The organism is Actinomadura formosensis, assembly GCF_050948385.1.
Lineage (GTDB): Bacteria > Actinomycetota > Actinomycetes > Streptosporangiales > Streptosporangiaceae > Spirillospora > Spirillospora formosensis.
Genome location: NZ_CP192011.1, coordinates 3,332,124 through 3,389,794 on the forward strand (window position 1 = coordinate 3,332,124; position 57,671 = coordinate 3,389,794).

At 73.4% G+C, this 57,671-nt stretch carries 38 protein-coding genes (2 of these 38 cut by a window edge); 22 read left to right on the plus strand and 16 right to left on the minus strand.

Annotation, left to right across the window (positions count from 1 at the left end; all coding sequences use genetic code 11):
- Window positions 1-454 carry the 3' portion of a response regulator transcription factor gene (locus tag ACQP1N_RS15735; protein ID WP_067807277.1) on the plus strand. The gene continues 221 nt to the left of window position 1, outside the view, so only the last 454 of its 675 coding nucleotides appear in the window; the start codon falls outside the window, past its left edge; it ends in the stop codon at window positions 452-454.
- Between the two features lie 278 nt (window positions 455-732).
- Complete coding sequence (locus ACQP1N_RS15740) at window positions 733-2,490, plus strand: sensor histidine kinase (RefSeq protein ID WP_433232113.1); 1,758 nt, start codon at window positions 733-735, stop codon at window positions 2,488-2,490.
- On the opposite strand, the gene ACQP1N_RS15745 is transcribed toward ACQP1N_RS15740, so the two are convergent.
- On the minus strand, window positions 2,487-2,882 hold the full coding sequence (locus tag ACQP1N_RS15745) for an STAS domain-containing protein (protein WP_131732948.1): 396 nt from the start codon (window positions 2,880-2,882) through the stop codon (window positions 2,487-2,489). The two genes, ACQP1N_RS15740 and ACQP1N_RS15745, sit on opposite strands and share 4 nt — an antisense overlap.
- A gap of 127 nt (window positions 2,883-3,009) precedes the next feature.
- On the opposite strand from ACQP1N_RS15745, the gene ACQP1N_RS15750 reads away from it, so the two are divergent.
- From ACQP1N_RS15750 to ACQP1N_RS15765, 4 genes are read left to right on the plus strand one after another with little or no spacing between them, the layout of a single operon-like run.
- On the plus strand, window positions 3,010-4,053 hold the full coding sequence (locus tag ACQP1N_RS15750; protein WP_433232117.1) for a FecCD family ABC transporter permease: 1,044 nt from the start codon (window positions 3,010-3,012) through the stop codon (window positions 4,051-4,053).
- On the plus strand, window positions 4,050-5,075 hold the full coding sequence (locus ACQP1N_RS15755) for a FecCD family ABC transporter permease (protein WP_433232118.1): 1,026 nt from the start codon (window positions 4,050-4,052) through the stop codon (window positions 5,073-5,075). The genes ACQP1N_RS15750 and ACQP1N_RS15755 overlap by 4 nt, the downstream gene beginning before the upstream one ends.
- On the plus strand, window positions 5,072-5,875 hold the full coding sequence (locus ACQP1N_RS15760) for an ABC transporter ATP-binding protein (protein ID WP_433232121.1): 804 nt from the start codon (window positions 5,072-5,074) through the stop codon (window positions 5,873-5,875). The genes ACQP1N_RS15755 and ACQP1N_RS15760 overlap by 4 nt, the downstream gene beginning before the upstream one ends.
- A 35-nt stretch (window positions 5,876-5,910) precedes the next feature.
- Window positions 5,911-9,255 carry an amino acid adenylation domain-containing protein gene (locus ACQP1N_RS15765; protein ID WP_433232124.1) on the plus strand — a complete coding sequence of 1,115 codons (3,345 nt, stop codon included), beginning with the start codon at window positions 5,911-5,913 and terminating at the stop codon, window positions 9,253-9,255.
- Here ACQP1N_RS15765 and entS read toward each other — a convergent pair whose 3' ends face one another.
- The gene (gene entS / locus ACQP1N_RS15770; protein ID WP_433232126.1) at window positions 9,256-10,500 is read right to left on the minus strand and encodes an enterobactin transporter EntS; all 1,245 of its coding nucleotides are present in this window, start codon (window positions 10,498-10,500) and stop codon (window positions 9,256-9,258) included.
- Between the two features lie 75 nt (window positions 10,501-10,575).
- Between entS and panD the strand changes: the two genes are divergently transcribed.
- Together panD and ACQP1N_RS15780 are read left to right on the plus strand one after the other, a co-directional pair.
- Window positions 10,576-10,977, plus strand: a complete 402-nt coding sequence (gene panD / locus ACQP1N_RS15775; RefSeq protein WP_433232129.1) for an aspartate 1-decarboxylase — start codon at window positions 10,576-10,578, stop codon at window positions 10,975-10,977.
- 13 nt (window positions 10,978-10,990) lie between these two features.
- Complete coding sequence (locus tag ACQP1N_RS15780; RefSeq protein WP_433232726.1) at window positions 10,991-12,592, plus strand: (2,3-dihydroxybenzoyl)adenylate synthase; 1,602 nt, start codon at window positions 10,991-10,993, stop codon at window positions 12,590-12,592.
- Window positions 12,593-12,651: 59 nt separating this feature from the next.
- On the opposite strand, the gene ACQP1N_RS15785 is transcribed toward ACQP1N_RS15780, so the two are convergent.
- The gene (locus tag ACQP1N_RS15785) at window positions 12,652-13,698 is read right to left on the minus strand and encodes a hypothetical protein (RefSeq protein WP_433232131.1); all 1,047 of its coding nucleotides are present in this window, start codon (window positions 13,696-13,698) and stop codon (window positions 12,652-12,654) included.
- Between the two features lie 491 nt (window positions 13,699-14,189).
- On the opposite strand from ACQP1N_RS15785, the gene ACQP1N_RS15790 reads away from it, so the two are divergent.
- Window positions 14,190-14,561, plus strand: coding sequence for a DUF7008 domain-containing protein (locus ACQP1N_RS15790; protein ID WP_433232133.1), 372 nt, complete (start codon window positions 14,190-14,192; stop codon window positions 14,559-14,561).
- Between the two features lie 392 nt (window positions 14,562-14,953).
- Here the strand turns inward: ACQP1N_RS15790 and ACQP1N_RS15795 are convergent, their stop codons facing one another.
- From ACQP1N_RS15795 to ACQP1N_RS15805, 3 genes are all read right to left on the minus strand, one after another.
- Window positions 14,954-15,145: a DUF397 domain-containing protein gene (locus ACQP1N_RS15795; RefSeq protein WP_433232135.1), complete on the minus strand. Its 192-nt coding sequence runs from the start codon at window positions 15,143-15,145 to the stop codon at window positions 14,954-14,956.
- Window positions 15,142-16,056, minus strand: a complete 915-nt coding sequence (locus ACQP1N_RS15800) for a helix-turn-helix domain-containing protein (protein WP_433232138.1) — start codon at window positions 16,054-16,056, stop codon at window positions 15,142-15,144. Before ACQP1N_RS15800 ends, ACQP1N_RS15795 begins: the two co-directional genes overlap by 4 nt.
- A gap of 1,032 nt (window positions 16,057-17,088) precedes the next feature.
- Window positions 17,089-18,927, minus strand: a complete 1,839-nt coding sequence (locus ACQP1N_RS15805) for an ATP-dependent nuclease (RefSeq protein ID WP_433232141.1) — start codon at window positions 18,925-18,927, stop codon at window positions 17,089-17,091.
- A 214-nt stretch (window positions 18,928-19,141) separates the two neighbouring features.
- On the opposite strand from ACQP1N_RS15805, the gene ACQP1N_RS15810 reads away from it, so the two are divergent.
- The 3 genes from ACQP1N_RS15810 to ACQP1N_RS15820 all read left to right on the plus strand — a co-directional run bounded on the left by ACQP1N_RS15810 (window position 19,142) and on the right by ACQP1N_RS15820 (window position 23,924).
- The gene (locus ACQP1N_RS15810; RefSeq protein WP_433232143.1) at window positions 19,142-22,729 is read left to right on the plus strand and encodes a protein kinase domain-containing protein; all 3,588 of its coding nucleotides are present in this window, start codon (window positions 19,142-19,144) and stop codon (window positions 22,727-22,729) included.
- 197 nt (window positions 22,730-22,926) lie between these two features.
- On the plus strand, window positions 22,927-23,367 hold the full coding sequence (locus tag ACQP1N_RS15815) for an ATP-binding protein (protein ID WP_433232146.1): 441 nt from the start codon (window positions 22,927-22,929) through the stop codon (window positions 23,365-23,367).
- On the plus strand, window positions 23,364-23,924 hold the full coding sequence (locus ACQP1N_RS15820) for a hypothetical protein (RefSeq protein WP_433232149.1): 561 nt from the start codon (window positions 23,364-23,366) through the stop codon (window positions 23,922-23,924). The genes ACQP1N_RS15815 and ACQP1N_RS15820 overlap by 4 nt, the downstream gene beginning before the upstream one ends.
- A 151-nt stretch (window positions 23,925-24,075) precedes the next feature.
- On the opposite strand, the gene ACQP1N_RS15825 is transcribed toward ACQP1N_RS15820, so the two are convergent.
- Window positions 24,076-25,380, minus strand: a complete 1,305-nt coding sequence (locus ACQP1N_RS15825; RefSeq protein WP_433232152.1) for a salicylate synthase — start codon at window positions 25,378-25,380, stop codon at window positions 24,076-24,078.
- Between the two features lie 88 nt (window positions 25,381-25,468).
- Here ACQP1N_RS15825 and ACQP1N_RS15830 point away from each other — a divergent pair, with 88 nt between their 5' ends.
- The 5 genes from ACQP1N_RS15830 to ACQP1N_RS15850 all read left to right on the plus strand — a co-directional run bounded on the left by ACQP1N_RS15830 (window position 25,469) and on the right by ACQP1N_RS15850 (window position 42,161).
- Window positions 25,469-37,438: an amino acid adenylation domain-containing protein gene (locus ACQP1N_RS15830; RefSeq protein ID WP_433232155.1), complete on the plus strand. Its 11,970-nt coding sequence runs from the start codon at window positions 25,469-25,471 to the stop codon at window positions 37,436-37,438.
- 98 nt (window positions 37,439-37,536) lie between these two features.
- The gene (locus ACQP1N_RS15835) at window positions 37,537-38,553 is read left to right on the plus strand and encodes an ABC transporter substrate-binding protein (RefSeq protein WP_433232158.1); all 1,017 of its coding nucleotides are present in this window, start codon (window positions 37,537-37,539) and stop codon (window positions 38,551-38,553) included.
- Window positions 38,554-38,567: 14 nt separating this feature from the next.
- Window positions 38,568-39,842 carry a lysine N(6)-hydroxylase/L-ornithine N(5)-oxygenase family protein gene (locus tag ACQP1N_RS15840; protein ID WP_207394200.1) on the plus strand — a complete coding sequence of 425 codons (1,275 nt, stop codon included), beginning with the start codon at window positions 38,568-38,570 and terminating at the stop codon, window positions 39,840-39,842.
- Window positions 39,839-40,036 carry an MbtH family protein gene (locus tag ACQP1N_RS15845; RefSeq protein WP_067802656.1) on the plus strand — a complete coding sequence of 66 codons (198 nt, stop codon included), beginning with the start codon at window positions 39,839-39,841 and terminating at the stop codon, window positions 40,034-40,036. Before ACQP1N_RS15840 ends, ACQP1N_RS15845 begins: the two co-directional genes overlap by 4 nt.
- Before the next feature lie 490 nt (window positions 40,037-40,526).
- On the plus strand, window positions 40,527-42,161 hold the full coding sequence (locus ACQP1N_RS15850; protein ID WP_433232162.1) for a long-chain fatty acid--CoA ligase: 1,635 nt from the start codon (window positions 40,527-40,529) through the stop codon (window positions 42,159-42,161).
- Between the two features lie 59 nt (window positions 42,162-42,220).
- Here ACQP1N_RS15850 and ACQP1N_RS15855 read toward each other — a convergent pair whose 3' ends face one another.
- Window positions 42,221-42,823: a TetR/AcrR family transcriptional regulator gene (locus ACQP1N_RS15855; protein WP_131732663.1), complete on the minus strand. Its 603-nt coding sequence runs from the start codon at window positions 42,821-42,823 to the stop codon at window positions 42,221-42,223.
- Between the two features lie 265 nt (window positions 42,824-43,088).
- Here ACQP1N_RS15855 and ACQP1N_RS15860 point away from each other — a divergent pair, with 265 nt between their 5' ends.
- Together ACQP1N_RS15860 and ACQP1N_RS15865 are read left to right on the plus strand one after the other, a co-directional pair.
- Window positions 43,089-45,149 carry a phosphatase PAP2 family protein gene (locus tag ACQP1N_RS15860; protein ID WP_433232165.1) on the plus strand — a complete coding sequence of 687 codons (2,061 nt, stop codon included), beginning with the start codon at window positions 43,089-43,091 and terminating at the stop codon, window positions 45,147-45,149.
- On the plus strand, window positions 45,149-46,111 hold the full coding sequence (locus ACQP1N_RS15865; protein ID WP_067803189.1) for a DMT family transporter: 963 nt from the start codon (window positions 45,149-45,151) through the stop codon (window positions 46,109-46,111). Before ACQP1N_RS15860 ends, ACQP1N_RS15865 begins: the two co-directional genes overlap by 1 nt.
- Window positions 46,112-46,150: 39 nt before the next feature.
- Here ACQP1N_RS15865 and ACQP1N_RS15870 read toward each other — a convergent pair whose 3' ends face one another.
- From ACQP1N_RS15870 to ACQP1N_RS15905, 8 genes are all read right to left on the minus strand, one after another.
- A complete protein-coding gene (locus tag ACQP1N_RS15870) occupies window positions 46,151-47,326 on the minus strand; it encodes a PucR family transcriptional regulator (protein WP_131732662.1) in 1,176 nt (391 codons plus the stop codon).
- A 102-nt stretch (window positions 47,327-47,428) separates the two neighbouring features.
- Window positions 47,429-48,724: an acyltransferase family protein gene (locus ACQP1N_RS15875; RefSeq protein WP_165488386.1), complete on the minus strand. Its 1,296-nt coding sequence runs from the start codon at window positions 48,722-48,724 to the stop codon at window positions 47,429-47,431.
- Window positions 48,725-48,838: 114 nt separating this feature from the next.
- Window positions 48,839-49,615: an SAM-dependent methyltransferase gene (locus tag ACQP1N_RS15880; RefSeq protein ID WP_067803180.1), complete on the minus strand. Its 777-nt coding sequence runs from the start codon at window positions 49,613-49,615 to the stop codon at window positions 48,839-48,841.
- Window positions 49,616-49,947: 332 nt separating this feature from the next.
- A complete protein-coding gene (locus tag ACQP1N_RS15885; protein ID WP_067803177.1) occupies window positions 49,948-50,397 on the minus strand; it encodes a hypothetical protein in 450 nt (149 codons plus the stop codon).
- Window positions 50,398-50,472: 75 nt separating this feature from the next.
- Entirely contained in the window at window positions 50,473-50,874 is a 402-nt protein-coding gene (locus tag ACQP1N_RS15890) for an ATP-binding protein (RefSeq protein WP_084263246.1), read from the minus strand.
- 207 nt (window positions 50,875-51,081) lie between these two features.
- A complete protein-coding gene (locus ACQP1N_RS15895) occupies window positions 51,082-52,170 on the minus strand; it encodes a carboxylate-amine ligase (protein WP_067803171.1) in 1,089 nt (362 codons plus the stop codon).
- 135 nt (window positions 52,171-52,305) lie between these two features.
- The gene (locus ACQP1N_RS15900) at window positions 52,306-52,488 is read right to left on the minus strand and encodes a hypothetical protein (protein WP_067803167.1); all 183 of its coding nucleotides are present in this window, start codon (window positions 52,486-52,488) and stop codon (window positions 52,306-52,308) included.
- An 18-nt stretch (window positions 52,489-52,506) separates the two neighbouring features.
- On the minus strand, window positions 52,507-52,716 hold the full coding sequence (locus ACQP1N_RS15905; RefSeq protein WP_067803164.1) for an HGxxPAAW family protein: 210 nt from the start codon (window positions 52,714-52,716) through the stop codon (window positions 52,507-52,509).
- 207 nt (window positions 52,717-52,923) lie between these two features.
- Between ACQP1N_RS15905 and ACQP1N_RS15910 the strand changes: the two genes are divergently transcribed.
- The 3 genes in view from ACQP1N_RS15910 to meaB are tightly spaced (each overlapping or abutting the next) and all read left to right on the plus strand, a layout consistent with a single transcriptional unit that may run on beyond the window.
- Window positions 52,924-54,747, plus strand: a complete 1,824-nt coding sequence (locus ACQP1N_RS15910) for a methylmalonyl-CoA mutase family protein (protein ID WP_433232172.1) — start codon at window positions 52,924-52,926, stop codon at window positions 54,745-54,747.
- On the plus strand, window positions 54,744-56,957 hold the full coding sequence (gene scpA / locus ACQP1N_RS15915) for a methylmalonyl-CoA mutase (protein ID WP_433232175.1): 2,214 nt from the start codon (window positions 54,744-54,746) through the stop codon (window positions 56,955-56,957). The genes ACQP1N_RS15910 and scpA overlap by 4 nt, the downstream gene beginning before the upstream one ends.
- Window positions 56,954-57,671, plus strand: partial view of a methylmalonyl Co-A mutase-associated GTPase MeaB gene (gene meaB, locus ACQP1N_RS15920; RefSeq protein ID WP_067803156.1) — the 5' portion only. 266 nt of this gene lie beyond the right edge of the window; only the first 718 of its 984 coding nucleotides appear in the window; it begins with the start codon at window positions 56,954-56,956; its stop codon lies beyond the right edge, outside the window. The genes scpA and meaB overlap by 4 nt, the downstream gene beginning before the upstream one ends.

Genomic DNA, 57,671 nt, shown 5'->3' on the forward strand with positions numbered 1-57,671 from the left:
CCCGGGCCTCGGCGTCCTGGTCCTGTCCGCCTACAACGAGACCCCGCAGGCGATGGAGCTGTTCCGCGACCAGCCGCGCGGCGTCGGCTACCTGCTGAAGGACCACGTCACGGACGTGGAGAACCTGCGGTCCGCGCTGGAGCGGGTCATGCGCGGCGAGGTCGTCATCGACCCGGACGTGGTGAGCCGGCTCGTCGAGGCCCGGCACCGCGAGCAGGAGCTGTCCCGGCTGTCCGGCCGTGAGCGGGAGGTCCTGGCGCTGATGGCCGAGGGCCACTCCAACGCGGGGATCGGCAAGCGGCTGCACCTGTCCGCCCGGACCGTCGAGGACCATGTGCGGGCGATCTTCACCAAGCTGAAGATCGCCTCGACGGGCGGTCCGCCGGGTCCGCAGGACAGCAACAAGCGGGTGCTGGCCGTCCTCACGTGGTTGCGGGCCGCCGAGACCCGCTGAGCGCCGGCCCCCGCCGGGCGCCTTGATCGGGCGCGCATCAATCGGGTAACGGGCCCTCGCGTTCCGTGCCCGGGGTGCGGGAAACTGGCCGCGCGAGTCGGGGGCGGGTCAGGCGAACCGGTGGTGGCCCCCGCGTGCGCCACCGGGACGCGCCACGGCCCCGTGCCCGGGGTACCGCGTCCGGCACGTTCCATGCTCCCGGTGCCGAGGGCCGCGCACATCCGGGAAAACCCCACTCCCGGACGGTGGTTTCCCGGAGACGACACGGAAGGAACGCGGTGAGGGCCGTTCTCCGCCGGCCGTCGTGGCTGGGCGCGCCGGTCCGCCGCGCGCTGGGCGCGGGCACGGCGGTCGCGGCGGTGGCGCTGGGCTGCGGCTGGCCGCACTGGCGCGGGCATCCGGCCGCCGCCGCGGTCACGCTGGCGTGCTGCGGCGGGTTCGCGGTCGCGGGCGGCCTGCTCGCCGCCGGCCGGCTCGGGCGGCGGACGGGCGCGGCGTTCCTCGGCGCCGCCGCGGCCTGGGCGGTCATGTGGTCGGCGGCCTGGAACACCGGGATCACGCCGCTGCTGTCGGTCTTCTCCCAGTCGGTGTTCTTCGTCGCGATCGGCGTCGGCGTCCTGCTGTATCCGGGCGGCCGGCTGGAGGGCGCCGCCGCCCGGCTGTGGACCGCCGCCGCCGTCGTGATCATGGTCGGCGGGCAGGCCCTGATGTGCGCGGTCTCCCGGCCCCGCTGGAACGGCTTCGCCGCCTCGGTGGCGTGGCCGTCCGTCCGTCCCGACCAGGAGGTCTTCGGCGGCGTCCAGCGCGCGCTGACCGCGGCGATGGCGGCGCTCGCGGGCGCGCTGGTGATCATCCTGGTGGCCCGGCTGCGCCGCACCGGGCGGCTGGACCGCGCGCTCGCCCTGCCCGTCGCGGTCGCCGTGCCGGCCGGCGTCACCGGTGCCCTGGCCGTCCAGGGCACACTCCTCGGCATCGGCGTGGAGCTGGACGACGTCCTGTGGGTCTACCTCGTCCAGGGGATCTGCGCCATGGTGCTGCCGCTCGTGTTCCTCATCACCGCGCTGCGCGTCCGGTTCGCCGAGCTGACCGTCGCCGAGCGGATGCACCGCCTCACCGCCCCCGTCTCCGCGGTGAAGGTCCGCGACGCGCTGCGCGGCATCCTGGGCGACGCCACCCTCGACCTGTGGCTCTGGGCCGACGGCGGCTACGTCGGCGTGGACGGCCGCCGGGTGGACGCCCCGCTGGAGCCCCGGCCGGGACGCTGGCGGCACCGGGTCCGCACGTCCGGCGGTGAGCCCCTCGCCACCGTCGACGTCGCCGCCGCCCTCCGCGGCCACGAGCCGCTCGTGGAGGCGGCGCTGCTGGCGGGCGGGCGGACGCTGGAGACCGTCCGGCTGCAGGCCGTCGCGCAGGCCAACCTCGAACGTGCCCGCGCCGCCAGGGAACGCCTGGTGCGCGTCCAGGCCGCCGAACGCGAGCGGCTCGCCGCCGAGCTGAAGCGCAGCGCGCGTGCGCGGCTCCGCGCGCTGGAGCGGACGCTCGCCCGGCTGGAGGACGTGGCCGGGGACCCGGCGGCCCGTGCGCAGGCCCGCGCCTGCCGCCGCGAACTCGCCGGGGCCGTCGCCGAACTGGACGACCTGGCCCGCGGCGTGCACCCGGCGATCCTCGCCGAGGCCGGCCTCGGCCCGGCCCTGGAACTGGTCGCGGCCCGCGCCGCGGTGCCCGTCCGGCTCGACCTGCCCGCCGGCCGCCTCCCGGCCGAGATCGAGTCGACCCTCTACTTCGCGCTCTGCGAGGCCATCGCCAACGCCGTCAAGCACGCCCGGGCCGGCTCCATCGCGCTGACCGTCCGGCCCGCGCCCGGCGAGATCACGGCCGAGGTGCGCGACGACGGGGTGGGCGGTGCGGCCCCGTCCCCGCGCGGCGGCCTGGCCGGCCTGACCGACCGCGTCCGCGCCCTCCGCGGCCACGTCGCCCTCGACAGCCCGCCCGGCGGGGGCACCACCCTGACGATCACCCTTCCCGCCGGGGACTAGTGCGCCGCCAGCGCGTCGAGGGCCTGCTCGGTGGTCGGGTGGGCGATGAGGTGCCGGTCCAGGCCGCTGCGCTCGATGATCGCGCGGAACCGCCGCTCCGGGCGCGCCAGCACGAACTCGCCGCCGGCCTGGTGCGCGGCCTTCCAGATGACGATGAGCGCGTTGAGGCCGGAGGAGTCGCAGAAGCCGACCTCGCCGACGTCCAGGACGACCCGCGGCGGCGGCGTCAGGCCGCGCATGCCGGCGAGGACGTGCTCGCGCAGCAGGTCGGCCGTGAGGATGGTCAGCTCCCCCTCCGCCGCCACGAGCAGGCAGGGGCCGCGGACCTGGCTGCGGACGCGCAGCGTGTCGGCGGTGGAGGGGTCCGACGGCCCGTCGGCTCCGAGAGACATGCTGATCACCTTCCGTTGGTGGCCGGGCACCCGGCGTACCCGCGAAGAGCGAGGTCATGCAGCACCCCGATGTATTGGGGAGGGAGCCGCCTTGAGCGGGCAAGTTAGCTTAGGCTAGCCTCACTTTGTGCTGTCCCCCGCGCGAACGCCGCCGCCGCGCCCCCCGGCGCGGGGGGGACGCGGCTCCCACCGGCTCCGGCTCGTCCTGCTCGCGGCGGCCCTGCTGGCGACCGTCGTGGGGAGCCTCGCGATCGGCGCCGGCCATGTCCCGCTCGGGCGGGTGCTGCCCGGCGTGTTCTCCCCGGACGGCGGGTCACGCGCGGAGCTGATCGTCCACGAGCTGCGGCTGCCGCGCACCCTCCTCGGCATCGCCGTCGGAATGGCGCTCGGCCTCGCCGGCGCGGTGATGCAGGCCCTCACCCGCAACCCGCTCGCCGAGCCGGGACTGCTCGGCGTGAACGGCGGCGCGGCGCTCGCCGTCGTCCTCGTCATCGCCGCGACCCGCGCGGACGACGTGCTCGTCTGCGTCTGGGCGGCGTTCGCCGGCGCGGCGGGCGCGGCGGCCCTGGTGTACCTGATCGGCGCGCGGGGACGCGGCGGCGCCGCACCCGCCCGGCTGGTGCTCGCCGGGGCGGCCGTGAACGCCGTGTCCAGCGCGCTGACGGCCGGCGTCATGCTGCTCACCCCGCACACCTTCGGCGGCTTCCGGTTCTGGCAGGTCGGCTCCCTGGGCGGCCGGGAGATGCCGGTCCTCCTGCGCGTCCTGCCGTTCATCGCGGCGGGCACGGTCCTGGCGCTGCTGCTCGCCCGCCCGCTGAACGCGCTCGGCATGGGCGACGACGCGGGCCGCGCCCTCGGCTCGCGTCCCGGCCGGACGCGGGTGCTCGGGGCGGCCGCGGTGGTGCTGCTGTGCGGGTCGGCGACGGCGGCGGCCGGGCCGATCGCGTTCCTCGGGCTGGCCGTCCCGTTCATCGTCCGGACGGCCGTGGGCCCCGACCAGCGGCTCGTCCTGCCGTACTCGCTGCTGCTCGCGCCCGTCCTGCTGCTCGGCGCGGACATCATCGGCCGCGTCAGCGCGCCCGGCGAACTGGAGACCGGCATCGTCACCGCGTTCCTCGGGGCGCCGCTGTTCGCCGTGATGGTGCGGCGGGGAAGGACGCGCGACCTGTGAGAGTGCTGCGCGCGGGGGCGCTGTCGCTGCGCTGGGAGCCGCGGGCCGCGGCGGTGTGCGGGGTGCTGGCGGCGGCCGCGATCGGCGCCGCCGTTCTCGTCGTCGGCTCGGGCGAGTTCCCCATCTCGCCGCCGGACGTGGTGCGCGCCGTCCTCGGGCAGGGCGATCGTGCCACCGGGTTCATCGTGACGGCGCTGCGGCTGCCGCGCGCCGTCACCGGGCTGCTCGCGGGCCTCGCGCTCGGGCTCAGCGGCGCGATCTTCCAGAGCGTCTCCCGCAACCCGCTCGGCAGCCCCGACCTGATCGGCTTCACCACCGGCTCGGCGACCGGGGCGCTGCTGCAGATCCTGGTGTTCGGCGGCGGCGCCGCCGCGATCACGGCCGGCTCGGTGGCGGGCGCGGTGCTGACCGCGCTCGCCGTCTACCTGGTCGCCTACCGGCGCGGCGGCGGCGTGCACGGCGTCCGGCTGGTGCTGATCGGCGTCGCGGCGGCGGCGATGCTGGAGGCGCTGAACTCCTACCTCATCACCCGGGCCGACCTGCGCGAGGCGTACGAGGCCGCGTTCTGGCTGACCGGCAGCCTCAACGGACGCGACTGGGATCAGGCCGTCCCGCTGGCGCTGGCGCTGGCCGTGCTCCTCCCGGCCGCGCTGCTGCTCGCCCGCCCGCTCGGCATGGGGGAGCTGGGCGACGACGCGGCGCAGGCGCTCGGCGTCCCGGTCCAGCGGACCCGCGCGCTGCTCATCGCCGCCGGGGTGGGCCTCGCCGCGGCGGCGACCGCGGCGGCCGGGCCCGTTCCGTTCGTCGCGCTGGCCGCGCCGCAGCTCGCCCGGCGGCTGACCCGGCGTCCCGGCCCGCAGCTGCTGCCCGCCGCGCTGACCGGGGCCGCGCTCCTGGCCTGCGGCGACCTCATCTCGCTCCATCTTCCGGTCGCGGTGCCGGTGGGCGTCGTCACCGGCGTCCTCGGCGGCGTGTACCTGGCCTGGCTGCTTTCCACCACGGGACGGAAGGGGACGACGTGACCCGGTTGCGCGCGGAGGATCTCACCCTCGCCTACGAGAAGCGAGTCGTCGCCGAACGGCTGGGCGTGCAGATCCCGGACGGGTCGTTCACCGTCATCGTCGGCCCGAACGCGTGCGGGAAGTCGACGCTGCTGCGCGCCCTCGCCCGGCTGCTGCGTCCCCGCGAGGGAACCGTCTACCTGGACGGCGACCCGATCGGGGCGCTGGCCCCGAAGCGGCTCGCGCGGCGGCTCGGGCTGCTGCCGCAGTCGCCGCTCACCCCCGAGGGCATCACGGTCGGCGATCTCGTGGCGCGCGGCCGGTACCCGCACCAGAGCCTGCTGCGCCAGTGGTCGCGGGAGGACGAGGCCGCGGTCACCGAGGCGATGGAGGCCGTCGGCGTCACCGGCCTCGCGGACCGGGTGGTGGACGAGCTGTCCGGCGGCCAGCGCCAGCGGGTGCGGCTCGCCCTCGTCCTGGCCCAGCGGACCGGAATCCTGCTGCTGGACGAGCCGACCACGTACCTGGACATCGCCCACCAGATCGAGGTCCTCGACCTGTGCGCGCGGCTCCATGAGGAGGGCCGCACCCTCGTCGCCGTCCTGCACGACCTCAACCATGCCTGCCGGTACGCCACGCACCTGATCGCGATGCGCGGCGGGGAGGTGCTGGCCGAGGGACCGCCCGCCGAGATCGTGACGGCCGAGCTGGTGGAGCGCGTGTTCGGGCTGCCGTGCCGGGTCATTGCCGACCCGGAGACGGCGACGCCGCTGATCGTCCCGGCCGGGCGGCGGCGCACGTTGACGGCAGAAAACCCCTAAATTAGGTTAGCCTTACCTAATTTGAAAGGGGTTCCGTGCTGACCTGGGAAGAGCTGCAGACCACGCTGGCCGAGATACTGGGCGAGCGCGCGGAGGCGGACGACAACCTCATCGAGCTCGGGATGGACTCGATCCGGCTCATGCGGCTGACCGGCCGGCTGCGCCGCCGCGGCATCGAGATCCGCTTCGCCGAACTGGCCGAGCGCCCCACCCTCGCGGAGTGGTGGGACCTGCTCGCAGAGAAGGGCCGGGCGGAGGTGACCGGGCGTCCTTCCGGACGTGAGCCCGCCGGCATCGAGCCCGGCCGCCCTTTCCCGCTCGCGCTGATGCAGCACGCGTACTGGATCGGCCGCGACTCCGGCCAGCCGCTCGGCTCGGTCGCCGCGCACCTGTACGCCGAGCTGGACGGCCGCGCGATCGACCCCGCCCGGTTCGAGGCGGCCGTCCGCGCCCTGGCGCGGCGGCACCCGATGCTCCGCGTCGCGGTGGCGGACGACGGCACCCAGCGCATCCTGCCCGAACGCCCCGGACCCGCCGTGACCGTCCACGACCTGCGCCCGGCGGACGATCCCGGTGCCGAGCTGGCGCGCATCCGGGCCGAGATGTCGCGGCAGCGCCTGCCCATCGAGGACGGCCGCGTCTTCGACGCCCGCCTCAGCCTGCTGCCCGACGGCACCGCCCGCCTGCACCTGGACGTCGACATGATCGCCGCCGACGCGATGAGCTACCGCGTCATGCTGGCCGACCTCGCCGCCCTGTACGGGGGCGAGACCCTCGCGCCGATCCGCTACGGCTACGCCCGCTACCTCGCCGACGACCCCCGCGCCGCGGCCCGCGAGCGGGACCGGCGCTGGTGGGCCGGACGGCTCGCGGACCTGCCCGGCCCGCCCGAGCTGCCCGTCGTCCCCGAGCCCGGCGACCGCGTCGAGCGCAGGCACCACTGGCTCCCGCCGGACGGCAAGGACCGCCTCATCGCCCGCGCCCATGCCGAGGGCGTCACCCCGGCCATGGCCCTCGCCGCGGTGTTCGCCGAGGTCATCGGCGCCTGGTCGGCCACGCCGCGCTTCCTGCTCAACCTGCCGCTGTTCCACCGCGAGCCCGTCCACCCGGACGTGGACTCCGTCGTCGGCGACTTCACCGGCTCGATCATGCTGGAGACCGACCTGCGCGAGGACCTCCCGTTCGTCGAGCGGGCGCGGCGGCTGCAGGCGAACCTGCACACGGCGGGCGCGCACGGCGACTACTCCGGCCTGGAGGTGCTGCGCGACCTGTCCCGGCTGCGCGGCGAGCAGGTTCTCGCCCCCGTCGTCTACACCAGCGCCCTGAACCTGGGGGAGCTGTTCGGCGACCGCGTCCGCGAGCACTTCGGCGAACCGGAGTGGATCATCTCGCAGGGCCCGCAGGTGCTGCTGGACGCGCAGGTGACCGAGGTGTCCGGCGGCCTGCTGCTGAACTGGGACGTCCGGTGTCCCGCGTTCCCGGACGGCGTCGTCGAGGCGATGTTCGACGCCTACACGGCCGCGATCACCCGCCTGGGCGCGCCCGGCGCCGACTGGTCGGCGCCCCTCGGCATCACCGCGCCGCCGTCGCAGCTTCGCGTCCGGCACGCCCTGAACGCGACCCCGGCTCCGCCGCCGCGCACGCTGACCGGGGGTTTCTTCGCGCACGCCCGCCGCGCCCCGCACGCCCCGGCCCTGCACTGGGGCGACGACGGCACCCTGACCTACGGCGAGCTGGCCTCCCGGGCGCTGCGGGTCGCCTCCGGCCTGGTCGCCGAGGGCGTGCGCCCTGGAGATCGTGTCTCGGTCGAACTCGCGAAGGGGCCGGAGCAGGCCGCCGCCGTCCTCGGCGTCCTGGCCGCCGGAGCCGCCTACGTCCCCATCGGCCCGGAGCAGCCGGAGGCCCGCCGCGCCAAGATCCGTGCCGGTGCGCGCGTCGCCGCCGCCATCACGGCGGGCGGCCTCCCCGGCACCGAGCCGCTGCCGGAACCGGTCGCGGTCCGCCCGGACCAGGTGGCGTACGTCCTGTTCACCTCCGGCTCGACGGGTGAGCCGAAGGGCGTCGAGGTGTCGCACGGCGCGGCCATGAACACCATCGGCGACCTCGTCGAGCGGTTCGCGATCGCCGAGGACGACGTCACGCTCGGGGTGTCGGCGCTCGACTTCGACCTGTCGGTGTTCGACCTGTTCGCGCCCTGGTCGGCCGGCGGCGCGGTCGTCCTGCCCGGCGAGGATGAGCGGCGCGATGCCGTCCGGTGGAACGAGCTGGTGCGGCGCTGGTCGGTGACCGTCCTGAACTGCGTCCCGTCCGTGCTGGAGATGCTGCTGCACGCGGGACGCCCGCGGAGCCTGCGGCTCGTCCTGCTGGGCGGCGACTGGGTCGGCACCCACCTGCCCGCCCTGCTGGCGGAGCGCGCGCCGGGATGCCGGTTCGTGGCGCTGGGCGGGACGACGGAGACCGCGATCCACTCCACGGTGCAGGAGGTCGCGGGCGAGGTGCCGTCCGGCTGGCACGCCGTCCCGTACGGGGTGCCGCTGCGCGGCGTCGCGTGCCGGGTCGTGGACGAGCGGGGCCGCGACCGTCCCGACTGGGTGACGGGCGAGCTGTGGATCGGCGGCGCCGGGGTCGCGGACGGCTACGCCGGGGACCCCGGCCGCACCGCCGACCGGTTCGTCGCCTGCGAGGGCGTCCGCTGGTACCGGACGGGCGACCTGGCCCGCTACCGGCCGGACGGGACCCTCGAATTCCTCGGCCGCCGCGACCACCAGGTCAAGATCCGCGGCTTCCGGATCGAACTCGGCGAGATCGAGGCCGCGCTGCGGGACCATCCCGCCGTGGACCGGGCGGTCGCGCTGCTGTCCAACGGCCGGTTGGCCGCCGCCGTGGTGGCGTCCGGCGACCTTGACGCGGTGCTGGCCCACGCCGGCGGCCTGCTGTCCCCGCACATGGTGCCCGACCTGCTCGTTCCCCTGGACGAACTGCCGCTGACCCCGAACGGCAAGGTCGACCGCGAGGCCCTCGCCGCCCTGGCCGGCGCGCGGACGGCCACGTCCCATGCCGAGCCGGCGACGTCACTGGAGAAGGTGCTGGCCCGGATCGCCGCCGAGGTGCTGGGGGAGGAGCGCGTCGGCGCGGACGCCGACTTCTTCGCCCTCGGCGGCGACTCCGTCCTCGCCACCAGGGTGATCGCGCGGCTGCGCGAGGCGCTCGACACGACCGCGCTGCCGGTCCGGGTGCTGTTCGCCGAGCGGACCATCACCGGTGTCTGCCGCCGCTTCACCGAACTGGAGGACACGCCAGGACGCCTGGAGGCCGTCGCCTCCATCTGGCTGGAGGTCGAGGCCATGACCGAAGAGGAGCTCACCGCCCGCCTCGGCTGATCAGCCCGCTTCGGGCTCCGGACGCAGCCTCGCCGTCCGGAGCCCGGTGAGGGTCAGGGCCAAGGCCAGCGCGAGAACGGCGCTGACCGTCCCGTAGACGACGATGGCGGCGCCCGGCGCCAGATAGCGGCCGAGGGCCCCGGCCCCCAGCGACCCGATCGCGCCGCCGCCCGTCTCCTGCGCCGCCCACAGCGCGTTGACACGTCCCAGATACGAGCCGGGAGTGTGCGACTGGATCAGCCCGTACCGGAGGATCTCCTCGACCGACTCGACGAACCCGTACACGAACAGGATCGCCACCGCGAGCGCCGGGTGACGGGCCAGGCCCAGGCAGGCGAGCGCCGCGAACCCGGCGACGGAGGCGACGAGCAGCGCCAGGCCGGGTGCCCTCGCCGACCCGGCCCATCCGCTCGTCACGGACGCGAGCACGGCCCCGCACGCCGGCGCCGCGAACAGCAGCCCGACCGTGGTGGCGCCGCCGTCCAGGCTCCGGGCCGCGAACGCGGGCATCAGCACGGGGACACCGCCCGCGACCATGAACAGCAGGCCGAGCAGCATGAGCGAGCCCACGACCCGATGGGACGCGACGAAGCGGAACCCGTCCCCGATGGCCTGCAGCGGATTCGCCTCGGCCTTCCCGGCGGCCGGTCTGAGCGGCGGCAGCGTCGTCAGCAGCCCGAGCGTGCCGATCGTTCCGGCCGCCGCGGCGGCGTAGTTCCAGCCGACGCCGAACGCCGACACCACCAGGCCACCGAGCGCGGGCGAGGCCATCGACCCGAGCCGGACGGTCAGCGCGTTCAGCGCCCCCGCCGCGACCAGCTTGTCCGGCCCGACCAGCGCCGGGGTCGCGGCCAGCAGCGCGGTCACGCTGACACCGGTCGCCAGCCCGTCCCACGCCGCCAGCGCGTACACCGCGAGGAGCGACGGCGACGGAAGGAACGCGTTCAGCGCCAGCAGCGCGAACCCGATCCCGGCGGCCGTCCGGGCCCGCAGCATGAGCCGCCGCCGGTCGTGCCGGTCGGCGAGCACACCGCCCCACAGGAACCCGGCGAGCAGCGCGAGCCCCTCCGCCGCCGAGACCCCGCCGACGTGCACGGTCGAGCCGGTCAGGTCGTACACCTGCACCGGAAGCGCGACCGCCAGCATGCCGATCCCGAACACCGAGACGGTGCGGGCGGCGAACACGTTGCGGAACGGCCTGCTGTCGCGCAGGGGACCGATGTCCATGGCCAGTCGCCGGAGCATCCCGGGTTCTCCTCTGCCGATCGAGTAGCTAAGGTAAGCCTAGCCTTAGTTGATCGTGAAGGAGAGGACGAACCCGTGCAGCGGACGCTGATGAACGGAAAGATCCACCGCGCGACCGTCACCCAGGCGGACCTGCACTACGTGGGCTCCCTGACCATCGACGCGGACCTGATGGCCGCCGCCGACATCGTCGAGGGCGAACAGGTCCACATCGTCGACATCACCAACGGCGCCCGGCTCGTCACCTACGCCATCACCGGCGCGGCGGGCAGCGGCGTCATCGGCGTCAACGGCGCCGCCGCCCGCCAGGTCCAGCCCGGCGACCTGGTCATCATCATCAGCTACACGTCCATGGACGACGCGGCCCGCCACGAGCCCCACGTCGTCCACGTGGACGCCGCCAACCGCATCGTCGCGCTCGGCTCCGACCCGTCCGAGCCGGTCCCCGGCGCCCCCGCCCAGCTCGCGGGGCGGTGACCCGCCGGTGAGCATGGACGGCTTCACCCCCTGGCCCGCCGACCTCGAAGCCCGCTACAAGGCCGAGGGCTACTGGACCGGCCGCCTCCTCGGCGACGTCCTGCGCGGCGCCCCCGCCCACACCGCCCTGGTGGCCGGCGCCGACCGCCTCACCTACGCCGACCTCGACGACCGGGCCGCCCGCACCGCCGCCGGCCTCCTGCGCCTCGGCATCCGCCGCGGCGACCGCGTGGTCGTCCAGCTCCCCAACACCGCCGGCTTCGTGGTGACGTTCCTCGCGCTCGTCCGCATCGGCGCCGCCCCCGTCCTGGCCCTCCCCGCACACCGCGCCAGCGAAATCCGCCACCTCTGCGAACTGGCGGAGGCCCGCGCCTACATCTGCGCCGACCGCGACGGCGACTTCGACTACCGCGCGATGGCCCGCGAGCTCCCCGTAGAGCACGTGATCGTGGACGGTGAAGCCGAGGAGTTCCCCCCGCTGGCGTCCGTGGACGCCGAGCCGGCACCGATCGACGGCCCCGCCCCCTCAGACGTCGGCGTCTTCCTGCTCTCCGGCGGCACCACCGGCCTGCCGAAACTCATCCCCAGAACACACCGCGACTACGTCTACAACCTGGAGGCCAGCGCTGAGCTCTGCGGCTTCACGTCCTCCACGGTCTACCTGGTCGTCCTCCCCGCCGCGCACAATTTCGCCCTGGCCTGCCCCGGCATCCTCGGCGTCTTCGCCGCCGGCGGCACGGTGGTCCTGGCTCCCTCCGGCTCACCCGACGAGGCGTTCCCCCTCATCGAACGCGAACGCGCCACGGTCTGCGCGGTCGTCCCCCCGATCGCCCTCCTCTGGCTGGACGCGGTGACCTGGCAGGACGAGGACATCTCGTCCCTCCGGCTCCTCCAGGTGGGCGGCGCGAAGTTCGCCGCCGAACGGGCCGCCGAGGTCCCCGGCGTCCTCGGCTGCGCCGTCCAGCAGGTCTTCGGCATGGCCGAGGGCCTCCTCAACTACACCCGCCTGGACGACCCAGACGACCTGGTCGAACGGACCCAGGGCCGCCCCCTGTCCCCGGCCGACGAGATCCGCATAGTCGACGCCGACGGCAAGCGGGTCGCCCCCGGCGAGGTGGGCGAACTCCTGACCCGAGGCCCCTACACCCTCCGCGGCTACTACCGCGCCCCCGAGCACAACGCCCGCTCCTTCACCCCGGACGGCTTCTACCGCACCGGCGACCTGGTGAGAGAGTTGCCCTCGGGCCACCTCATCGTCGAGGGCCGCGAAAAGGACCAGATCAACCGGGGCGGCGACAAGATCTCCGCCGAGGAACTCGAAAACCATCTCCTCGCCCACCCGGCGATCCACGACGCCGCCGTGGTAGGCGTCCCAGACCCGACCATGGGCGAACGCACCTGCGCCTTCCTCATCCTCAGAGAAGCCGAAAAGCCCCCAACCCTCCGCGACCTGAAGGACTTCCTCCGCACCCGCGGCGTAGCCGCCTACAAATTCCCCGACCGCCTCGAAACGGTAAGCGAGTTCCCCCGAACCCCCGTAGGCAAAATCAGCAAAAAAACCCTCACCACCCGCGCCACGGCAGCTCTTCCGCCTCAACACGCGACCGGGCCTTGAGGCTTGCGGCGCCACCTGAAAAGGCATTAGCAGCCTGGCGGATACAGGGTTTCAGCCGGTTACTGGACGTCGACGTAATCGGTGGCCTGAGCGGGGAAGTCGGTCTTACTGGTGTCGGGGGCGGCGTACGGGCTGAGGTAGTAGGCCATCCAGGTCGCGTCAGCCGGGGTCTGGCACTGCAACCGGAACCAGCCGGTCGAGCTGGTCGCGGCGCCGCCGTTGTGACAGAACGCCGTGCGCCAGGTCGTCTGCCCCTTGAGCCGGTACTGCGCACTGACCCACTTGTCCTTGATCGGCTGCCAGCCGCCCGAGGGCGTCCACCGCATCAACCGGCCGGTGAGCGCCAGATACTGACCCTTGCGCGCGGGCTCCGGGGAGGCGTTGAAACTGGCGATCGCGGTCTTGTAGGACACCCGGAACGGGTAGCCCGACTCGACGTTGGTGTAGGTGGCGTCACCGGCGAAGGTGGTGCGCAGCCACCCGGACGTCCACGCGGTCGCCCGGATCTTCACCCGGCCGTTGGAGTCGGTGACGCCCGAGGTGACCTGCTTCCACCCCGTCTTCGGATAGCCGGAGGTTCCCTTGGGCGCCCACCACAGCGTCACCTTCCGCCCGGGGAGGGCCTCGCCGCGCACCGCCTTCAGCGTCCGGCGGACCTCGAAGGTCTTCCCGTACAGCGGATGGACCGGATTGGTCTCCCGATCGCCCAGCGACTGGTCGATGTACAGCCGGCTGATCCAGCCGAGCACCCGGGCCGAGGTCTCGGTGACCTGCCCGTAGCCGGCCACCCGCGCGATGATGTTCCCTGGCCCCGGAAAGAACGTCGCCTGGAACCGGCCCCCGGTCTGCCCCGTCGCCGTCACCTGCAGTTCCCCGTCCGGGCTGTCGAAGTGGACCACCAGCCCCGCCGGGGCGGCCACCCAGCCGGCCCCGCGGTTCTGCTGCACCTGGCCGGTCACCGTGACATCGGCGTCCCAGTTCTGCACCGCCACCGGATCCACCACGATCCGCTGCGGGATCGTCGTCTCCGCCGCCTGCACGGGAGAAGCGGCCAGCGCCACGGTCAGCATCCCGCCGCACGCCGCAACGGATACCGCATTTTTCATATCAGAACACAACCTCATCAGTACCGTTTGGACTTACTCACCGTGTGTCCCGCACCGGGCCCGCAACACCGGCCGGCCGATACTCCGACCGCCGGGTCTGGCCCGTCGGGATCGGCTCCCCCTGACGGCGATACCGTCCTGCGTCCGCGCATCGGTCACCTCAGGGCGGCGAACCGCCGCCGGATCGTCTGACCGGCGGGGTCGCGTCCCTCAACCTCGTAAGAAATTCTTGGAATGGCATTTGGATACTGTCTTTCGCAGGTAGTTTCAGAAGCTCAATGCAGATTTCAACGACATGTTCCGCAACTGGAGGTCCGGCGGTGCAAGGACACGTCCGGTTTGTGAAAGCGGGTACAGGAGGAGGGCGTGTGGGAGTAGCAGCGTGAGGAGGATCGGACGGGTAAGCGGCTTGATATTCCAGTGCCTCCCAAGTACACCTCGGCTGACTTCCTCAAGAGACTTCGTACTGGCGGAACCAGGGCAAGCTTGATGTGCCCAAGGAGCGGTTCATTTCGTACCCGGGGAGTGGGCTGGACGGGGACTCGTCCATGCTTCTCGGGTGGGCTGGCTGGGATCATCGGGAGCGGGCGCAGGCGCTCATGATCTTGATCGAGGAGCGGGCCACTCAGGATGGGTGGGACGCGGCTCGGTTGACTCCGTTGCTCGCCGGCCTGGCTGAGGTCCTGCCGTGGGTGCGGCAGTGGCATGGCGAGGTTGATCCCGCGTTCGGGCAGAGCCCGGCCGACGCGTACGCCATGTACCTGGAGGACAAGCAGCGCACGTATGGGATCTCGGACGACGATCTCAAGAATTGGCGTCCCGAGAAGCCCAAGCGCGGGGGCCGGAGGAAGAAGACTTCCTGACCGGGCAGAGGTCAGGGTCGTCCGATCAACTCATTCAAAGCGAGTCGAGAAGGACCGTTCACCTTGGTCTGTCGATTCGGTGATTGGGGCGGTGCTGGGAGCCTTAGGAGCCGCGGACATCTTTGGTTAAAACGGTCAGTAGCCGACGCAATATTGACGCAGTTGGCTCGGCTCTCCAGTGATATGCCTTGCGTCAGTAGAAGTCTTTCCCCGGTATCTACTTTTCCCCTGTTACTCGGTTCAGTGGCCCGCCATACACCTCAGTGGAATTGCTGTCTTTGCTGCCCGGCCCCTAAAGCGCAGGCCGCTCTAGATTGGGGGAACCTGTAGCGACCTGCGCATTGCCGTGGATCGCTGACCGGTCTTAACTGTGGCCCTTGATCAGTCGCTTCCTATCGAGTTGCTTGCATGGAGTTGAGCAGAGCGGCCCACTCGGCGCGTGTGAACTCCAGGGTCGGCCCACGGCCGTGCAGCGTGGAGTCTCGAACGCCGATCGTGCCGGAGGTCGAACGGCCTACTTCAACGCAATGCCCGCCTGCTTCGCTGTAGCTGGATACCCGCCAACCTGCAAACTTCTTGGTCATCCACCTGCTCCAGTTGCCCTACGACTTAGTCGATCGGCAGCCTCAGCCAGACACTTGAGGCTGTCTTCTGAGGATAGAACAGCCTCACTCAGAAGTTCATACCTCTTGACGTGCTGGTCGACATCGTCAGGTTCGGTGTAGGCGAGGTCGTGGCTGGGGGCGTCCACTATGACCATTGGGGGGTCTGCTGGATCCGGGAAGGTGTAGAGCGAGAACGCGGACCGAGGGACGGCGACTCCTTCCATGTATGCGTCCACCGGGAGGACGCGCACGTTGGTCTGAGGCTGGGAAGTCACACGGGTGATCAAGAGATGGAGCTGAGCTGCCATGATTTCGATCGGGACGCTGATTCGCCGGAGGACGACCTCGTCAAGGATCAGGTCGTAGACAGGACCTTCCGGATCCAGGATGACCGCCTGGCGACGCTCCCGTGCCTCGGTCATCTTGGACGGGCTGAAGCCGAGTGCGCCTTCAGCGCGCTTGAGTTTGACGAGAGCTGAACTGTACTCCGCGGTCTGAAGAAGCCCCGGGATCGTCGTGTTGTTGTACTCCCGGATTGTTGCAGCACCCGATTCCACGTCGGCATAGAGGCGCTGACGTGCACCCATCGCGTCCCCGTAGCGGTCCCACCAGCCCTTGGTCGCTGCGGCGTGGGCGAGCGTGACGATCTCCTTCCACTTCTGGTCTGGGATCTCAAGCGTGTTGAGGATGGTGATGACGTCGGCGACGTCGGGGCGGCCGTGGGCGTTCTCCAGGCGGCTGATCTTCATGCGCGAGTAGTGGATGCGCTTGGCGAGTTCGTCCGCCATCATGCCGCGCTCCTCGCGGAGCTTGCGGAGTTCGGCCGCCAGACGCTGGCGTCGTACGTACGGGCTGACCATGCTGACCCCCGGGAGCGGAACCGTGACCATGTCACTACCGTATGTACACGACGCGTCCGAGACTCGGCAGAGAAATGAACGGCCGGGCAGCCCGAACAAGGCCACAATTTTGTATCGAACAGGTCCACGCCGGCCAGGAAGACCGTGACTCGCTTTAGCGCGTTCTTGTAGCGGCCCTAGTCTCGACGTCCGGTGCCCTACACGAGGCCAACTGTTCTCACAGTCGCCCCACAGTGGCCTGGCCCCGATGTCCATCGGACCAAGCGCCATACTCCGAATTCCCTGGATGCGAGTCGGTTTTCACTACCTCGACTGCACCCTTCTCATGCGTCGGCGCAGAACCCGTCATGGCGAAGCCAAGACCGATCACGAAGGGATGTCTTCAGGCTCGACCAGTCCTGGGCTCGCACCGGCCGCGCTACTGCGGCGTTCCCCGTTCTGGCCTTGGCTGCCGCGACCGTCTACGCCGCCACCGTCGCCCGTCCCTATCGGCGGCGCCGCTCACCACCGAGGCCGACGATACCCCGCCAGGTGCTATCCGGTTTTGACTAATGGCATTCCTCGGTGTGCGGCGGTGGCGTTGTCACGGAGACGTCGGAGGTCCAGTAGCAATTATTTGGCCCGGCTGTATTTGGCCGTTACTCAGCCCGGGTACCTGTATTTCCAGTCGCCGTCTTCAGGGCGGGCGGCAGTTCGCGCTGAATGGCAAGGACCTGCGCGGCACCTGGACCGATGGGGGCGCCCGGTTCTGTTCTCCGCGCTGGTCACGGCCGCAAGGGCAGGACCCGGTGACACTCGCGCAGGTCGCGGTGCCGGAGGGCACCACCGAGACCGCACAGGTCAAGAGGCTGTTCGCCGGGCTGGAGCACAGGACAGCGGTCCCCGCGACACCGCCGCCCCGCGCACCCTTACCCTCGACGCCCCCTGACCGTCCACGGCATCACCCGGATCACCGAAACTGTCCGGAGGATCGGCCGTGACTACGACCGGGCCGTGCCGCTGCTCATGCTCATATAGCGTCACGACCAGCCATCCCCAACGACTTGAAATCACCCTGCCGGGTCACCCGTCCGGGCAGAGGTCCCTGACCTTGGAGATGACGTCGCTGAGCCACGCCGGCGGATCTACGACCGCTTCGACGGCGGCCTGCCGATAGGTGGCCCACCTCTTACCGTCCACTCCCCGCCCGCCGGAGACGAGGGATCGCCGCGCGGCCTCCCACTCCGGCCACTCGCTCCGCAGATACGTCTCCAGGTTCTCGTGGACGATCGCATAGGAGTCGTGCACCTTCGTCACCGGGAAGTCCTCCGGCACTCCGCCGAGGTATTCGACCAGCGAGCGGTTCTTGCGTTTGTTCTCCTCCACCTTCTCCGGTTTGCAGTTGGCATCCCCATCGAAGACGGCGTAGCAGGGCACGCCCATCTCGGTGAGAATTGCATGGGCAAAGGCGATGTGGTCCTTGCCTCCGACATCGGCCACGACGATGCCGTGCCTGTTCAACGGATCCAGACGTTGACCACAACCCTCCCAGACACCCCGGTCGGTGCTGCCCTCGACCAGGAGTACCGCGTGGCCGAAGAGCGCCTCGGGAAGGTCCATCAGGTACGTTTTCGCCAGCCGCCGGTCGACGGCGGCCCGGTCGAGCAGTGCGCCGAGCCGGGCCGTGACGCTCCCGGCACTGGTCGAATGGATCCGCACGGACGGCGCGCCCGCAGCGAACTCGCGCGTCATCCGCCGGATCTGCGTGAAGCCCTCGATCTCCAGGAAATACGGACTGTGCGTCCCGTACGCGATCTGCACCCCGTGCCCGGTGTCCGCGGCAAGCGCACGCAGGACGGCCGCGAACGCGCGGGCCTGCACCGGATGCTGGAACAGTTCGGGCTCTTCGATGGCCAGGAAGATCGTGCGATCGCTCGCCGTGACGGCGCTCTGCGCGAGGACGCGCAGGGCGGTGACGAGCAGGGCGCGCTGGAAGCCGTGCCCCTGCTGGTCGATCCGGGTGCGCGCGGTGCCGTCCTGGATGGAGACCTGGAACTGCGCCTGCGGCAACAGCAGCTCGGGTACGAGGGAGTCGACCTGAACGCGTCGGCCCATGGTGAGCTGCTCGATCTCCGTGGTCAGCTGATCTGAGAGAGACTCCAGCTGCTTTCCGAAGTGCTTGCTCTGGATGCTCTCCCGGTTCGCGTTGACCAGGACTTGCAACTCGGCCATCTCCTCCTCCGCCTCGCTGCGGTCGATGGCCTGGTTCAGGATCCGCCCGATGACGGAGCCCTTGACATCCCGTCCCTCCTCGCCGGCCCGCAGATCGGCGCTGACGAATACGTAGTCGAATAGGCCGGTCATCTTGGCCTGGCCGGCGAACCCGAAGAAGTGGGTGTCGGCGTCCAGCTCCGTCCCCTCAAGCCGCTCCGGGTGCTCGCGCTCCCACCTGGCCATCGCCTCGTCCAGTTCCGGCGCATTCTTAACGGGCGGCAGGCCGAGCCCGGGGTGTTCGTCGCTCAGCGCCTTGTATCGCTTGCGGCGATCCAGCGCACTCTTGATGGTCCTGATCTCGTCGAAGGGTGGGTAGGTGAGCGCGCGTCCTGACAGCTTGTCGGAACCGTCCTCCCAGCGGCGCCACAGCCACACGGTCTGGATGTCACCGGACGCGTACTTGCCCAGCGCGTCCCGATCCACGTTGGTGAGGTCGGAGAACTCCACCCCGACGCTGATCTGCTTCCGCTCGGCTCCGGCCCACACGTCGTCATCGGTGAGCCCGCGACCTCCCGGCGGACCGTTGAAGAACCAGTCCAGGGCGCGTAGCACCGCGGACTTGCCCACCCCGTTCGGCCCGATGAAGGTCGTGATGTCGTCGAAGCGGATGTCCACGTCCCGCAGACACCGATAGTTATTGATCTTCACTCGCTGTATCCGCACACAGGAACCTCATCGCTCACAGGCGTCCCGCCGCAGCCGAATTCGGTGACTGACCGCAGTGCGCCGATACGCTGGGTTAGGTAAACCGGAGGGTGTCGCCGCACGTCCGTGCGACCTCAAAGAGGCGCTGGTGAGCTTCGCCATGTCCGACCGCCGGTTCCAGGACGCGAACCGCGCGTGAATCGCGCACACTGACGCCATGGAGCCGGTTCGGGAGTGGGTGCCGGGAGAGGTCGTGCTCGGCCTGTACGAGGTGCTCGGCGTGGTGCACAGCGGGGGCATGGGGGTGGTGCACCGGGTGCGCCACCGCGGCTGGCGGGTGGACATGGCGGTGAAGACGCCGCGACCCGAGCTGGTCCAGACCCCGGAGGATCGCGCCCACTTCGAGGCCGAGGCCGGCACGTGGATAGGGCTCGGGCTGCACCCGCACACGGTCGGCTGCGCCTATGTCCGCACGATCGACGGCGTGCCCCGTGTGTTCGCGGAATGGGTCGACGGCGGCAACCTGGCTCAGGCCGTGAGCGGCGGAGAACTGTACGCGGGTGGCCGGCGGGCGGCGCTGGCCCGCGTCCTCGACATAGCCGTGCAGACGGCGTGGGGGCTTGAACATGCGCACGAGGCAGGGCTCGTCCACCAGGATGTCAAGTCCGCGAACGTGATGCTGGAACCGGACGGCACGGCCAAGGTGACCGACTTCGGCCTGGCCAAGGCCCGAGCCGCGACCGGGAACAGCGAGGCGACGCGGCCCGCGGACCATCCGGAGACGGTCAGCTTCGGCGGGATGACGCGCGCCTACTGCTCTCCGGAGCAGGCGGCTGCGGCGGCGGGGGCCCGGGGGATCCGGCTGACGACGGCGACCGACGTGTGGTCGTGGGCGGTGACCGTGCTGGAGATGTTCGCCGGCCGGCTGCCGTCGCGCCGCGGCCAGGCCGCCCGGCAGGCGCTGGAGGCCGTGCTGGACGACGACACGCCGGTGCCGATCCCGCCGGCGATGGTGACCGTGCTGCGCCGGTGCCTCACCGAGGACCCGGCGGCGCGTCCGGCCGGGTTCGGTGAACTGGCGGCGACGCTCACCGAGGTGTACCGCGAGGTCCTCGGCGTCCACTACGAGCGGCCCGCGCCCAGGGCGGCGCGGCTGCTGTCGGACGGCCTGTCGAACCAGGCCCTCTCGCTCCTGGACCTCGGCCGGACCGAGGAGGCCGAGGAGCTGTGGCGGCGGGCGCTCGGCACCGACCCGTACCACCTGCCGTCGGTCTACAACTTCGGCCTGCACAGATGGCGGTCGGGCCAGGAGACCGGCGAAGAAGTCGTCTCCAACACCGAGGCCGCGCTGGCCGCGTCCGGAGCCGGGCAGGCGGGATACGGCGCCTTCCTGCTGGGCGCCGTGCAACTGGAGCGGCACGAGGACGAGCGGGCCGGCGAACTGCTGCGCCGGGCGGTCGCCGCCGACCCCGCCTCCCCGGACGCCGCCGCGGCGCTGGCCGAATGGGAGAGCCGGCCGCCGCGGATCCGCGCCGACCTCGACGGCCGGGCCCGGAAAGACCGCGGCTACGTCGAGGACAACGTCTCCGCGGTCGCGGTCAGCGCGGACGGCGGCCTCGTCCTGTCCGGCGACCGGACGGGCAGGCTGCTGCTGTGGGCGCCCGGTTCCGGCCGGCGGCCGCACACGCTGGCGAAGCGCGGGCAGCCGGTCGACGCCCTGGCGATGGACGCGGCCGGCACGCTCGGAGCCGCCGTCCTGCGGGACGGCACCGTCGAACTGTGGGACCTGGAGCGAGGCCGCCGGCTGCGGAGGCGGCCGGCGGTGAACGACGCCCGCACCGCGGCGGTGAGCGGCGACGGCCGCCGCGTCGCGACAGGGTCCGCGCAGGGCCTGATCCAGGTGTGGGAGGCCGGCGAGGCGCGTTGCGTCGCCCTCCTGCGCGGCCATACCGGACCGGTCACTTCGCTGGCGCTGAGCCAGGACGGCAGCGGCGCCCTGTCCGCCTCGTTCGGTGGAGAATACGACTGCACGGTCCGTTCGTGGGACGTGGCGGGCGAACACTGCGCCGGTGTGCTGGCCGGACCCGTCAGAGGGACATTGCACGGCCGGCCCGTCCGCACCAGCCCGCTGGACGTCGGAGCCGTGTCCGCCGACGCCCGGTACGCCGTGGTCGCCTGGTGGGAGGGGCCGCTCACCCTGTGGGACGCGCGGCGGTGCGCCGTGGTCAGCGAGGTGCCGCACGCATGGCGGCACGTGGAGTCCATCGCGCTCGCCGCGGCGGGGCCGGCCATGGTGACCTCGGCGGACGGCGGCTCCCAGACGCAGGCGTGGGACGCCTCGACCGGCCGCTGCCTGCGCACGCTCGACCGGGAACTGCCGTCCGACGCCCCCTGGGCGTACTCCCTCGCGGTCAGCGCGGACGGCCGGGTCGCGGTGGTCGGCCTGGACGGGGCACGCGTCGCGGTCCGGTCGCTCCCCACCGGCGGCTATCAGGCCCCCTGGCATTACGCGCGGCCACGGCCCGCCCGCGAACTCACCCGGGCGGACGACGTGTTCCGCGAGCTGATGGACCGCGCCGACGACCTGGCGCGCCGGGGCCGGTACCCGGCCGCGGCGGAGACGCTGAGATCCGCCCAGCGGATGCCCGGCTTCGGCCGCCACCCGGACCTGCGGGCGGCGTGGGCGCGGGTGGGCGGGCACGGCCGCAGGTCCACCCTGCTCAGCGCGGCACCGCTGTACTCCTACGACGGGCACGGCGAGTTCACGCAGCCGCCGACGCTGGCCCTGCGCGAAGACGGCCTCATCGCGGCGACGGGCCGGTGGACCGGTGAGGTGGACGTCTGGGACGTCGCCGCGGGCGAGCGGCCGCACACCTTCGACCGCGGCGAGGGCGGCAGCGCCAGGGACATCCGGTTCGCCGTGGACGGGATGCTGCTCCTGGTCCTGACGTCCGCGGGCACGATCCGGCAGCTGAGCCTCGAAACCGGCGGCAAGCGCCTGTTCACCGACGAGTTCGGCGCCATCAGCGCGTTCGCGGTGAACCCGGCGGGCGACCGCATCCTGATCGGCGACCGGACCGGCGGCCTGCGCCTGCGCGACCTGCCCGCGGGCGGCATCCTGCGCGCGTGGCCGGCGCACGGCGGCACCGTCCACGCGGCGGCGCTCAGCCCGGACGGCCGGTACGCGGCCACGCTCGCAGGCACGCACCCGGAGGCGAACCGCTTCGGCGGCCCGCCCGACCAGAACGAGATCCATCTGTGGCCGCCGGGAGAGGACCGCCCCGCATGGACGCTGCGGTCGCGTTCCCGCGACGACCGCCTGGACTTCAGCGCGGACGGCCGGACCCTGTTCGTCTCCCACGGCCTGTTCGCCGGCGCGTGGGACGTGGGCACCGGCGAGCTCCGGTACTCCTTCCTCAGCCGGGCCGCACGCGGCGGGTTCGACACCGCCGCCGCCTTCAGCGCCGACGGAAGGCTGGGCGCGTCACCCGACCCGGACGCGCTGCACGTGTGGGAGACCGGGGCCGGCGGCATCGTCACCAGCGTGCCGATGCCGGACACCCCCGGCGTGTTCGCGCTCAGCGCCGACGGGACGTTCGCGGTCACCGGCCACGACCGGCTGGTGCGGGTGTGGGACGTCGGCTCCGGGCGCTGCCTGCGCACACTGGAAGGCCATGCCGCGCCGCTCTACCAGGCGGCGCTGAGCCGGGACGGCACCCTGCTGGCCACCACCGACCTCGATTCGGGGATGTGGGTGTGGGAGATGGCATGGGACTTCGACGTCCCGCCCGCCGCCGGCACCTGAACAGAGCCCGGCCCGTGACCGGGCCGCGAACGTTCACGGCCCGCACGTGCGGTTCCCGCACGCCGATGCGGGCGACGTTCGCCCGCTGGGCGTGCGAATCAGTGGCCTGACGAGGCATTTTTCGTGCGTTCGGCCGTCGAGATCGTGAAGATGAACACGCACGATGACGAATCGGCCACAACGCGTTAAGGAATCGCATGTCGTATCCACTGCCCGTGCTGCCCGACCCCGCACCCGCGACCGCGCAGCGCTGGCGGCGCGCCTTTCCCGGCGAACTCGTCCAAGCCCGCGCCGCCCGCCGCTTCACCACCATGCTCCTGGACGGCTGCCCCCTGCTCGACGAGGTGCTCCTCGCCGTCGACGAACTCGTGGTGAACGCGCTCCGGCACACCAAGTCGGGCCAGCCCGGCGGGACCTTCACCGTCGAGATCGCCCGCTGGGACGCCGCGGTCGCCGTCGCCATCACCGACGAGGGCGCCCCCTCCGAGCCCGCCGTCATCGACGCCGCCGCCGACGCCGAGTCCGGACGCGGCCTGCGGACCGTCTCCTTCCTCGCCACCGGCTGGGGCTGGTTCGGCAACGACCGCTCCCGCACCGTCGCCGCCCTGTTCGGCATGACCCTCGGTGAGGCGGCGTGACCGGCCCCGACCTGCGCGAATGGACGGTCGCCCAGGTGCGGTCCACGATGACCGCCGCCATGCGCACCGACCCGTACGCCCTGGACCGCCTCGTCCTGGCGAACCCCAACGCCCTCGACCCGCACAGCGCCGCCTTCGCCCGGACCGCCCGGACGCTGACGCTGGCGACGTCGGTGGCGCTCACCACCATCCTCACCGCCCACCGCTACGGGCGCGACGGCCACGACCGCGTGTTCTGCCTGGGCTGCGGCCTTGAGCGCTGCCGGACGATCCGCAGCATCTCCGACGTCCTCGCCGCCTACGGCCAGCGGACCCACCCGGTCGACCGCGCCGAAGCCTGGCGCCGCGCCGACGCCTGGTACACCCGCACGGCCGGCCGCCCGGTCCTGCTTTCCGTCGAATCCTTCGACGAAGGCTTCATCGCCCGGCCCGCGCCCCCGCCGTCCGACACCGTCCTCGTCATCGACCGCCACACCGGCGCCCTCACCGAATGGCCCCCGCTGGACACCGACACCCTGGCGGGCAAGTACCGCGACTACAAACGCGGGACCCTTTGACCCCCTCGTCCGCGATGGGACCAGTCCCAGCGCATCGGCCCCGGCCACGTCCGGCTCCGCGGCGGCCTGCGCCCCGGCGGCTGGCGCGCCGCCGTCCGCGAACTGGTGGACCATCTCGTACCGAACCTCACCGTTTCTCGAACCTGGTCCGCTAGGAGGTTCGGGGGACGATGTGGGGGGCGAGGGTGGTGAGTTTTTCGCAGGTCTCCTCGTATTCGCGGGCGGGGGTGGACGCGCTGACTATGCCCGCGCCGGCGCGGAGCCAGGCGCGGCCGTTCTCGGCGTAGAGGGCGCGCAGGACGAGGGCCGCGTCGAGGGCGCCGTCGTGGGAGACGGTCACCACGGCGCCGGAGTACAGGCCGCGGTGTTCCTCCAGGCGGGTGATGGCCTCGATCGCCGCCGGCTTGGGGATGCCGGACGCGGTCACGCCGGGGAACAGTGACTCCAGGGCGTCCCACGCGGTGCGGCCGGGGGCGAGGGTGCCGGCGACGCTGGAGCCGAGGTGCTGGACGCTGCCGCGCTCCTTCACCGTCATGAAGCCGGTGACCTGGACGGTCCCGGCCTCGCAGACCCGGCCCAGCTCCTCCTGGGAGGTGCGGACCGAGACGGCGTGCTCGTAGATCTCCTTCGGATCCGTTTCCAGTTCGCGGCGGGTGCGGGTGTCGAGGTCGGCGCCCCGGCCGAACGCGCGGGTGCCCGCGAGCGGCTGCGTCATGACCCGGCCGCCGGTGTCCACGGTCGCGAGGACCTCGGGGCTGAACCCGGCCGCCTGGAAGCCGCCGACGTCGAGGAGGAACGAGCGGGCGGGCGTGTTCGCCTCACGGCCGCGGACATAGGTCGATATGACGTCCACGGGATGGGGGATGTCCAGGCGGCGGGACACGATGACCTTCTGGTAGCGGCCCTCGTGGATCTCGGTGACGGCCTCGGCCACGCGCGCCCGGTAGCGGGCTTCGTCCACCCGGACGTCGAGGGGCGACGGTGTTCCGGTGATCGGGGAGACGTCGGTGAGGAGGCCGGCGACCTGGGCGGTGCCGGGGCCGGTGATGCGGGCGCGGCCGTCCTCGACCCGGACCTCGGTGCGCGGGACGATCAGGTGCGCGAGCCGCCCGGTGGGACGGGGCGCGGCGAACTCGAACGCGATCCAGCCGTAGGCGTTCCACGCGGAGAGCGGGGCGGCCCCGGCGAACGCGTCGCGGAGCGCGTCGGCGGGCCGTCCCGACCAGGGGCGGGTGGCGGGGGCCCGGCCCGGCCAGGTGGTGTGGACGGCGTCCGCGTCGAGGACGACCTCGCCGAGCACACCGCCCGCGAACGTCCATGAGCCGGGCCGCTCGTACACGACGTAGTCGCCGAACAGCCCGGACGCGGCCAGCCGGGCCATGGCGGTGAGCGGGTCCGACGTGCACTCCAGCACGAGTTCCTCGGGGGGCGTGTCAGTGCGCAGAGCGGTGGACAAGGCGGTCGACTCCCTTTCACAGAAGATCAAGTTAGGTAAGGCTAACCTTGCACGTTCGATGTAGGCAAGGCTAACCTAACCCGCGATCATGGAGTCGGACGAAAGAGCGGGCGTGCAGACGACGACGGCGCGGCGACGCGAACTGATGCGGCGGATGATGACCGAGGCGGGGCTGGGCCCCGGTACGACCGGGATCACCCCCCGCGAATCGGACGGGCCGGCGCCGCTGTCCTACGCGCAGCAGAGCATGTGGCTGCACCACCGCGCGTTCCCGGAGAGCTGCGCCTACAACGTGTGCCTGCTCGTCCGGATGTCCGGGCCGCTCGACGCCGGCGCCCTGCGTGAGGCGCTGCGCGGGCTGATCCGGCGGCACGCGATCCTCCGCACGACGTACGCCGACACCGGCGAGGGCGAGGCGGTGCAGATCGTCACGGGCGACGACTCGCTGGAGCTCGCGCCCATCGAGTGCGCCGACGCCGAGGCGCGGGCGGCCGAACTGGCGGCCGTGCCGTTCGATCTGCGCGCCGAGCGGCCGATCCGGCTGGAGCTGCTCAGGCCGGCGGAGGACGAGCACGCGCTGGTCCTCGTCGTCCACCACATCGCGTGGGACGGCATGACCTGGGGTTCGCTGTCGCGCGACCTGTCGGCCCTCTACCGCGCGGCCGTGGCGGGGGAGCCGGACGGGCTGCCCGCGCTGGAGGTCCAGTACGCCGACTACGCCGAGTGGGAGCAGCGCCGGCCCCTCGCCGAGGACGAGCTGGCCTACTGGCGGGAGCGTCTCGACCCGCCGCCCCCGCCCCTCGACCTGCCCGCCGACAGGCCGCGCGGGGCCGGCGTCTCCGCGCGCGGCGGGCGCCGGGCGCGGCGCTTCGACGATGCCGTGACCGAGGGGATGCGGAAGCTCGCCGCCGCGGAGAACCTCACCCCGTACATGGTGATGCTCGCCGCGTACGCCGTCCTCCTGCACCGCTGCACCGGCGCGGACGACGTCGCGATCGGGACGGCGGTCATGAACCGGGAGCACGCCGGGACCGAGCGGCTCGTCGGCAACTTCGGCAACACGCTGGTGATGCGGGCCGATCTGGCGGGCGCGCCGACGTTCCGGGAGGTGCTGCACCGCGTCGGCCGGACGGTCACCGGCGGGTTCGCCCACCAGGCGCTGCCCTACGACCGGCTCGTCCAGGAGCTTCGCCCGACCCGCGAACGCGGGCGGACCGCGTTCTTCGACACGATGCTCCTCTTCCTCGCCCAGGAGATCGGCGAGCTGGACCTGCCCGGCATCACGTCGACCTGGACGCACATCCACAACGGCACAACGCATTTCGACCTGTCGCTGGAGGCGTTCGTCCGGCCCCAGGGCATGACGGTCGAGGCCACGTTCCGGCGCGAGCTGTTCGACGACGAGCGCATCGACGCGCTGCTCGGCCACCTGGAGACGCTTCTCGGTGATGCGGTGACCGGCCCGGACCGCCCCATCGGCGCGCTTGAGGTCATGACCGAGGACGAGCGCGCCGTGATCGAGGACGCCAACGCCACCGATCACCCGGTGCCCGATACCGATCTCGTCGCCCTGTTCGAGGAGCAGGCCCGCCGCACACCGGACGCGACGGCGATCGAGAGCGGCACCGGGTCCCTCACCTACGCGGAACTGGACGAGCGGTCGTCCGCGCTCGCCGCCGAACTCCGGGCCCGGGGGGCCGGTGCCGAGACCGTGATCGCTCTGGCGCTGCCGCGCACCCCGGATCTCGTCGTGGCGCTGCTCGGCGTCCTGAAGGCGGGCGCCGCGTATCTGCCGCTCGATCTCGATCATCCCGTGGGACGGATCGCCTACATGCTGGACGATGCCCGCCCCCTCTGCGCGATCGCCACACCGCGGACCGCACGCCTGCTCCCGGACGGGACGAGCATCCTCGTCCTCGACGGCCCCCTGGAGCCCGCGCCCGCGCCGGACACCGAGACAGGCCGGGACCACCTCGCCTACGTCATCTACACCTCGGGCTCCACCGGCCGCCCCAAGGGCGTGGCGATCGCGCACGGCGCGCTGGCGAACTTCCTCCTCGCGACGCGCGCACGGCTGGGCATGAACGCCGGCGACCGGCTCGTCGCGGTGACGACGATCGCGTTCGACATCGCCGTGCTGGAGCTGTTCGTCCCGCTGATCAGCGGTGCGACGGTCGTGCTGGCCGGCGGCGACACCGTCCGCGACCCCGTGGCGCTCGCCGCGCTGCTGGCGGACGCCACGGTCGTCCAGGGCACGCCGTCGCTGCTCGGCACGCTCGACCCGGCCGCGCTGAAGGGCCTGCGGGTGCTGGTCGGCGGGGAGGCGCTGCCCGCCGCGCTCGCGGCGTCGCTGGCGGAGACGGCCCGCGCGACCAACATGTACGGGCCGACGGAGGCGACGGTCTGGGCGACGGCCGCGGACCTGCCCGCGTCCGGCATCGGCGGCCCGTTCCGGAACACCCGCGCGTACGTCCTGGACGCGCGGCTGCGTCCCGTGCCGCCGGGCGTGCCGGGCGAGCTGTACCTCGCGGGCGCGCAACTGGCCCGCGGCTACCTCGGCCGCCCCGCGCTCACGGCGGAGCGCTTCGTCGCCGACCCGTCCGGGCCGCCGGGGTCCCGCATGTACCGGACGGGCGATCTGGCGCGGCGCGCCCGCGACGGGTCGATCGAGTATCTCGGCCGCACCGACGACCAGGTGAAGATCCGCGGGTTCCGGATCGAGCCGGCCGAGACGCAGGCGGTGCTCGCCGCGCAGCCGGGCGTCGCGCGGGCCGCGGTGGCCGTCCGCGAGGACCGTCCCGGCGAACCCAGGCTCGTCGGCTACTACGTCCCGTCGGGCGAACCGGACGAGGCGGCCCTGCGGGACGCGCTCGCCGAGGCGCTCCCCGCGTACATGGTGCCGTCCGCCCTCGTCGCCCTGGACGCGCTGCCCCGGACGGTCAACGGCAAACTCGACCGCGCCGCCCTGCCCGCCCCGCGAGCCGAGGTCCGCGGGCGGGCCCCGCGCGACGCCCGCGAGACGGCCCTCTGCGCGATCTTCGCCGAGCTGCTCGGCGTCGAGGGGATCGGGATCGACGACGACTTCTTCGCGCTCGGCGGGCATTCGCTGCTGGCGGCCCGGGTCGCGGCGAAGGCCCGTGCCGTGCTGGGCGGGTCGCCGGCCATCGCGGACGTGTTCGAGGCGCCCACCGTCGCCGCCCTCGCGCCCCGGCTGGTCCCGGCCGCCGCCGTGCGCGTCCGCGACGTGGAACGCCCCGCGACCGTCCCGGCGTCGGCGGCGCAGCGCGGGCTCTGGCTGGAGGAGCGGCTGCGCGGCCCGTCCGCGTCCTACGCGCTCCCGCTGGGCCTGCGCCTGCGCGGCCCGCTGGACGAGGAGGCGCTCGGCGCCGCGTTCGCCGATGTGGTCGCCCGCCACGAGGCGCTGCGCACCCTGCTCGTCGAGGGGCCGGACGGCCTGCCCGTCCAGCGCATCCTGGAACCGGACGTTCCCGCGCGCCTGCGCGTCATCGACGCCCGCGGCATGGCCCCGGAACGCAGGACGGCCATCGAGCGGGACGCCGCCGCGCACGTCTTCGACATCGGCCGCGACCTGCCCGTCCGCGGCACCCTCGTCCGGACGGGAGACGACGGCTGGTCGCTGATCCTGCTCCTGCACCACGCCGCCGCCGACGAATGGTCGTTCACGCCGCTGCTCGCCGACCTGGCCCGCGCCTACGCGGCCCGCCGGGACGGACGGGAGCCCGGCTGGGAGCCGCTGCCCGTCCAGTACGCCGACTACGCGGCCTGGCAGCGCGAGGCCGCGCCCGACCCGGCGCCGCAGCTCGGCTTCTGGGCGCGGGCGCTCGCGGGCCTGCCGGAGGAGACGGTCCTGCCGCTGGACCGGCCGCGCCCGGCCGAGGCGAGCCACCGCGGCGGCCTCGCGGCGTTCCGGCTCCCGGCCGCCGGGCTGCGGCGGCTGGCCCGCGAGACCGGGACCAGCGTGTTCATGGTGCTGCACGCCGCCGTCGCCGCGCTGCTGCAGCGGTCCGGCGCGGGCGACGACATCGCGCTCGGCGCGCCCATCGCCGGACGCCCCGACGAGGACCTCGCCGGTCTCGTCGGGGTCTTCGTCAACCCGCTCGTCCTGCGCACCGACCTGTCCGGCGACCCGGCGTTCACCGAACTGCTCGGCCGGGTGCGCGCCGCCGACCTCGCCGCGTTCTCCCACGCCGACGTCCCGTTCGAGCGCGTCGTGGACCGGCTCGCCCCGGAACGCTCGCTGGCCCGCAGCCCGCTGTTCCAGGTGATGATCGTCCACCGGCGGCTGGACGATGTGCGCCTCGCGCTGCCGGGCGTGCGCGCCGAGCCGTTCCTGCCCGAGACCGGCGGCGTGAAGTTCGACCTCGACCTCTACTTCGCCGAGGGCGACGACGAGGTGGAGGGGTTCGCCGCGTTCGCCGCCGACCTCTTCGACGCCGCCACCGTCGAGGGGCTGCTGGACGGCCTGGGCGAACTGCTGGCCCGGGTCACCGCCGACCCGCGGCGGCGGCTGTCCGCGCTCGGCGCCCCCGTCGAGCACCCCGACACCGCCCGCGCGTTCCCGGTCCGGACGGTCGCCGCGCTCATCGAGGAGCAGGCGGCGCGGACCCCCGGCAGGACCGCCGTGGTCTTCGCCGGCACCTCCCTCAGCTACGCGGGCCTCGACCGCCGCGCCGAGGCGCTCGCCGACCGGCTCGCCGCCGCGGGCGCCGGCCCGGAGCAGGTCGTCGCGCTCGCCCTGCCGCGCTCGGACGAGTTCGCCGTCGCGCTGCTCGCCGTGCTCAAGACGGGCGCGGCGTACCTGCCGATCGACCTGTCGTATCCGCCCGCCCGGGTGGAGGCGATGCTGGAGACCGTCCGGCCGCTGCTGGTCCTCGGCCGCGACGAACCACCGGCGGACGCGCCCCGCCGCGCACGCCCCGACATCCACCCGGACCACCTCTGCTACGTCATCTTCACCTCCGGCTCGACGGGGACGCCCAAGGCCGTCGCCGGCACCCAGCGCGCCCTGGCCAACCGGCTCGCCTGGGGCGCGGACCTCGCCGCCCCCGGAGTCCGCGTCGCCAAGAGCTCGCCCGCGTTCATCGACGGCACCACCGAACTGCTCGGCGGCCTCGCCGCCGGGGACACGGTCGTCATCGCCGACGGCGACACCGCCGCCGACCCCGGCGCGCTCGCGGACTTCATCGAACGGCACGGCGCCGGACTCGTCACGCTCGTCCCCAGCCTGCTGGCCGCGTTCGCGGAGAACGGGCTGCCGCCCTCCGTCACCACCTGGATCAGCAGCGGGGAGGCGCTGCCGGCCGCGCTCGCCGAGCAGATCCCGGTCCGGCTGATCGACCTGTACGGATGCTCGGAGGCCGCCGGCGACAGCCTCATCGCCGAGGCCGGGGGACTGGCGCCGATCGCCAACACCCGCGCCCATGTCCTGGACGCCGCGCTCCGCGAGGTTCCCGCCGGCGAGCTGTACCTCGCGGGCGACGGGCTGGCGCGCGGCTATCTCGGCGACGCCGCCCGCACCGCCGAGCGGTTCGTCGCCAGCCCGTTCGGCCCGCCCGGATCCCGCCTCTACCGGACCGGCGACCGCGTCCGGCGCCGCCCGGACGGCGGGCTCTGCTTCCTCGGCCGCACCGACGAGCAGATCACGATCCGCGGATTCCGGATCGAGCCGGGTGAGATCGAGGCCGTGCTCGCCGCGCGGCCCGGAGTCCGGCGGGCCGCCGTCGCCGCGCACGGGTCCCGCCTCATCGGATACATCGTCGGCGACCACAGGGCCGGCGATGCCGGTACCGAGGCCCTGCACGACTCGCTGCGAAGGCTGCTCCCCGGCCATCTCGTCCCGGACGAACTGGTCGTCCTGGACGAACTGCCGCTCAACCCGAACGGCAAGATCGACCGGCGCTCCCTGCCCGACCCCGGCCGGCCCTCGGCCGGGCGTGCCCCCTCCACCGAGGCGGAGCGCGTCCTCGCCAGGCTCGCCGCGAGCGTCCTCGGCCGCGACGCCGTGGGCGCCGACGACGATTTCTTCCGCACCGGAGGCGACAGCATCAGCGCGGCGCTCCTCGTCGCCCGCGCCCGCCGCGCCGGCCTGGCGTTCACCGTCCGCGACGTCTTCCGCCTCCGGACGGTCGAGGCCCTCGCGAAGACGGCCGCGCCCGCCGCTGACGCCGTCCCCGCACAGGCCGCCGAACCGCTCGGCGAGCTTCCGCTCTCGCCGCTCCAGGAGGGCCTGCTCTTCCATCTGATGCTCGCCGGCGAGGGCCGCGACATCTACGTCCAGCAGGCCGTCGTGAGGCTGTCCGGGCCGGTCGATCCCGATCGGATGGCGGATGCGGCGCGCGCCGTCCTGGTCAAGTTCCCGAACCTCCGCGCTGGATTCCGGACGGACGGCGACCGCGCCGTCCAGTTCGTCCCCGACGACTTCGATGTGCCCTGGACGTGCGCCACCGTCGCCCCGGGCGACCTCGAAGCCTTCATCGACGCCCAGCGAGCGGAACCGTTCGACCCGGGTCGGCCCCCGCTGATCCGGTTCGCGCTGGCCACCCTCGCCCCCGGCGACCACCGCCTGATCCTGACCTCCGAGCTGATCCTGCTGGACGGCTGGTCGGGCGGCCTCCTCGTCACCTCGCTACTCGGCTTCTACACCGATGCCGCTGCGGAGGAAGCACGTCCCGTCCCGCAGTTCCGCGCGTTCCTCGACTGGGTCGGCACCCGGGACAAGGCGGCCGCGGTGGACGCGTGGCGCCGCGCCCTCGACGGTTTCGACGAGCCCGCCCTCGTCCGCCCCGGCCTGGTCGACAAGCCGGCCGACCTCGCGAACGCCGGGGAAGTGCACCGGCCGCTCCCGCCGTCCCTCGCCGAACGGCTCGCCGCGGTCGCCCGCGACCGCGGCGTCACCCCGGGCACTCTCTTCGAGACCGCGTGGGGCCTGGTTGTCATGGGCCTGACCGGGCGCGACGACGTCGTCTTCGGCGCCTCCGTCTCCGGACGCCACCCCGACGTCGACGGCGTCGAATCCATGGTCGGCCTGCTGTTCAACACCATCCCCGTCAGAGTCCAGGCAGGCCCGGCGGACCCGCTGGCGGCCGTGCTCGACCGCGTCCAGGCGGCGCAGTCCGAACTGTTCGACCACTCGTTCGTCGCGCTCGCCGACGTGCAGCGCGCCACCGGCCTCGGCACGCTCTTCGACACGCTGTTCGTCTTCCAGAACTTCCCGGGCATGCCCACCGGCCGTGGTTTCGGCCCGGACGGCGCCCTGCGCGTCCTCGGCCGCGAGGTCCGCGACGCCACCCACTACCCGATCACCATGGTCGTCGACCCGGACGCCGGGCTGCGCGTCATGTACCGGGGGGACGCGTTCACCGAGACCGAGGCCGAACGCGTCACCGACCGCTACGTCAACGTCCTCCGGCAACTCGCCGAGACCCCGGAGAAGCCCTGCCACCGCCTCGACCCGCTCCTCCCCGAGGAGCACGAACGGCTCCGGCGCGACTGGGACGAGGTGTGGCACCCCATCCCCGAGCTGACCGTCGCCGAACTGCTCGCCGAACGAGCGGCGAAGCAGCCGGACGACCTCGCGCTCGTGTCCCACTCCGATGTCCGCCTCACCTACGGCGAGCTGAACGCCGAGGTCAACCGCCTCGCCCGGCTGCTGCTGGCGGGCGGCGCGGGCCCCGAACGGGTCGTCGCGCTCGCGCTGCCCCGCTCCGCGCGGATGGTCGTCGCGCTGTTCGCCGTCCTGCGCACCGGCGCCGCGTACCTGCCGCTCGAACTCGACCATCCGGCCGACCGGCTCGACTACATGCTGCGGGACGCGGCGCCGGCCTGCCTGGTCTCGCAGCGCGACATCGCCGCCGGCCTCACCTACTCCGGCACGATCCTCGCGCTGGACGACCCGGACACCGCGCGAACCCTCGCGGCCCTGCCCGGCACCGACCTCACCCCCGGCGAACTCGGCGGCTTCGCCCCCGGCACGCCCCGCCGGCTCGACCATCCCGCCTACGTCATCTACACGTCCGGCTCGACGGGGCGCCCGAAGGGCGTGGTGACGCCGCACCGGGGCCTCACCAACATGCAGTTCAACCACCGCGCCGCCATCTTCGGCCCGGTCGTCGCCTCCGCCGGGCGGCGGCTCCGGATCGCCCACACCGTCTCCTTCTCCTTCGACATGTCGTGGGAGGAGCTCCTCTGGCTCATCGAGGGCCACGAGGTGCACGTCTGCGACGAGGACCTGCGCCGCGACGCCGAGGCACTGACCGCCTACCTGCGCCGGCACCGCATCGACGTCATCAACGTGACGCCGACCTACGCCCGGCAGCTCCTCGACGAGGGACTCCTGGACGGCGGGCACCGGCCGCCGCTCGTCCTCCTCGGCGGCGAGGCCGTCCCGGCCTCGGTATGGGACCGGCTCGCGCGGGCCGACGGCGTCCTCGGCTACAACCTGTACGGGCCGACCGAGTACACGATCAACACCCTCGGCGGCGGCACCGAGGACAGCGCCACCCCGACGGTCGGCAGGCCGATCTGGAACACCCGCGGGTACGTTCTCGACGGCTGGCTGCGCCCGGTGCCGCCGGGCGCGCCCGGTGAGCTGTACATCGCGGGCGCCGGGCTGGCGCGCGGCTACCTCGGCCGCGCCGACCTGACCGCCGAGCGCTTCGTCGCCGACCCGTTCCGTGCCGACTCCTCGACGGGCGGCCGCATGTACCGGACGGGCGACCTCGTGCGGGTCCGCGCGGACGGCAACATCGACTTCCTCGGCCGCACCGACGACCAGGTCAAGATCCGCGGCTACCGCGTCGAGCCGGAGGAGATCGAGACCGCGCTCGCCGCCGAGCCGGGGGTCGGGCAGGCCGCGGTCGTCGCCGCCGACACCGATGTTCCCGGCGTGAAACGCCTCATCGGCTACATCGTCCCGGACGGCACCCGCGAGGGCGCCGCCGACGAGCGGCTCGCCGAATGGCGGCAGCTCTACGACGCCGAGTACACCGAGGTCGGCACGGTCGTCCGCGCCGAGGAGTTCGCCGGCTGGGACAGCAGCTACGACGGCGCCCCGATCCCCGTGGACGACATGCGCGAATGGCGCGAGACGACCGTCGAGCGCATCCGTGCGCTGCGGCCCCGCCGCGTCCTGGAGATGGGCGTCGGCACCGGCCTCCTCCTCACCCGCCTCGCCCCCGGCAGCGAGGAGTACTGGGGAACCGACTTCTCCGAACCCGTCATCACCAAGCTCCGGCGCGATCTCGGCCCGGACCTGCCCGTCCGGCTGAGCCGCCGCCCCGCCCACGACACCACCGGCCTGCCCGAGGCGTACTTCGACACGATCGTGATCAACTCGGTGGTGCAGTACTTCCCGGGCGCCGCCTACCTCCAGGACGTCATCGGCAAGGCGATGCGGCTCCTCGCGCCCGGCGGGGCGCTGTTCATCGGCGACGTCCGCGACCTGCGGACCGTCCACTGCCTGCACACCGCGGTCCGGCTCGGCCGCGGCGACGGCGGCCTGGACGCGGTCGGACGCGCGGTCCGGATGGAGAAGGAACTCCTGCTGGACCCGGCCTTCTTCACCGCCCTGGACGGCCCCGCCCGCGTGGACGTCCTCACCAAGCGCGGCACGCGCCACAACGAGCTGACCCGCCACCGCTACGACGTCGTCCTCCACAAGGACACCCCGCCCGCGCCGCCCACCCCGGCCATCGAATGGACGGCGCCCGGCGACCTCGGCGGCAGGCCGGCGGGGCCGCTGCGGGTGCGGGGGATACCCGACCCGCGGCTGGCGGGGGAGGTCGCGGCCTGGCGGGTGCTGCGGGCCGGCGGCCCGGCGGACGAGGCCCGGCAGGCGCTGGCCGCCGCGCCCGAGGGGATCGAGCCGGAGACGCTGCACGCGCTCTTCCCCGGCGTCGTCCTCACGCCGTCCGACCGGATCGGGTGCTATGACGCCGTGTTCGGCGGGGGAGCGGCGTGCCTTCCCGCGGAGCCGGGGCGCACCCCCGCCTCCTACGCCAACGACCCGCTCGCCGCGCGGGACCACGGGGTCCTGGCCGCGCGTGTGCGGGAGAGCCTCAAGGCCAGGCTGCCCGGCTACATGGTGCCGAGCGCGATCGTGACGCTGGACGCGCTGCCGCTCACCGTCAACGGCAAGCTCGACCGGCGGGCCCTCCCGGCCCCCGGGCGGGACGGGCCGCGCCGCGCCGGGCGCGCGCCCCGCACCCCGGTCGAGCGGCTGCTGTGCACGCTGTTCGCCGAAGTGCTGGACGCCCCAGGCGCCGGCATCGACGACGACTTCTTCGATCTCGGCGGGCACTCGCTGCTCGCGACCCGGCTCGTCGGCCGGGCCCGCGCCGTGCTGGGCGCCGAGCTGGCGATCCGCGACCTGTTCGAGGCGCCGACCGTCGCGGAACTGGCGGAGCGCGTGCACCGCGGCGCGGGCGCGCGACCCCGGCCCGCGCTGAAGCCGGGGGAACGGCCCGAACGCATCCCGCTGTCCCCGGCGCAGCGCCGCCTGTGGCTGCTCGACCAGCTCCTCCGCGAGGACGGCGGACCGCGCGATGCCTACCATCTGCCGCTCGCGGTGCGCCTGCGCGGCGACCTCGACCTCGCCGCGCTCGAAGCGGCGATCGGGGACGTCACCGCGCGGCACGAGAGCCTCCGCACGGTCTTCGCCGAGTACGACGGCGCCCCCTGCCAGCGGATTCTCCGGCCGGAAGAGGCCCGCCCGGCCCTGGAGATCGCGACGTGCCCGCCCGCGGACGTCATCGCCCGGCCGTTCGACCTGGCCACCGGCATCCCGCTCCGGGTCGCGGTGTTCCCGGAGGGCGAGCGCGAGCATCTGCTGCTCGCCGTCTTCCACCACATCGCGTTCGACGAGTGGTCGTTCGGGCCGTTCGCCCGCGATGTCGCCGGCGCCTACGCGGCCCGGCTGAACGGGGAGGCCCCGGCCTGGGAGCCGCCGCCCGTCCAGTACGCCGACCACGCGCTGTGGCAGCGGGACCTGCTCGGCGACCCCCTCGACCCCGGCAGCGTCCACGCCCGGCAGCTCGACCACTGGGCCCGGACCCTCGCCGGCCTCCCGGAGGAGATCCCGCTGCCGGTGGACCGGGCCCGCCCCGGCACCGCCGGGCAGCGCGGCGGGACCCTGACCGCCGACCTGCCGCCCGGCCTGACGCGCCGGCTGCGCCGGCTCGCGCGGGACGCGAACGCCAGCGTGTTCATGGTCTGCCAGGCCGCCGTCGCCGCGCTGCTGCACCGGACGGGCGCCGGCGACGACATCCCGCTCGGCTGCCCCGTCGCCGGACGCACCGAGGACGCCGCACGGGACCTCGTCGGCTTCTTCGTCAACACGCTCGTGCTGCGCGCCGACGTGTCCGGCGACCCCGCCTTCGCCGAACTGCTCGCCCGTGTCCGGGAGGCCGGCCTCGCCGGGCTCGCCAACCAGGACCTGCCGTTCGAGGCCGTCGTCGAGGCGCTGCGCCCGCGCCGGGTACCCGGCCGCAACCCGCTGTTCCAGGTGATGGTCGGCTATGAGAACCAGGGCACCGGCGACGTGCGCTTCCCCGGCCTGGAGCAGCGCGAGGCGCTGTTCGGGCCGGGCGCGGCCAAGTTCGACCTGGACTTCATCTTCCGCGAGGGCCCCGGCGGGCTCCGGCTGATCGTCGACTACTCCGCCGACCTGTTCGACCGCGGCACGGTCGCCGCGCTGGCCGGCGGGCTGCTCCGGCTGCTGGAGACCGTCGCGGACGATCCCGGCGTCAAGGTCGGTGCGCTGCCCGCCGGGCCGGCCGCCCGGGCCGTCACGGCCGAGCCCGGCCCCGCGGCGGCGCGCCGCGGCGACGGCAGGGAGGCGGCGCTCTGCCGGATCTTCGCCGAGGAGCTGGACGTCCCGGACGTCGGGCCGGACGACGACTTCTTCGACCTCGGCGGCCACTCGCTGCTCGCCGTGCGGCTCGTCCGGCGGATCAGGAGGGAACCCGGATGCGAGGCGGTGAAGATCGCGACGCTGCTGGCCGCGCCGACCGTGGCGGGCCTGCTCGCACGGCTCGGGTGAGGCGGTCCCCACCCCGGCCCATGGAGTGAAGTTAGGTTAGGCTAACCTAAGATCATCGATCACGAACCTCGGAAAACTCGGAAGGACACCGGTCCTCTATGCGCACCATGATGCGGCGCCTGGCCATCACCGCCGCGCTCGTCCTGAGCCTCGGCACGGCCGCCGCGTGCGGCGGCGGCGAGCCCGCGGGCGGTTCCCCCGGCGGCGGCTCCGCCGGGGCGTTCCCGGTCACGATCACCCACAGGCTCGGCACCACCACGATCGAGTCCGCGCCGAAGCGGATCGTCGCGCTCGGCGAGGTCGACCAGGACGCGCTGCTCGCGCTCGGCGTCACCCCGGTCGGCATGGCGGAGCTGACCGGCGTCCAGCCGGACGGCCTCGCCCCCTGGACCGCACCCCGGCTCACCGGCGCCAGACCCAAGCTGCTCAAGGCGGGCGAGGCCGGGTTCAACCTGGAGGAGATCGCCGCTCTGCGCCCCGACCTCGTCCTCGCCGGCGGCGACTTCTTCATCGACAAGGAATACGACAAGCTCTCCAAGCTCGCGCCGACCGTCGCGTACCAGACCGGCCCGGCCGAGGACTCCTGGCAGCAGATCACCCTGCAGGCCGCGAAGGCCGTCGGCCGGGAGGCCGACGGAAACAGGCTCGTCGCCGGCGTCGAGGCGGGGATCGCGAAGGTCAAGGCGGAGTACCCGCAGCTGAGCGGCACGGGCTTCGCGCTGACGAGCGTCTTCCCGAACGGCAACCTCGGCGTGCTGAAGTCCGGGGACGACACGAGCGTCAAGCTGCTCAAGCAGTTCGGCATGGTGCTGCCCGAGCAGATCGCGAAGCTGCCCGGGGGCGGGTTCGCCGCCGAGCTGAGCATGGAGAAGATCTCGGTCCTGGACGTGGACGTCCTGCTCGGCCACTACAACGACGACCCGGCCACGCAGAGGAAGATCGAGGGCAACCAGCTGTTCACCGGCCTGGACGTCGTCAGGCGCGGTTCCTACGTGCCGCTCGACCTGACGTCGTTCTGGCCGCTGCGCACCCCCACCCCGCTCGCCGTCCCGTACGTCGTCGAGCAGGTCGTCCCGAAGATCGCCAAGGCCGCGGACGCGGCGCAGCCCGCCTGATGCTGGAGGAGCGCATGCAGACCCCCGTCCACGACGTGGCCGGCATCGGGTTCGGCCCGTCCAACCTCGCCCTCGCCGTCGCGCTCGCAGAGGAGCACGACGGGCCCGGCGTGGACGCGGTGTTCTTCGAAAAGCAGCCGGAGTTCGGCTGGCACCGGGGCATGCTGATCGACGGCGCCACCATGCAGGTCCACTTCCTCAAGGACCTGGTGTCGCTGCGCAACCCCGCCAGCCGGTACTCGTTCCTCGCGTACCTGCACGCCAGGGGCCGGCTCGTCGACTTCGTCAACCACAAGACGATGTTCCCGACGCGGGTCGAGTTCCACGACTACCTCGAATGGGCGGCCGCCGCGTTCGCCGACCGGGTCCATTACGGGACGGAGGTCGTCGCGCTCCGCCCGCACGACGACACGGCCCTCGAAGTGGTGGTGCGCCGGGACGACCGGCTGGAGACGCACCTCGCCCGCAACGTGGTCGTCGGCGTCGGGCTCGAACCCGTCCTGCCCGGCGGCGTCCAGGCCGGCGAGCGGATCTGGCACACCGCGGACCTGCTGACGAAGCTGGACGGGCGCGAGGACTGGAACCCGCGCCGGCTCGTCGTGGTCGGCGCGGGGCAGAGCGCCGCCGAAGCCGTCGAATACCTGCACCGCACCTTCCCCGAGACCGAGGTCTGCGCGGTCTTCGCCCGGTACGGGTACGCGCCCGCCGACGACAGCCCGTTCGCCAACCGCATCTTCGACCCGGAGGCCGTCGACCACTTTTACGCGGCTTCCGGGGAGGTGAAGCGGATGCTGCTCGAATACTCGCGGAACACCAACTACTCCGTGGTGGACCTCGACCTCATCGACGAGCTGTACCGGCGCGCGTACGCCGAGAAGGTCGCGGGCGCCGAACGGCTGCGCATCCTCAACGTGTCACGCGTCCTGGACGTCCGGGACGGCGCCGGGGGAGTGCGGGTCCGGGTGGCCTTCCTGCCCACCGGCGAGGCCGCCGACCTGGACGCCGACGCCCTCGTCTACGCCACCGGCTACCGCGAACGCGACCCGCTGGACCTGCTCGGCGAGGTGGCCGGCGACTGCCGCACCGGCCCGGACGGACGTCCCGCCGTGCGGCGCGACTACCGCATCGCCACGAAGCCGGGCCGCGAGTGGGCCGTCTACCTGCAGGGCGCCACCGAGCACAGCCACGGGATCGCGTCGTCGCTGCTGTCGATGACCGCCGTCCGCACCGGGGAGATCGTCCGGTCCATCGGCCGGCGCTCCGCACACGTCTTCGAGGAGGCACGATGACCAACCCGTTCGACGACCCCGACGCGGCGTTCCGCGTCCTCGTCAACGCCGAGGGGCAGCACTCCCTGTGGCCGGCGTTCGCCGACGTCCCCGCGGGCTGGACGACGGTCTTCGGGCCCGCGTCACGGTCCGACTGCATCGGCTACGTCACGGCGAACTGGAAGGACATCCGCCCGCGGAGCCTGACCATCTGACCCGGGGCGGGCGGCGTTCCCCCCGCCGCCCGCCCCTCCGACGCCCGCCCGCGTACCGGCAGCCATGCTGCCGCCGCGAGCGGGCGTCGCGGCGTTCGAGGGGCGCCACCGACGCGCTGGTCCACGGGAATGATCGCGGTGCATCGTCCCTGGTGGACCAGGGGATCGCCCTCGTGTGTGACACATCACGGCGGGCGGGCGCTGTGCATGGTGAGGACCGGACGACGGCGGATGCCGGCGGGCGTCGACGAGGGGGGCCCGCGCGTCAGCCGCCCGCGCCGGTCATCTGCCGGCGGGCTGGACGGTTCCGCGGTGCCGGGGCGGACGCCGCGGAACCGTCCAGCCCGCCGGCCTTTTCCTTTTCGGTCCGAGTCGGGAGCGTTGACGGCTCCGACCACCGAAAATATGCTTGACCGACCGGTCGGTATGTACCGGATTCCGTGCCGGCCGGCCCTTCCCCTCGCTCGCGTGCGCTCATCGGAGAAATGCCATGATCCCCAGCACGATGCAGGACTTTCCGCTGTCCGTCGCCGCCATCCTGCGGCACGGGGCGCGCGTCTACGGCCGCAGCGAATGCGTGACGTGGACGGGCGGAACGCCCCGGCGGGCCACCTTCGCGGAGATCGCGCGGAACGCCGAGCGGCTCGCCGCCGCGCTGACCCGGCTCGGTGTCCGGACCGGCGACCGGGTGGCGACCTTCTGCTGGAACACCCAGGAACATCTGGAGGCGTACTTCGCGGTGCCGGCCATGGGCGCGGTGCTGCACACGCTGAACATCCGGCTGTTCCCCGAGCAGCTCGCGCACATCGTCGACCACGCCGACGACCAGATCGTCATCGTGGACGACAGCCTCGTCCCGCTGCTGGCGCGGGTCGTCCGCGAACTACCGGCCGTGAAGGCGTTCGTGGTGGTCGGTGGGGGTGACGCGTCGGCGCTGGAGGGCGGCGCCCCCGTCCTGCGGTACGACGACCTGCTCGCCGCGGAGGAGCCCGGCTTCGCGTGGCCGGAGGTGGACGAGCGCTCCGCCGCGTCCATGTGCTACACCAGCGGCACCACGGGCGACCCCAAGGGCGTCGTGTACTCGCACCGCTCCACGTTCCTGCACGCGATGGCCGTGCAGTCGGCGTCCTTGATCGGCATCACCGAGGCCGACCGCGTCCTGACCATCGTCCCGATGTTCCACGTCAACGCGTGGGGCCTGCCTTACGGTGCCTTCCTGTCAGGGGCGACGCTGCACATGCCGGGCCCGTTCATGCAACCGGAGCACCTCACGGAGTTCATCGCCGCCGAACGCAGCACGCTGGCGTCCGCCGTCCCCACGATCTGGAACGGGATCCTCGCCCACGGGGAGCGGCACGAGATCGACCTGTCCTCCCTGCGTGCGGGGACGTCCGGCGGCGCGGCCGCGCCCCGCGCCCTGCTGGAGCGCTTCGAGCAGCGGTACGGGCTGCGCATCATCCAGGGCTGGGGCATGACCGAGACCAGTCCGCTCGGCGGCATGGCGTTCCCGCCGCCCGGTGTCGAGCCGGGCACCGAGGAGGACGTGAACTGGCGGATGAAGTCGGGCCGCGTCGCCGCCGGCGTCGAGATGCGGATCGTGGACGATTCGGGCGCCGAGCTGCCGTGGGACGGTGAGTCCGTCGGCGAGATCGAGGTCCGCGGGCCGTGGATCACCGGCGCCTACCATCGCGACCCCGCGCCGGAGAAGTTCGACGGCGGCTGGCTGCGCACCGGCGACATCGGCACCATCGACGACCGCGGCTTCTTCCAGATCACCGACCGGGCGAAGGACGTCATCAAGTCGGGCGGCGAGTGGATCTCCTCCGTCGAGCTGGAGAACCACCTGATGGGCCACCCCGCCGTGGCCGAGGCCGCCGTCATCGGCGTCCCGGACCCGCGCTGGGACGAGCGCCCCCTCGCCTGCGTCGTCCTGCGCCCCGGAACCACCGCGACCGCCGACGACCTGGCCGCCTTCCTCACCGGCAGGGTCGCCCGCTGGCAGGTCCCCGAATACTGGACGTTCCTCGACGAGATCCCGAAGACCACCGTCGGCAAGTTCGACAAGAAGCCCCTCCGGGCCGGCCACAGGAACGCGGCCCTGAAGATCGAGCACATCACCCACTGAAACACCGTCAGGGGCACCCGCGTGGCCGCCGGCCACGCGGGCCGTTCCCGTCCCCCGGGTCAGCTCTTGAGCCCGTTGAGGAACAGGTCCACGTAGTGGTCGCTGATGGCCTCGGTCTTCAGGGTGCCGCCGGGGCGGTACCAGACGCCGATCTGGTGGACGGTGCCGAAAAAGAAGTGGACGGCGATGTCGGCGGGGGTGGCGGTGCGGAAGCCGCCCTCACGCTGGCCTTCCTCGACGAGGGCCCGGAAGCGTTCGTGGTAGCGGCGGCGTTCGGCGCGGACGGCCTCGCGGCGGTCGCGCGAGAGCAGGTGCGTGGAGCGGAAGAACACCGTGAAGTCGTCCAGGTAGAGGAACGAGGTGTTGAGGACGTCGACGGCGGCGGCGCGGAGGCGTTCCTCGGCGGTGCCGGGGCCGTCGGCGATCTGCTCCAGGCGGGACATCTGCAGGCCGAGGAGCCGGTGGTAGATCTCGTAGAGGAGATCGTCCTTGGAGCCGAAATAGTGGTACATGGCCCCTTTGGTGACGCCGGTGGCGTTCACGATCTCCTGGACCGAGGTGTTCTCGAAGCCCTTCTCGGCGAACATGCGGGTCGCCACGGCCAGCAGCCGGTCGGGCAGTGGCAGGGTGCCGGGTAGCCGGCCTACGGGCGCCTGCGTCATGACTCCACCTCCGTTCGGGAATGCCCCGGGGGCCTCGCGCCGCCCCGGTGCGGCCGCCCGTAGATCGCCGACAGCCTACCGGCGGCACGGGCACGGCGCGTATCGGGACGTCCGCGCCGGCGGCGATGCCGGCGGCGGCGACCGCGCCAAGGCGCCGGACCGGGGGTAGGAGTGAAAGGAACCGGTGGTTCATGGTCGCCCGGGCCGATCGTGGGGAGGATGATCGGTGGGGGGGTGGAGCGATGCGCGATGCGGGAGGGGCGTCGTGATCGGGGGCGAGCCGGTCGCGGCCGGAACCGGCGACGAGGCCGGGGGGCGGGCCGCGGCGGCCGCCCGCGAGATCGTCACCGCGCTGGGAGTCCTGGTCGTCTACCTGGTCTTCACACACGCCTTCAGCGGGGACCGCGCGGCCAGCGACGCGCACGGGCGCGCGCTGCTGGAGTTCGAGCGGTGGGCCCGGCTGGACGCCGAGCGTCCGCTGAACGACCTGCTCGTCCGGCACGGATGGCTGGGCGCGGTCGCCGCCTGGGAGTACGCGACCACGTACGTGATCGGCACCTTCGGGTTCCTCGGCTGGCTGTGGTGGCGGCGCAGCCCCGTCTACGCGTGGGCGCGCAACATGCTGATCCTCGTGACGCTGATCGCGATCTGCTGCTTCGCCCTCTGGCCCACGACACCGCCGAGGCTGCTGCCGGGGGAGGGGTACGCCGACATCATCGCGCACCACCATCCGCCGGCCACGTGGGGCACCGGGATGGTGTCGGCGGGCGCCAACCCGTACGCGGCGATGCCGAGCCTGCACATCGGCTGGGTCGCGTGGATCGGGGTGGCGGCGGTCCGGGCGCGGTGCGGTGCCTTCTTCACCTGGCTCTGCGCCGCGCACCTCGCGGTGACGGGGCTGGTGATCGTCGCGACGTCCGCGCACTACGTGGTGGACATCCCGGGCGGGCTGCTGCTCATCCCGGCGGCGGCGGTCGCCGAGCGGGTGCGCGCCGGCCTGCTGCGAGGCCGCCGGGACGACCCGCCGTGGCCGGGACGGCAGCAGCGGATGGCCGCCGCCGACGCCTTCTTCCTGTACGTCGAGAGCCGGGACGTCCCGCAGGTCGTGGGCGGGGTCGCCGAGTTCGCCGGGCCCGGGCCGCCGGCCGAGCGGGTGCGCGCCCTCATCACCGAGCGGCTGCCCCGGCTGCCGCGGCTGACGCAGCGGGTCCGCTCCGGCGGGGCCTTCCGGCGCCCGCGCTGGGTGGAGGCGGGCTACGTCGACCTGCGCCGGCACGTCCAGGAGGTGGACCTGCCGGCGTCCGGCGGACGGCGCGCGCTGGACGGCCTCGTCGCCCGGCTGATCGCCGAGCCGCTGGACCGCGACCGGCCGCCGTGGCGGTTCTTCCTCGTCCGCCGCGAGGGCGGCCCCGACGCCGCCGTCGTCCTGTTCCACCACGCCCTCGTGGACGGCACCGGCGTCATCGACATCCTGCGCGCCCTCCTGGAGCCCGCGCTGCCGGAGGCGGCGGTGCGCGGCCCCCGCGGGCTCCGCCGCGCCGCCGCCGTCCTGCCCGGCCTGGTCCTGCTCGGCCTCGACGGCACCGCCCGGACCGTCTCGGTCACCGGGACGCTCGGCCCGGAACGCGCCTTCGGCACCGCCACGCTGCCGCTCGACCGGGTCCGGGCGGTCGCCCGCGCGGCCGGTGTCGCAGTCGCCGACGTGCTCCTCGCGCTGGTCGGCGAGCTCGTCGCGGACGTGCTGGAACGGCGCGGCGAACGGGTGGACGGCCGGCCGCTGCGCACCGCCGTCCCGATGACGCTGCGCGCCCCCGCGCCGCCCGGCCGGGGCCGCACCGCCGTGCCCGGCAACCTGACCGCCGTGCTCCGGCTGGACGTCCCGGTCGGCCGGATGCCCGTCCGGGACCGGCTCGCGGCCGTGCACGACGCGGCGGAGCGGCGCCGCGGATCCGGCCGGGCGGTGGCGGGCACCGCCGTGCTGCGGCTGATGGGCGCGCTGCCGCCGCCGCTGCACGCGCGCGCCGCGCGCGGCATCCACCGGGCCGGGTCCTTCGGCGGCATCGTGTCCACCATGCCGGGACCGCCGCTGCCGATGTCGCTGGCGGGCGCGCCGCTCGGGGACGTCCACCCGATCCTGCCGCTCGCCGGCGGTGTGCCGTTCGCGGTGGGCGCGCTGAGCTGGAACGGGGCGCTGCACGTGTCGGTGACCGCCGAGCCGCGGGTGCTGCCCGAGAGCGCCGGGTTCCCGGGCGGCCTGCTGCGCGCGTTCGAGCGGCTGGCCGCGGCCGTCCCCACGGGCAGCGGAGCGCAGAGCGGCACGGCCTGATGGCCTGGTCGGTCGGCTTCAGCCTGCTCGCCGCGTTCCTGTTCGCCGCCGCGGCGGCGCTGCAGTACCGGGCCGCGCGGCGGGTGGTGCGCGGCGGCTCGGACGCGAGCGCCGCGCAGGGGCTGATCCGCCGGCTCGTCCGCGACCCGGTATGGCTGACCGGGTGGGGGGTGAACCTGGCCGGCTTCTGCGCGCAGGCGACCGCGCTGCATTTCGGCTCCACCGCCCTCGTCCAGCCGCTGCTGGTCACCCAGCTGGTCTTCACGATCGCCCTCGGCACCGTCGGCACGGGCCGCGGCCCGGCCCGGACGGACCTGCTCGGCGGCGCCGCCGTGTCGGCGGGTCTCGCCGTCCTGTTCACGGTGCCGGGGGCCATCCCGCCGGAGGGCGAGCCGTCCCGGTCCCGGCTGTTCATCGCCGGCCTGATCGCCGCGCCGCTCGTCGCCGTGCTGTCCCGGGCGGCGTGGCTGCGCGCCGGGCCGGTGCGGGCGGCGCTGCTCGGCGTGTGCGCCGGGCTGTGCTTCGCGGCCACCGCCGTGCTGATCAAGCTCACCACCGCCGACCTCGTCGACCGCGGTGTCGCGGCCACCGCCGCCGACTGGCCGGGCTACGCGCTCGCGGGCAGCACGCTGCTCGGGCTGGTGCTGGAGCAGCGGGCGTTCGCCGCCGGGGCGCTGCCCGCCGCGATGACCGCGATGACGATGACCAACCCCATCGCGTCCTACCTGGTGGCCGCGTTCGCGTTCGCGACGCTGCCGCCCCGGACCGCCGCGGCGTTCACCGCCGTCTCGGTCAGCGCCGTGCTGCTGACCGCCGGGGTGGCGCTGCTGTCGCGGTCCGCGCACACCGCACGGGCGGGCGAGCGCCGGCCCGACCCGCGCGCCGGACGCGAAGAGAACCTCCGCCCGCTCCGCGGCGTCCAACCCCCCGACCGACCCTGCCGGGAAGGACCCCCCTCTTGATCACCCGACGCGCGCTCCTGCTCGGCGGGCTCACCGGGGCTAGGCGGTCCGCTCGGCGCGGCCGGACCGCACCAGCCAGCTCAGCATCAGCATGAGGTCGAGCCGCCCGTCCAGCCCGGAGAACCGGCCGCCGGTCAGCTCGGCGATACGGCGCAGCCGGTACCGGACGGTCTGCTCGTGGATGTGCAGCCGCTCCGCCGCGATCACCGCGTTGTCGCCGCACTGCAGGTAGGTCAGCAGCGTCTCGGCGAGTGGCTGCCGGCGCGCCGGGGGCAGCGCCAGCAGCGGCCCGACAACGGCCTCGGCGGTCGCGCCGACCAGCTCGTCCGCGGCGAACGTGGCCAGCGAGGCGATGTGGTCCACGCACCGGACCGGCGTGTCGCACGGCAGCAGGCCCCGCTCGGCCAGCGTCAGTGCGTGCCGGGCCCAGCGCAGCGACACCGCGCCCCGGTCGAGCGGCACGGTCGGCCCGATCGCGGCCGTGCCGAGCCTGCGCAGCGCCGGCCGCAGCCGGTCCTGACCTGGGCCCTCCGGGTCGGGTACCACGAGGAACGGGAGCGGCGCGTCCCAGGCGGCCAGCACGGTGGGCGGCAGGATGCGCGCGCCCGCGGGAGCCCCGGCCGGCAGCGCGACGAGGGCGATGCTCTTCGGCGGCTCCCAGCGGGCCGCGGCCGCCAGCGCGGTGATCGCCTCCCGGCCGGGCGACGGCTCGGCGATCAGCAGGTCGCGCAGCCGTTCGCGGCGGTGCTCCCGCTCGGTCGCGAGCCGCCCCTGCTGGCGGGCGTACCCCTGCGCGGCGGCGTCGGAGACCCGGGCCAGCAGCATGAACAGCGAGTCGGTCAGCCGGCCGAGCGTCTCCCGCGACCAGCCGAGCCGGTAGGCGTCCTTGATGAACCGCCGGCACGCGACCTGGCTGCTCACCCGCATCGCGTTCTGCAGGGGGTCGAGGCTGCGGCCCTGCCGGGCCTCCTCCTCGCCGAGCCGCAGGTACATCTCGGTCAGCTTGCGCGCGTCGGCGTTCGGGTGGTCGACGGAGTCGACGAAGAACGCGACGGTGGCGCTGACCGTCCGCTCCACCCGTTTCGCGTAGTCGCCGCCGTCGCCCGCGTACTCCGGGACCTGGTCGCGGATCTCCCGCTCCATCTCGGCGACGGCGGCCTGGAGGTGCTGCCGCAGCAGCTCGGGCAGCTCGGCGGGCATGGGCCCTGATGTCATCCGGTATCCGTTCGGCGGCTCGGGGCGGGGGGCGAACCGGCCTCACCCTAAGCAAGAAGGTGAACGCTGTCACCACCCGCCCCACGGTCACCGCCGGTCAGGTCAGGTCCGGGCGGGCTGCGGGACGGCCGCCGGGGCGGCGCGGTGCCGTGCCGTCAGCCGCCGTCCGAACCGCTGCGCCGGACGTTCGACGTACCGGTGCGTGAACGCCGCCGACCCGAGGACGGCCGCGACCAGCACCACACCCCACCCCGCGCGCACCGCGCCGGGCAGGTGGCCCGGGTCGCGTCCGGCGACGTGCCAGATCAGCTGGATGACCAGCGGGTGCAGCAGGTAGAGCGAGTAGCTGACCAGCCCCGGCCAGACGAGGAACCGGGGCATGGCGCGGTGCCGGAGCGCGAGCCCGGCCAGGAACGTCAGCCACGCGGCGGCCACGGCGGTGGACCAGTCCGGGCCGAGGGGGTTCGGGTTGGCGTACAGGGCCCAGGAGGTGGGGGCGCGCATGCCCGCCACCAGCGAGAGGACGGGCACGGCCGCGACCATCGCCACGGTCGGCCGGCGGCGCAGCCGCCCCTCCTGGATGCCGCGGACGGCCGTCCCGGCGAACATCGTGGCGATGATGCACAGGCTCTCGATGGCACCGATGCGGCTGTTGAGGACGAGCAGCGCCAGCACCGGCACCGCCACGACCGCGACGCCGGCCCGCCGCGCCGCGCGCCGGTGGCTGAGCATGGCGGCCAGGCCGCCCGCCAGCAGCGATGCGGCGATGAGGACCGTCCCGGCCGGCCATCGGGAGGCGAGCAGCCCGGACGGCAGGACGACGCCGAGGATCGCCGCGCCCATCCCGAACCCCAGCGCGGCGCGGGCGCTGGAGCGGTGTACGCCGGCGACGAACATCGCCGTGATGAGCAGGTAGAAGACCATCTCGTACGACAGTGTCCAGAGGACGTTGACGGCGTTCGGCACGCCCAGCAGATCCTGCAGCATTGTCAGGTGCGCGAGGGCGGACGCCCAGGGACGCTCGCCGAGCGCGGGGGGCAGCCCGTAGGACAGGCCGGCCGCCCCGAGCGCCAGTGCCAGCGTCAGCGACACGCACCAGGCGGGGTACAGGCGGAAGAACCGCCCGGCCCAGAATCGCCGGACGCTGCCGCGCCGCTCCAGCGAGAACGGCACGACGTAGCCGCTGACGAGGAAGAACACGAACACCCCGTACCGGCCGAAATCGAACCATGGGCTGGCCGTTCTGCGTATCTCCGGGAGCAGCACGTCCAGGGAGTGCTCGAACACCACCACCAGGGCGGCCAGTCCGCGCAGGGCGTCCAGCCAGCCCATCCGGGAGGCGCGTTCCGGGGGAGCACCGATGGTCGATTCCGTGGGAGTCAGGGGATTCGTCGGCATCCGGGCCACCATAGGGGCCGGACCGTTACCTTTTCTAACCCCAAATGAGATTTTTTCGGGGAAAAGCCCCTTGTCGCCGTCGGCTGTGACCAACCCCACAGGCCGGTGGGCGGCTCAGCGGACGGCGACGACCCCGTACATGAGCGGAGCGCTCGGGGACGTCCCGCCGGTGAGCGGGGTCACCCCGGGCGGCAGCGGGCGGAACGGTCCGAGCAGGCGCGTCACCTCGGCGCCGCCGCGCGGATGCACCGGGACGCCGCTCGCCTCCCGGTAGAGGTGCGCGGCCTCGGCGACCGCGGCGGGGGCGAAGTCGGCGGTGAGATGCGAGACGACGAGGGCGCTGCCCGGCGCGGCCGGCGCGGCGAGGCCGGCGACGAGGTCGCGGGCGGCGGGCAGGAAGTGCAGGACGGAGGAGAGCACCAGCGCCACCGGCTCGGCCGGGTCGATCAGCCTGCGCACCTCGGGACTGCCGAGGATCGAGTCCGGGTCGCGGAGGTCGGCCCGCAGCGCCGCGATGTTGCCGCCGTCGAGCAGCAGCGCGCGGGCGTGCGCGATGACGAGCGGGTCGTGGTCGATGTAGACGACGCGGGTGCCGCCGATGTGACGGGCGGCCATCTGGTGCAGGTTGTCGTCCCTGGGCAGGCCGCAGCCGAGGTCGAGGAACTGCCGCAGACCCCGTGCGGCCAGCAGCCGGACCGCCTCGGCGAGGAAGCCGCGGGCGGCGCGGGCCGTCTCGGTCGACTGGGGGAGGACGTCCAGGATCCGGTGCGCGAGACGGCGGTCGGCGGAGTAGTTGTCCTTCCCGCCGAGGAGGTAGTCCTGGACGCGCGCCGGACCCGGCCTGTGCAGGGCGAGCGGGGTCTCCGCCGCCCGTGTCTCGGCCATGGTCATCGGTGGTCACCTATCGCCTTCACCGGAGGGGAGTGCAATGGCTCCTTCCCGACGGTAGGCGGCCCAGCCGGGCGCGGGGAAACCGGGGCCGGCCGAGCCGTCCGGACGGCGCCCGCATCATGACCGCATTCGGCCAGCCGTGTTTGGCGGCGTGCCACCGGGACGGGAGTCCTCGGCGGGGGAGATCAGGAACGGGGCGGAAGAACGGGCCGCCGCCATGCCCGCGTCCCGTCGCGCGAACGCCCGCGCCCGGTGGCCGCTTCCGGACATGACAGCACCATGACCAATGAAGTCGATCTCTTGTGGAGAGCGGTTCGCCGACCCCGTCCGGGTCACGCGCAGCGGCGGCGGCGGCGTTCGGTGCGCGGCCGGGACAGCTCCTCCAGGACGAGCGTGCAGCCGATCCCCACCAGCCAGGTGTCCTTGGCGAGCACGATGCCCTGCTGGGTGGGACGGATGCCGCCCTCCTCGCGCATGCCCGGAATCCGCAGGTACAGGCCGGTCAGCCCGGCGGAGAACGCGGTGAGCGCCGCGCCCGCGAGCAGCGAGGGCACCAGGGGCACCAGCAGCGCGGTGCCGAGCGCCACCTCGGTCCGGCCGAGGTTGCGGGTGAAGACCCGCGCGTCCTGCGACTCCAGGAACGGGTAGGCGGTCTTGGCCATGCCGTGGGTCTGTTCGGCCGACTCGTCCAGGGCCCGGAGCTTCGACAGGCCCGAGTTCAGGACGAACGCCCCCGCGGCCAGCCTGGCCGGCATCTGGTGAGCACGGGCGAGAAAACGCATCGTTCCTCACATCGATCGGGAGAGTTCGGGCGCAGGCATCATTCCCGCCGTCCGTCCGCTACACCTGCCGCCGGGTCAAGACTCGGCCGTCGGCCGCCCGGCCCGCTTGCGCAGGTAGACGCGGATCGCGGTGCCGTCCGGGCCGGTATGGACGCGGACGAGGTCGGCGAGGTGGTTGACCAGGAGGATGCCCCGGCCTCCGTGCGGGCTCAGGTACGCGGGGCGGCGCCCGGCCAGCGGGTCGACGATCGTCCCGGCGTCGCGGACCTCGCAGACGACCTGGCCGTCCTCGGACCACAGCCGCGCGGTGCCGCCCCCGCCGCCGTGCAGGCAGGAGTTCGCGGCCAGCTCGCCCGCCGCGCGTCCCGCCAGGATGAACGGGATGGTCCCGGCGAGGTACTCGGTGTCGTCGCGGTAGAAGAGCGCGGGGTGGGAGAACGGGTTCCGGGGCGGCACGCCCGGTTCCCTGAGACTCATCTCGCGGCCGCTCCGTCCCGAGTCGCTGCACTCACCTGTATCCGATCGAGGGTGGGCGCCCCGCGAGCGGCCGTGCGGGACGGACCCGTGCGTACATCCCCCGTGGCCGGGCACTGCCCGGCTCAGGTCGGTGGTACCCGTGGGGCACCGGCGAAAACGGTTGAAAAGGGGAAAGCCGTATTTCTGGAGCGGCGGCCCGCCCGCGGCTCACCGGTCCCGCAGCAGCGCCGCGTCGACGACGTCGGTCAGCCGGCCGCGGCGGCGGTAGGCGGCGCGCTGCCGCTCGGCTCCCGTTCCGCCGGCGAGCAGCCGCCGGACGCCCCGGGTGACGAACGCGAGGTCCCCGGTGTCGCCCAGCGCGGGCAGGACGTGCGCCAGCAGGTCGCCCGCCAGTTCCCGGAAGCCGGCAGGGCGGCCGGTGCACACCTCCACGCCCCGCCCGGCCAGGCCGTCCCGCGCGGCCAGCCAGTAGGCCGCGCGCAGCATCTCCTGCGGCGGGTCGGGCGCCGGCTCCCCGGCGTCCACCGCCTGGGACGACACCTGCACCAGCGCCCGGATCAGCGCGGCGAGCACGGCGGCGTCACCGGCGGTCGGGGCGACGTCGGCGAGCCGGATCTCCAGCGTGGGCAGCCGCGCCGACGGGCGGACGTCCCAGAAGACCGTCCCGGTGTCCATCAGGGCGCCGCAGCCGAGCAGCGTCGCAACGAGGTCGTCGTAGTGCGCGGCAGACCGGAAGAACGGCGGCGGCCCCGCCACCGGCCACCGCGCCCACGCCATCACCCGCCAGCAGGCGTGCCCGGTGTCGCGTCCCGCCCAGTACGGCGAGTTCGCCGCCAGCGCCAGCAGCGTCGGCAGCCACGGCCGCAGATGGTTGCCGACCTGGAGGGCGTGCTCCCGGTCGGGCATCTCGACGTGGACGTGGCACGAGCAGATGCTCTGCTCGTCGTCCAGCCCCCGGTAGACGGCCAGGCTCTCGGCGTAGCGGGCGCCGGCGCCGATCGGCGGGGGGACCACCGCGCCCAGCACGGGCGTCCCGGTCGCGGCGAGCCGGACGCCCTCCGCCGCCGCCGCGGCCGCCATCGCCGCCCGCATCGACCGGATCTGCTCACGCAGCTTGTCCAGGTCGTCGCACGGCGAGGTCTTGGCCTCGGCGAGGAACTCGACCAGTTCGGTGGAGGTGCGCTCGCCCAGCGCCGCGCGGGCCCGCCGCACGACGGCGGCGGCACGGGGAACGACCTCCCGGGAGACGGGATCGACGACGAAGTACTCTTCCTCGATTCCGAATCGCAGGGCCATCCACCACCTCGGGATCGGGGGCGACGCAGGCGGCCACGTCCCTTCGACGGTACTTGGCCACCGCCGCGATCGCACCTGGTGGACGGACCGGAAACCGCGACGGGGACGTCGCTTGGCCGTCTTTTGACCCGCCGATCAGGGGCCGGTGTCCAGGAAGTACATCGACAGCGCGATGAGGTGCGTGACCACGACCACGCCGAGGCCGAAGAAGAACAGCATCTTGGCGGGCCCGTGCGGGAAGACGCTTCCCGGCTTGAGCTCGCCCCGCTCGCGCTGCCGCGCCGCGATTCGCTCCTCGATGGGGGGACGGCCGAACATCGGTGCCACCGGACGCGGCTACTGCCGGGGCTCGTCGACGATGACGTCCGTCATGATGTCGACGGCCAGCGCGACGATGCCGCCGATCACGGTCACCGCGGCGCCCACCCCGAACACGGCCCAGTTCGGGCCCATGGCGATGCCGACGCCGCCGACGACGAACCCGATGAAGATGATGGCCACGGCGACCCAGGACTTCGGGCGCCCGGCGTGGCTGCCAGTCGACATGCGTTGGTCTTCCCTCTACACAGGATCCGGTGGGGCTGTACGACGCCGAACTCTAGCAACGTTCCTAGCCATGGAGCTTTCCGGGGTACCTCGTAGATCGTCCCGGCACGATGCCGCGGGACCGGGACCGGGAACGCCGCCCGCCGCGTTCTGGTCAGCGGGACCCGGTCTCGAACGGGATTCGCCCGCTCACCTACGATCCGTTACATGACGGTGCCGCCTGAGGAACTCGAACTGGCCGCCGCCTTCCCCCCGGCCGAACGCGGCCGGTGGCGGGAGATGGTGAAGGGGGTGCTGCGCAGGTCCGGCGCGGCGACCGACGACACCCCCCTCGACGAGATCGAGGGTCTGCTGACCCGTGTGTCGTACGACGGAGTGCCGATCGCCGCGCTCTACACGCGCGACGAGGCCCCGCCGGGACGCCCCGGTCTCGCCCCCTACGTGCGCGAGGTGCGTCCCGAGGGGGAGGGCGTCGCCGGATGGGACGTCCGGCAGCGGCACGCGCACCCCGATCCGGCGGTGACCCGCGAGGCGATCCTCGCCGACCTGGAGAACGGCGTCACGTCCGTCTGGCTGCGGCTCGGCGACGGCGGCGTGCCCGTCCGCGCCCTGCCGGACGTGCTGCGCGGCGTCCTGCTCGACCTCGCGCCCGTCGTGCTGGACGCCGGGGCCGCGACGGCGGAGGCCGCGGAGGTCTTCCTCGCGCTGGCCGCCGAGCGCGGGAACGCGGCGGACGCGTCCGGGAACCTCGGCGCCGACCCGCTCGGGCTGGCGGCGCGCACCGGCGCCCCCGGATCGATGGACGAGGCCGCCGCCCTGGCCGTCCGGTGCGTGCGCGAGTTTCCGAGGCTGCGCGCGATCACCGTCGACGGCACCCCGTACCACGACGCGGGCGGCTCCGACGCCGAGGAACTGGGCGCGGCCGTCGCCGCCGGCGTCGGCTACCTGCGCGCCCTGACCGGCGCCGGGCTGAGTGTGGACGAGGCGTTCGGGCAGTTGGAGTTCCGTCTCGCGGTGAACGCCGACCAGTTCGGCTCGATCGCCAAGCTCCGCGCGATGCGCCGGCTGTGGACGCGGGTCGCCGAGGTCAGCGGCGCCGCGGAGGGGGCGGCCGCGCGGATCCACGCGGTGACGTCGGCGGCGATGATGACGCGCCGCGACCCGTGGGTGAACATGCTCCGCACCACCATCGCGGCGTTCGCGGCCGGGACGGGCGGCGCCGACGCGGTCACCGTCCAGCCGTTCGACGCCCGCCTCGGGCTCCCCGACGGCTTCGCCCGCCGCATCGCCCGCAACACCCAGACCCTCCTGCTGGAGGAGTCGAGCCTCGCCCGCGTCGTCGACCCGGCCGGCGGCTCCTGGTACGCCGAGAGCCGCACCGAGGGACTCGCGCAGGCCGCCTGGACATGGTTCACCGAGATCGAGAAGGCCGGGGGCCTCGCCGCCGCGCTCGACTCGGGCCTCGTCGCCGATCGGCTCGCCGCGACCTGGGCGAAGCGCCGCGGGGACATCGCCCGGCGCAGGGCGCCGCTCACCGGCGTCAGCGAGTTCCCGAACCTCGCCGAGACACTGCCCGAGCGGGACGAGGCGCCGCCCGGACCCGGCGGCGGCCTCCCGGTCGTCACGTACGCGCAGGACTTCGAGGCCCTCCGCGACCGCTCCGACGCCCACGCCGCGGCCACCGGCGCCCGTCCCCGGGTGTTCCTGGCGACGCTCGGGCCCATCGCCGTCCACACGGCGCGCGCGTCCTTCGCCGCGAACCTCTTCCAGGCGGGCGGGATCGAGACGGTCGGCGGCGCCCCCGAGGAGTTCGGGGCGTCCGGCGCCGCCGTCGCGTGCATCTGCTCCAGTGACCGGCTGTACGAGGAACGGGCCGCGGACGCCGCGCGGATTCTGCGCGAGGCGGGCGCGGTGAAGGTCTGGCTCGCGGGTAAGGGAACCTACGAGGGTGTCGACGACCATGTGCACGCGGGATGCGACGCGGTCGGGGTCCTGGAGACCACCCTCCACGATCTGGGAGTGAGCGAATGATCCCCGACTTCACCGAGATCGAGCTCGGGACGGCGCCCCCCGCCGACGAGGCCGCCAAACGCTGGCGCGCCGCCGTCGCCGACGCCACCGGCGCCGACCCCGACGCCCAGACCTGGGACACGCCCGAGGGCATCGGCGTCAAGCCCCTCTACACCGGCGACGACCTGGCCGGGCTCGACTTCCTCGACACCCTTCCGGGCATCGCGCCGTACCTGCGCGGCCCCTACCCGGCGATGTACGCGACGCAGCCGTGGACGATCCGGCAGTACGCCGGGTTCTCCACCGCCGAGGAGTCCAACGCCTTCTACCGCCGCAACCTCGCGGCCGGGCAGAAGGGCCTGTCGGTCGCGTTCGACCTCGCCACCCACCGCGGCTACGACTCCGACCATCCGCGCGTCTCCGGTGACGTCGGCATGGCGGGGGTGGCGATCGACTCCATCTACGACATGCGCCAGCTGTTCGACGGGATCCCGCTGGACAGGATGAGCGTGTCGATGACGATGAACGGCGCCGTCCTTCCCGTCCTGGCGCTCTACATCGCCGCGGCGCAGGAGCAGGGGGTGAAGCCGGAGGCGCTGGCGGGGACCATCCAGAACGACATCCTCAAGGAGTTCATGGTCCGCAACACCTACATCTACCCGCCGCAGCCGTCGATGCGGATCATCTCCGACATCTTCGCGTTCACCTCGCAGCGGATGCCGAAGTACAACTCCATCTCGATCTCCGGCTACCACATCCAGGAGGCCGGGGCCACGGCCGACCTGGAGCTGGCCTACACCCTGGCCGACGGCGTCGAGTACATCCGCGCGGGACGCGAGGCGGGCCTGGACATCGACGCGTTCGCGCCGCGCCTGTCGTTCTTCTGGGCGATCGGCATGAACTTCTTCATGGAGGTCGCCAAGCTCCGCGCCGCCCGGCTGCTGTGGGCGCGGCTGGTGAAGACGTTCGAGCCGAAGAACCCCAAGTCGCTGTCGCTGCGGACGCACTCGCAGACGTCCGGCTGGTCCCTCACCGCGCAGGACGCCTTCAACAACGTCGCCCGCACCTGCATCGAGGCCATGGCCGCCACCCAGGGCCACACCCAGTCGCTGCACACCAACGCGCTGGACGAGGCCCTGGCCCTGCCCACCGACTTCTCGGCCCGCATCGCCCGCAACACCCAGCTCGTCCTGCAGCAGGAGTCCGGGACGACCCGGACCATCGACCCGTGGGGCGGCAGCGCCTACGTCGAGCGGCTCACCTACGACCTGGCCCGCCGTGCCTGGGGCCACATCACCGAGGTCGAACGGGCCGGCGGCATGGCGAAGGCGATCGACGAGGGGCTGCCCAAACTGCGCATCGAGGAGGCCGCCGCCCGCACCCAGGCCCGCATCGACTCCGGGCGGCAGCCGGTCATCGGCGTCAACAAGTACCGCCCGGACACCGAGCAGGAGATCGAGGTCCTCAAGGTCGACAACGCCGCCGTCCGGGCGCAGCAGATCGACAAGCTGCGCCGCCTGCGCGAGGAACGCGACGAGACCGCGGTGCTGTCCGCGCTGGACGCGCTGACCCGCGCCGCCGAGGCCGCCGAGAACGGCACGCGCCCGCACGGCCTGGAGCACAACCTCCTCGCGCTCGCCATCGACGCGGCCCGCGCCAAGGCCACCGTCGGCGAGATCTCCGACGCCCTGGAGAAGGCGTACGGACGGCACGCGGCGCAGATCCGTACGATCTCCGGTGTGTATCGGGAAGAGGCCGGGCAGGTGAGGAGCATCGAGAGGGCGCGCGCCGCGACCGCCGCGTTCGAGGACGCCGAGGGGCGCCGTCCCCGCATCCTCGTCGCCAAGATGGGGCAGGACGGCCACGACCGCGGCCAGAAGGTCATCGCGACCGGGTTCGCCGACCTCGGCTTCGACGTCGACGTGGGCCCGCTGTTCCAGACCCCGGCCGAGGTCGCCCGGCAGGCCGTCGAGGCGGACGTGCACGTCGTCGGCGTCAACTCCCTCGCCGCCGGCCATCTCACGCTGGTGCCGGCGCTCCGCGAGGAGCTGGCGGCGCTCGGCCGGGACGACATCATGATCGTCGTGGGCGGGGTGATCCCGCCCGGCGACGTGGCCGAGCTGCGCGCCGCCGGTGCGTCCGCGGTCTTCCCGCCCGGCACCGTCCTCGCGGACGCGGCGCTCGGCCTGCTGGACGAGCTGACCGCCAGGCTGGGGCACGCCGCACAGTGAAACCGGGCCTCGACGACTACGCCACCGGGGTGCTGGACGGGTCGCGGGCGTGGATCGCGCGGGCGATCACGCTTGTCGAGTCGACCCGTCCCGATCACCGGGAGCTGGCGCAGAAGCTGCTGGTGGAGCTGACCCCGCACGCCGGGAACGCCCGGCGTGTCGGGATCACCGGTGTGCCCGGGGTCGGCAAGTCCACGTTCATCGACGCGCTCGGCACACGCCTGACGGGGGAGGGGCACAAGGTCGCGGTGCTCGCCGTGGACCCGTCGTCGACCCGGACGGGCGGCAGCATCCTCGGCGACAAGACCCGCATGCACCGGCTCTCGGCCGACCCGAACGCGTTCATCCGCCCCTCGCCCACGGCCGGGACGCTCGGCGGTGTCGCCAAGGCCACCCGCGAGGCGATGGTCGTGATGGAGGCCGCCGGATACGACATCGTCCTCGTGGAGACGGTCGGCGTCGGCCAGTCCGAGACGACCGTCGCCGAGATGGTCGACTCCTTCCTGTTCCTCACCCTCGCCCGTACCGGCGACCAGCTTCAGGGGATCAAGAAGGGCGTGCTGGAACTGGCCGACGTCATCGCCGTGAACAAGGCGGACGGTGAGTACACGATGGCGGCAAAGCGCGCCGCGCGCGAGCTGTCGGGCGCCCTGCGGATGCTGCGCAGCGACGAGCGCGCCCGTGCCACCCCCGTCCTGACCTGCAGCGCCCGTG

Coding starts and splice junctions, on each gene's coding strand:
- ACQP1N_RS15855 (WP_131732663.1), bottom strand. CDS start 42,823: ATGACGCAGGCGCCCGTAGGCCGGCTACCCGGCACCCTGCCACTGCCC.
- ACQP1N_RS15880 (WP_067803180.1), bottom strand. CDS start 49,615: ATGACCATGGCCGAGACACGGGCGGCGGAGACCCCGCTCGCCCTGCAC.
- ACQP1N_RS15850 (WP_433232162.1), top strand. CDS start 40,527: ATGATCCCCAGCACGATGCAGGACTTTCCGCTGTCCGTCGCCGCCATC.
- ACQP1N_RS15870 (WP_131732662.1), bottom strand. CDS start 47,326: ATGACATCAGGGCCCATGCCCGCCGAGCTGCCCGAGCTGCTGCGGCAG.
- entS (WP_433232126.1), bottom strand. CDS start 10,500: ATGCTCCGGCGACTGGCCATGGACATCGGTCCCCTGCGCGACAGCAGG.
- ACQP1N_RS15835 (WP_433232158.1), top strand. CDS start 37,537: ATGCGCACCATGATGCGGCGCCTGGCCATCACCGCCGCGCTCGTCCTG.
- ACQP1N_RS15745 (WP_131732948.1), bottom strand. CDS start 2,882: ATGTCTCTCGGAGCCGACGGGCCGTCGGACCCCTCCACCGCCGACACG.
- ACQP1N_RS15885 (WP_067803177.1), bottom strand. CDS start 50,397: ATGCGTTTTCTCGCCCGTGCTCACCAGATGCCGGCCAGGCTGGCCGCG.
- ACQP1N_RS15895 (WP_067803171.1), bottom strand. CDS start 52,170: ATGGCCCTGCGATTCGGAATCGAGGAAGAGTACTTCGTCGTCGATCCC.
- ACQP1N_RS15795 (WP_433232135.1), bottom strand. CDS start 15,145: ATGACCAAGAAGTTTGCAGGTTGGCGGGTATCCAGCTACAGCGAAGCA.
- ACQP1N_RS15840 (WP_207394200.1), top strand. CDS start 38,568: ATGCAGACCCCCGTCCACGACGTGGCCGGCATCGGGTTCGGCCCGTCC.
- ACQP1N_RS15780 (WP_433232726.1), top strand. CDS start 10,991: ATGGACGGCTTCACCCCCTGGCCCGCCGACCTCGAAGCCCGCTACAAG.
- ACQP1N_RS15905 (WP_067803164.1), bottom strand. CDS start 52,716: ATGTCGACTGGCAGCCACGCCGGGCGCCCGAAGTCCTGGGTCGCCGTG.
- ACQP1N_RS15900 (WP_067803167.1), bottom strand. CDS start 52,488: ATGTTCGGCCGTCCCCCCATCGAGGAGCGAATCGCGGCGCGGCAGCGC.
- ACQP1N_RS15815 (WP_433232146.1), top strand. CDS start 22,927: ATGTCGTATCCACTGCCCGTGCTGCCCGACCCCGCACCCGCGACCGCG.
- ACQP1N_RS15830 (WP_433232155.1), top strand. CDS start 25,469: ATGGAGTCGGACGAAAGAGCGGGCGTGCAGACGACGACGGCGCGGCGA.
- ACQP1N_RS15810 (WP_433232143.1), top strand. CDS start 19,142: ATGGAGCCGGTTCGGGAGTGGGTGCCGGGAGAGGTCGTGCTCGGCCTG.
- ACQP1N_RS15865 (WP_067803189.1), top strand. CDS start 45,149: ATGGCCTGGTCGGTCGGCTTCAGCCTGCTCGCCGCGTTCCTGTTCGCC.
- ACQP1N_RS15845 (WP_067802656.1), top strand. CDS start 39,839: ATGACCAACCCGTTCGACGACCCCGACGCGGCGTTCCGCGTCCTCGTC.
- ACQP1N_RS15785 (WP_433232131.1), bottom strand. CDS start 13,698: ATGAAAAATGCGGTATCCGTTGCGGCGTGCGGCGGGATGCTGACCGTG.
- ACQP1N_RS15890 (WP_084263246.1), bottom strand. CDS start 50,874: ATGAGTCTCAGGGAACCGGGCGTGCCGCCCCGGAACCCGTTCTCCCAC.
- ACQP1N_RS15875 (WP_165488386.1), bottom strand. CDS start 48,724: ATGCCGACGAATCCCCTGACTCCCACGGAATCGACCATCGGTGCTCCC.
- scpA (WP_433232175.1), top strand. CDS start 54,744: ATGATCCCCGACTTCACCGAGATCGAGCTCGGGACGGCGCCCCCCGCC.
- ACQP1N_RS15910 (WP_433232172.1), top strand. CDS start 52,924: ATGACGGTGCCGCCTGAGGAACTCGAACTGGCCGCCGCCTTCCCCCCG.
- ACQP1N_RS15800 (WP_433232138.1), bottom strand. CDS start 16,056: ATGGTCACGGTTCCGCTCCCGGGGGTCAGCATGGTCAGCCCGTACGTA.